The sequence below is a fragment of the Curtobacterium sp. NPDC090217 genome, from assembly GCF_044746705.1.
Taxonomy (GTDB): Bacteria; Actinomycetota; Actinomycetes; order Actinomycetales; family Microbacteriaceae; genus Curtobacterium.
On record NZ_JBIVCR010000001.1, the window covers coordinates 888,247 to 943,331 of the forward strand.

Annotated in this window: 56 protein-coding genes (2 of these 56 only partly in view); 30 read left to right on the forward strand and 26 right to left on the reverse strand. The window is 71.0% G+C overall.

Features of this window, described 5'->3' with window-relative positions; all coding sequences use genetic code 11:
- The 3 genes in view from ACIPJ2_RS04550 to ACIPJ2_RS04560 are tightly spaced (at most 44 nt apart) and all read right to left on the reverse strand, a layout consistent with a single transcriptional unit that may run on beyond the window.
- Positions 1-520: the 5' end (the start) of an ABC transporter substrate-binding protein gene (locus ACIPJ2_RS04550; RefSeq protein ID WP_402727747.1), read on the reverse strand. The gene continues 797 nt to the left of window position 1, outside the view; 520 of the gene's 1,317 nt are visible here — the first part of the coding sequence; its start codon is at positions 518-520; the stop codon falls past the left edge of the window.
- Between the two features lie 44 nt (positions 521-564).
- Positions 565-1,494: a carbohydrate ABC transporter permease gene (locus ACIPJ2_RS04555; protein WP_402727748.1), complete on the reverse strand. Its 930-nt coding sequence runs from the start codon at positions 1,492-1,494 to the stop codon at positions 565-567.
- Entirely contained in the window at positions 1,487-2,425 is a 939-nt protein-coding gene (locus ACIPJ2_RS04560; protein ID WP_281266515.1) for a carbohydrate ABC transporter permease, read from the reverse strand. The genes ACIPJ2_RS04555 and ACIPJ2_RS04560 overlap by 8 nt, the downstream gene beginning before the upstream one ends.
- 176 nt (positions 2,426-2,601) lie before the next feature.
- On the opposite strand from ACIPJ2_RS04560, the gene ACIPJ2_RS04565 reads away from it, so the two are divergent.
- From ACIPJ2_RS04565 to ACIPJ2_RS04585, 5 genes are all read left to right on the forward strand, one after another.
- Positions 2,602-3,654 (forward strand): LacI family DNA-binding transcriptional regulator, encoded by a 1,053-nt coding sequence (locus ACIPJ2_RS04565; protein ID WP_402727749.1) that lies wholly within the window; start codon positions 2,602-2,604, stop codon positions 3,652-3,654.
- Between the two features lie 125 nt (positions 3,655-3,779).
- Positions 3,780-4,955, forward strand: coding sequence for a Gfo/Idh/MocA family protein (locus ACIPJ2_RS04570; RefSeq protein ID WP_402728312.1), 1,176 nt, complete (start codon positions 3,780-3,782; stop codon positions 4,953-4,955).
- Positions 4,952-6,172: a DUF993 family protein gene (locus ACIPJ2_RS04575; RefSeq protein ID WP_402727750.1), complete on the forward strand. Its 1,221-nt coding sequence runs from the start codon at positions 4,952-4,954 to the stop codon at positions 6,170-6,172. The genes ACIPJ2_RS04570 and ACIPJ2_RS04575 overlap by 4 nt, the downstream gene beginning before the upstream one ends.
- Positions 6,169-7,077, forward strand: a complete 909-nt coding sequence (locus tag ACIPJ2_RS04580) for a sugar phosphate isomerase/epimerase family protein (protein ID WP_402727751.1) — start codon at positions 6,169-6,171, stop codon at positions 7,075-7,077. Before ACIPJ2_RS04575 ends, ACIPJ2_RS04580 begins: the two co-directional genes overlap by 4 nt.
- The gene (locus tag ACIPJ2_RS04585) at positions 7,074-9,032 is read left to right on the forward strand and encodes a DUF6807 family protein (protein ID WP_402727752.1); all 1,959 of its coding nucleotides are present in this window, start codon (positions 7,074-7,076) and stop codon (positions 9,030-9,032) included. The genes ACIPJ2_RS04580 and ACIPJ2_RS04585 overlap by 4 nt, the downstream gene beginning before the upstream one ends.
- Before the next feature lie 7 nt (positions 9,033-9,039).
- On the opposite strand, the gene ACIPJ2_RS04590 is transcribed toward ACIPJ2_RS04585, so the two are convergent.
- Positions 9,040-9,693: a TetR/AcrR family transcriptional regulator gene (locus tag ACIPJ2_RS04590; RefSeq protein WP_402727753.1), complete on the reverse strand. Its 654-nt coding sequence runs from the start codon at positions 9,691-9,693 to the stop codon at positions 9,040-9,042.
- Positions 9,694-9,785: 92 nt separating this feature from the next.
- On the opposite strand from ACIPJ2_RS04590, the gene ACIPJ2_RS04595 reads away from it, so the two are divergent.
- A complete protein-coding gene (locus tag ACIPJ2_RS04595; RefSeq protein WP_281266521.1) occupies positions 9,786-10,133 on the forward strand; it encodes a DoxX family protein in 348 nt (115 codons plus the stop codon).
- A 22-nt stretch (positions 10,134-10,155) separates the two neighbouring features.
- On the opposite strand, the gene ACIPJ2_RS04600 is transcribed toward ACIPJ2_RS04595, so the two are convergent.
- Together ACIPJ2_RS04600 and ACIPJ2_RS04605 are read right to left on the reverse strand one after the other, a co-directional pair.
- Entirely contained in the window at positions 10,156-10,554 is a 399-nt protein-coding gene (locus ACIPJ2_RS04600) for a dihydrofolate reductase family protein (protein WP_402727754.1), read from the reverse strand.
- Positions 10,515-10,718, reverse strand: a complete 204-nt coding sequence (locus ACIPJ2_RS04605; RefSeq protein WP_402727755.1) for a hypothetical protein — start codon at positions 10,716-10,718, stop codon at positions 10,515-10,517. The genes ACIPJ2_RS04600 and ACIPJ2_RS04605 overlap by 40 nt, the downstream gene beginning before the upstream one ends.
- 117 nt (positions 10,719-10,835) lie before the next feature.
- Between ACIPJ2_RS04605 and ACIPJ2_RS04610 the strand changes: the two genes are divergently transcribed.
- On the forward strand, positions 10,836-11,570 hold the full coding sequence (locus ACIPJ2_RS04610; protein ID WP_402727756.1) for an NYN domain-containing protein: 735 nt from the start codon (positions 10,836-10,838) through the stop codon (positions 11,568-11,570).
- Positions 11,571-11,655: 85 nt separating this feature from the next.
- Here ACIPJ2_RS04610 and ACIPJ2_RS04615 read toward each other — a convergent pair whose 3' ends face one another.
- Positions 11,656-12,699, reverse strand: a complete 1,044-nt coding sequence (locus ACIPJ2_RS04615) for a carboxypeptidase regulatory-like domain-containing protein (protein WP_402727757.1) — start codon at positions 12,697-12,699, stop codon at positions 11,656-11,658.
- Between the two features lie 107 nt (positions 12,700-12,806).
- Between ACIPJ2_RS04615 and ACIPJ2_RS04620 the strand changes: the two genes are divergently transcribed.
- The 6 genes from ACIPJ2_RS04620 (at position 12,807) to ACIPJ2_RS04645 (ending at position 19,425) form a co-directional block, all read left to right on the forward strand.
- On the forward strand, positions 12,807-13,436 hold the full coding sequence (locus ACIPJ2_RS04620) for an ATP-binding cassette domain-containing protein (protein WP_402728313.1): 630 nt from the start codon (positions 12,807-12,809) through the stop codon (positions 13,434-13,436).
- Positions 13,433-14,923, forward strand: a complete 1,491-nt coding sequence (locus ACIPJ2_RS04625) for a hypothetical protein (protein ID WP_402727758.1) — start codon at positions 13,433-13,435, stop codon at positions 14,921-14,923. The genes ACIPJ2_RS04620 and ACIPJ2_RS04625 overlap by 4 nt, the downstream gene beginning before the upstream one ends.
- Positions 14,924-15,356: 433 nt before the next feature.
- On the forward strand, positions 15,357-16,658 hold the full coding sequence (locus ACIPJ2_RS04630) for a sensor histidine kinase (protein ID WP_402727759.1): 1,302 nt from the start codon (positions 15,357-15,359) through the stop codon (positions 16,656-16,658).
- Entirely contained in the window at positions 16,640-17,311 is a 672-nt protein-coding gene (locus ACIPJ2_RS04635; RefSeq protein ID WP_402727760.1) for a response regulator, read from the forward strand. The genes ACIPJ2_RS04630 and ACIPJ2_RS04635 overlap by 19 nt, the downstream gene beginning before the upstream one ends.
- A 162-nt stretch (positions 17,312-17,473) precedes the next feature.
- On the forward strand, positions 17,474-18,355 hold the full coding sequence (locus ACIPJ2_RS04640; protein WP_281266526.1) for an ABC transporter ATP-binding protein: 882 nt from the start codon (positions 17,474-17,476) through the stop codon (positions 18,353-18,355).
- Positions 18,352-19,425, forward strand: a complete 1,074-nt coding sequence (locus ACIPJ2_RS04645) for an ABC transporter permease (RefSeq protein ID WP_402727761.1) — start codon at positions 18,352-18,354, stop codon at positions 19,423-19,425. The genes ACIPJ2_RS04640 and ACIPJ2_RS04645 overlap by 4 nt, the downstream gene beginning before the upstream one ends.
- Here the strand turns inward: ACIPJ2_RS04645 and ACIPJ2_RS04650 are convergent.
- The 4 genes from ACIPJ2_RS04650 to ACIPJ2_RS04665 all read right to left on the reverse strand — a co-directional run bounded on the left by ACIPJ2_RS04650 (position 19,397) and on the right by ACIPJ2_RS04665 (position 23,569).
- Positions 19,397-20,473: a Gfo/Idh/MocA family protein gene (locus ACIPJ2_RS04650; RefSeq protein ID WP_402727762.1), complete on the reverse strand. Its 1,077-nt coding sequence runs from the start codon at positions 20,471-20,473 to the stop codon at positions 19,397-19,399. The two genes, ACIPJ2_RS04645 and ACIPJ2_RS04650, sit on opposite strands and share 29 nt — an antisense overlap.
- Entirely contained in the window at positions 20,470-21,489 is a 1,020-nt protein-coding gene (locus ACIPJ2_RS04655; RefSeq protein WP_402727763.1) for a Gfo/Idh/MocA family protein, read from the reverse strand. The genes ACIPJ2_RS04650 and ACIPJ2_RS04655 overlap by 4 nt, the downstream gene beginning before the upstream one ends.
- A gap of 68 nt (positions 21,490-21,557) precedes the next feature.
- Positions 21,558-22,772, reverse strand: coding sequence for a hypothetical protein (locus tag ACIPJ2_RS04660; RefSeq protein ID WP_402727764.1), 1,215 nt, complete (start codon positions 22,770-22,772; stop codon positions 21,558-21,560).
- Positions 22,769-23,569 carry an HAD-IIB family hydrolase gene (locus tag ACIPJ2_RS04665; RefSeq protein WP_402727765.1) on the reverse strand — a complete coding sequence of 267 codons (801 nt, stop codon included), beginning with the start codon at positions 23,567-23,569 and terminating at the stop codon, positions 22,769-22,771. Before ACIPJ2_RS04665 ends, ACIPJ2_RS04660 begins: the two co-directional genes overlap by 4 nt.
- Before the next feature lie 131 nt (positions 23,570-23,700).
- Here ACIPJ2_RS04665 and ACIPJ2_RS04670 point away from each other — a divergent pair, with 131 nt between their 5' ends.
- Both ACIPJ2_RS04670 and ACIPJ2_RS04675 read left to right on the forward strand, forming a co-directional pair.
- The gene (locus ACIPJ2_RS04670) at positions 23,701-24,321 is read left to right on the forward strand and encodes a nucleotidyltransferase domain-containing protein (RefSeq protein WP_402727766.1); all 621 of its coding nucleotides are present in this window, start codon (positions 23,701-23,703) and stop codon (positions 24,319-24,321) included.
- Positions 24,321-24,728 (forward strand): hypothetical protein, encoded by a 408-nt coding sequence (locus ACIPJ2_RS04675; RefSeq protein ID WP_402727767.1) that lies wholly within the window; start codon positions 24,321-24,323, stop codon positions 24,726-24,728. The genes ACIPJ2_RS04670 and ACIPJ2_RS04675 overlap by 1 nt, the downstream gene beginning before the upstream one ends.
- Positions 24,729-24,745: 17 nt before the next feature.
- Here the strand turns inward: ACIPJ2_RS04675 and ACIPJ2_RS04680 are convergent, their stop codons facing one another.
- The 5 genes from ACIPJ2_RS04680 to ACIPJ2_RS04700 form a co-directional block, all read right to left on the reverse strand.
- Positions 24,746-25,369 carry a class I SAM-dependent methyltransferase gene (locus tag ACIPJ2_RS04680; RefSeq protein ID WP_402727768.1) on the reverse strand — a complete coding sequence of 208 codons (624 nt, stop codon included), beginning with the start codon at positions 25,367-25,369 and terminating at the stop codon, positions 24,746-24,748.
- The gene (locus ACIPJ2_RS04685) at positions 25,359-25,907 is read right to left on the reverse strand and encodes a hypothetical protein (protein ID WP_402727769.1); all 549 of its coding nucleotides are present in this window, start codon (positions 25,905-25,907) and stop codon (positions 25,359-25,361) included. Before ACIPJ2_RS04685 ends, ACIPJ2_RS04680 begins: the two co-directional genes overlap by 11 nt.
- A 142-nt stretch (positions 25,908-26,049) precedes the next feature.
- Entirely contained in the window at positions 26,050-27,498 is a 1,449-nt protein-coding gene (locus tag ACIPJ2_RS04690; RefSeq protein WP_402727770.1) for an MATE family efflux transporter, read from the reverse strand.
- Between the two features lie 104 nt (positions 27,499-27,602).
- Positions 27,603-28,046: a MarR family winged helix-turn-helix transcriptional regulator gene (locus ACIPJ2_RS04695; protein WP_281266537.1), complete on the reverse strand. Its 444-nt coding sequence runs from the start codon at positions 28,044-28,046 to the stop codon at positions 27,603-27,605.
- Positions 28,047-28,071: 25 nt separating this feature from the next.
- Positions 28,072-28,932 carry a helix-turn-helix domain-containing protein gene (locus ACIPJ2_RS04700; protein ID WP_402727771.1) on the reverse strand — a complete coding sequence of 287 codons (861 nt, stop codon included), beginning with the start codon at positions 28,930-28,932 and terminating at the stop codon, positions 28,072-28,074.
- Between the two features lie 101 nt (positions 28,933-29,033).
- Here ACIPJ2_RS04700 and ACIPJ2_RS04705 point away from each other — a divergent pair, with 101 nt between their 5' ends.
- On the forward strand, positions 29,034-30,443 hold the full coding sequence (locus ACIPJ2_RS04705) for an MFS transporter (protein ID WP_402727772.1): 1,410 nt from the start codon (positions 29,034-29,036) through the stop codon (positions 30,441-30,443).
- On the opposite strand, the gene ACIPJ2_RS04710 is transcribed toward ACIPJ2_RS04705, so the two are convergent.
- From ACIPJ2_RS04710 to ACIPJ2_RS04725, 4 genes are all read right to left on the reverse strand, one after another.
- Positions 30,427-30,927 (reverse strand): hypothetical protein, encoded by a 501-nt coding sequence (locus tag ACIPJ2_RS04710; RefSeq protein ID WP_402727773.1) that lies wholly within the window; start codon positions 30,925-30,927, stop codon positions 30,427-30,429. The genes ACIPJ2_RS04705 and ACIPJ2_RS04710 overlap by 17 nt on opposite strands.
- Before the next feature lie 98 nt (positions 30,928-31,025).
- A complete protein-coding gene (locus tag ACIPJ2_RS04715; RefSeq protein WP_402727774.1) occupies positions 31,026-31,760 on the reverse strand; it encodes a copper homeostasis protein CutC in 735 nt (244 codons plus the stop codon).
- Entirely contained in the window at positions 31,757-33,295 is a 1,539-nt protein-coding gene (locus ACIPJ2_RS04720; RefSeq protein ID WP_402727775.1) for a M81 family metallopeptidase, read from the reverse strand. Before ACIPJ2_RS04720 ends, ACIPJ2_RS04715 begins: the two co-directional genes overlap by 4 nt.
- Positions 33,288-34,472, reverse strand: a complete 1,185-nt coding sequence (locus tag ACIPJ2_RS04725) for an ROK family protein (protein WP_402727776.1) — start codon at positions 34,470-34,472, stop codon at positions 33,288-33,290. Before ACIPJ2_RS04725 ends, ACIPJ2_RS04720 begins: the two co-directional genes overlap by 8 nt.
- Positions 34,473-34,667: 195 nt before the next feature.
- Between ACIPJ2_RS04725 and ACIPJ2_RS04730 the strand changes: the two genes are divergently transcribed.
- The 7 genes from ACIPJ2_RS04730 to ACIPJ2_RS04760 all read left to right on the forward strand — a co-directional run bounded on the left by ACIPJ2_RS04730 (position 34,668) and on the right by ACIPJ2_RS04760 (position 42,805).
- Complete coding sequence (locus ACIPJ2_RS04730) at positions 34,668-36,464, forward strand: peptide ABC transporter substrate-binding protein (protein WP_402727777.1); 1,797 nt, start codon at positions 34,668-34,670, stop codon at positions 36,462-36,464.
- Positions 36,465-36,560: 96 nt separating this feature from the next.
- Positions 36,561-37,520, forward strand: coding sequence for an ABC transporter permease (locus ACIPJ2_RS04735; RefSeq protein ID WP_402727778.1), 960 nt, complete (start codon positions 36,561-36,563; stop codon positions 37,518-37,520).
- 55 nt (positions 37,521-37,575) lie between these two features.
- Positions 37,576-38,472 carry an ABC transporter permease gene (locus tag ACIPJ2_RS04740; RefSeq protein ID WP_402727779.1) on the forward strand — a complete coding sequence of 299 codons (897 nt, stop codon included), beginning with the start codon at positions 37,576-37,578 and terminating at the stop codon, positions 38,470-38,472.
- Positions 38,469-40,166, forward strand: coding sequence for a dipeptide ABC transporter ATP-binding protein (locus tag ACIPJ2_RS04745; protein WP_402727780.1), 1,698 nt, complete (start codon positions 38,469-38,471; stop codon positions 40,164-40,166). Before ACIPJ2_RS04740 ends, ACIPJ2_RS04745 begins: the two co-directional genes overlap by 4 nt.
- Positions 40,163-41,086, forward strand: a complete 924-nt coding sequence (locus tag ACIPJ2_RS04750) for an ROK family protein (RefSeq protein ID WP_402727781.1) — start codon at positions 40,163-40,165, stop codon at positions 41,084-41,086. Before ACIPJ2_RS04745 ends, ACIPJ2_RS04750 begins: the two co-directional genes overlap by 4 nt.
- 206 nt (positions 41,087-41,292) lie before the next feature.
- Complete coding sequence (locus tag ACIPJ2_RS04755) at positions 41,293-41,877, forward strand: hypothetical protein (RefSeq protein ID WP_402727782.1); 585 nt, start codon at positions 41,293-41,295, stop codon at positions 41,875-41,877.
- A gap of 40 nt (positions 41,878-41,917) precedes the next feature.
- The gene (locus ACIPJ2_RS04760; protein WP_402727783.1) at positions 41,918-42,805 is read left to right on the forward strand and encodes an SDR family oxidoreductase; all 888 of its coding nucleotides are present in this window, start codon (positions 41,918-41,920) and stop codon (positions 42,803-42,805) included.
- Between the two features lie 101 nt (positions 42,806-42,906).
- Here the strand turns inward: ACIPJ2_RS04760 and ACIPJ2_RS04765 are convergent, their stop codons facing one another.
- The gene (locus tag ACIPJ2_RS04765; RefSeq protein WP_402727784.1) at positions 42,907-43,749 is read right to left on the reverse strand and encodes a helix-turn-helix transcriptional regulator; all 843 of its coding nucleotides are present in this window, start codon (positions 43,747-43,749) and stop codon (positions 42,907-42,909) included.
- Between the two features lie 101 nt (positions 43,750-43,850).
- On the opposite strand from ACIPJ2_RS04765, the gene ACIPJ2_RS04770 reads away from it, so the two are divergent.
- Complete coding sequence (locus ACIPJ2_RS04770) at positions 43,851-44,534, forward strand: SDR family NAD(P)-dependent oxidoreductase (RefSeq protein ID WP_402727785.1); 684 nt, start codon at positions 43,851-43,853, stop codon at positions 44,532-44,534.
- Between the two features lie 66 nt (positions 44,535-44,600).
- Here the strand turns inward: ACIPJ2_RS04770 and poxB are convergent, their stop codons facing one another.
- Positions 44,601-46,325 (reverse strand): ubiquinone-dependent pyruvate dehydrogenase, encoded by a 1,725-nt coding sequence (gene poxB / locus ACIPJ2_RS04775; protein ID WP_402727786.1) that lies wholly within the window; start codon positions 46,323-46,325, stop codon positions 44,601-44,603.
- A gap of 100 nt (positions 46,326-46,425) precedes the next feature.
- On the opposite strand from poxB, the gene ACIPJ2_RS04780 reads away from it, so the two are divergent.
- Entirely contained in the window at positions 46,426-47,184 is a 759-nt protein-coding gene (locus ACIPJ2_RS04780) for a phosphatase PAP2 family protein (RefSeq protein WP_402727787.1), read from the forward strand.
- A gap of 61 nt (positions 47,185-47,245) precedes the next feature.
- Here ACIPJ2_RS04780 and ACIPJ2_RS04785 read toward each other — a convergent pair whose 3' ends face one another.
- Complete coding sequence (locus ACIPJ2_RS04785; RefSeq protein WP_402727788.1) at positions 47,246-48,499, reverse strand: multidrug effflux MFS transporter; 1,254 nt, start codon at positions 48,497-48,499, stop codon at positions 47,246-47,248.
- 68 nt (positions 48,500-48,567) lie between these two features.
- Here ACIPJ2_RS04785 and ACIPJ2_RS04790 point away from each other — a divergent pair, with 68 nt between their 5' ends.
- A complete protein-coding gene (locus ACIPJ2_RS04790; RefSeq protein WP_281266553.1) occupies positions 48,568-49,005 on the forward strand; it encodes a MarR family winged helix-turn-helix transcriptional regulator in 438 nt (145 codons plus the stop codon).
- Here the strand turns inward: ACIPJ2_RS04790 and soxR are convergent.
- Together soxR and ACIPJ2_RS04800 are read right to left on the reverse strand one after the other, a co-directional pair.
- Positions 48,994-49,479: a redox-sensitive transcriptional activator SoxR gene (gene soxR, locus ACIPJ2_RS04795; RefSeq protein WP_402727789.1), complete on the reverse strand. Its 486-nt coding sequence runs from the start codon at positions 49,477-49,479 to the stop codon at positions 48,994-48,996. The two genes, ACIPJ2_RS04790 and soxR, sit on opposite strands and share 12 nt — an antisense overlap.
- A 22-nt stretch (positions 49,480-49,501) precedes the next feature.
- Positions 49,502-50,404 (reverse strand): YdcF family protein, encoded by a 903-nt coding sequence (locus ACIPJ2_RS04800; RefSeq protein WP_402727790.1) that lies wholly within the window; start codon positions 50,402-50,404, stop codon positions 49,502-49,504.
- 255 nt (positions 50,405-50,659) lie between these two features.
- Here ACIPJ2_RS04800 and ACIPJ2_RS04805 point away from each other — a divergent pair, with 255 nt between their 5' ends.
- The gene (locus ACIPJ2_RS04805; protein ID WP_402727791.1) at positions 50,660-50,827 is read left to right on the forward strand and encodes a hypothetical protein; all 168 of its coding nucleotides are present in this window, start codon (positions 50,660-50,662) and stop codon (positions 50,825-50,827) included.
- A 114-nt stretch (positions 50,828-50,941) separates the two neighbouring features.
- Here ACIPJ2_RS04805 and ACIPJ2_RS04810 read toward each other — a convergent pair whose 3' ends face one another.
- Positions 50,942-51,982: an aldo/keto reductase gene (locus tag ACIPJ2_RS04810; RefSeq protein WP_402727792.1), complete on the reverse strand. Its 1,041-nt coding sequence runs from the start codon at positions 51,980-51,982 to the stop codon at positions 50,942-50,944.
- A gap of 193 nt (positions 51,983-52,175) precedes the next feature.
- On the opposite strand from ACIPJ2_RS04810, the gene ACIPJ2_RS04815 reads away from it, so the two are divergent.
- The 3 genes in view from ACIPJ2_RS04815 to ACIPJ2_RS04825 are tightly spaced (each overlapping or abutting the next) and all read left to right on the forward strand, a layout consistent with a single transcriptional unit that may run on beyond the window.
- Positions 52,176-53,858 (forward strand): ABC transporter substrate-binding protein, encoded by a 1,683-nt coding sequence (locus ACIPJ2_RS04815; protein ID WP_402727793.1) that lies wholly within the window; start codon positions 52,176-52,178, stop codon positions 53,856-53,858.
- Positions 53,858-54,796 carry an ABC transporter permease gene (locus tag ACIPJ2_RS04820; protein WP_402727794.1) on the forward strand — a complete coding sequence of 313 codons (939 nt, stop codon included), beginning with the start codon at positions 53,858-53,860 and terminating at the stop codon, positions 54,794-54,796. The genes ACIPJ2_RS04815 and ACIPJ2_RS04820 overlap by 1 nt, the downstream gene beginning before the upstream one ends.
- Positions 54,793-55,085, forward strand: the start of a protein-coding gene (locus tag ACIPJ2_RS04825) for an ABC transporter permease (RefSeq protein ID WP_402727795.1). It continues 616 nt past the right edge of the window; 293 of the gene's 909 nt are visible here — the first part of the coding sequence; it begins with the start codon at positions 54,793-54,795; its stop codon lies beyond the right edge, outside the window. Before ACIPJ2_RS04820 ends, ACIPJ2_RS04825 begins: the two co-directional genes overlap by 4 nt.

Here is a 55,085-nt window from a genome sequence, read left to right on the forward strand (position 1 = left end):
AGGAGGGCATGTCGATGCCGTACTCGTCGAGGACGGTCCGGTTCACGGCGACGCCGATCGAGTTCAGCCCGATCGGGACGGCGTAGAGCTTGCCGTCGTACTGGCCCGTGTCGCGGACGTTCTTCGTGAGGTCCGAGGTGTCGAGGTACTTGCTGTACTGCCCGAGGTCGGCGATCGCGCCGCGCTGGGCGTACGAGGCGACGTAGATCTGGTCGAACTGCATGACGTCCGGCGCGCTGCCGCCGGCGACGGTGGTGGCGAGCTTGTCCCAGTAGCTGCCCCAGTCGGTGGACTGGGTCTTCACGGTGATGTTGGGGTGCTCCTTCTCGAAGGCCTTCACCGCCTCTTCGGTGGCGGTGACGCGGGCCCCGGCGCCCCACCAGTTCAGGGAGATGGTGACGGGGTCCTTGCTCAGCTCGGCTCCACCGTCGTTCGAGTTGCCGACGGCGCAGCCGCCGACGGCGAGGACGGAGGCGGTGGCGATCGCGACGGCGCCGATGACGCGGGATCTCAGGTGCATGGTCTTCCTTGCTCTGGTGAGTGGATCGATCGGGTGGGGGCGGTTCACTTGCCGCCGGTGGTCGCGATGCCCCTGAGGAGGAACCGCTGGCCGAAGAGGAACGCGAGGAACACGGGGACGAGCGTGACGACGCTCATCGCGAAGAGGGCACCGAAGTCGGACTGCCCGGTCGGGTCGATGAACTGGCGGAGGGCGACGGACGCCGTGTACTTGTCCGGTGCGGTGACGAACACGAGCTGGCTGAAGAAGTCGTTCCACGTCCAGATGAAGGTGAAGATCGCCGCCGTCGCCAGCGCTGGCTTCATGAGCGGCAGGATCACCTGGAAGAAGATCCGTGCGTGCCCTGCGCCGTCGATGCGCGCGGCCTCGTCGAGCTCCCGCGGGATCCCGCGGATGAACTGGACCATCAGGAAGACGAAGAAGCCGTCCGTGGCGAGGAACTTCGGCACGATGAGCGGCAGGAACGTGTTGATCCAGCCGAGCTGCGAGTAGATGACGTACTGCGGGATGATGAGCACCTGGATGGGCAGCATCATCGTCACGAGCATCGCGCCGAACGCGAGCCGCTTGTACCGGAAGCTCAGCCGGGCGAACGCGTAGGCCGCGAGGGAGCAGCTCACGAGGTTGCCGATGATGGCGCCGATCACGATGATCGCCGAGTTCGCCAGGTACACGCCGAACGGGCGTTGCAGTGCGCTCCAGCCCGTCGTGTAGTTCTCGGTGTCGAAGGTGTTGAGCACGAGGCTCGGGTCGTCGAAGATGTGCCCGTCGGGGCGGAGCGAACTCACCACCATCCAGAGCACCGGGTAGAGCATCACGAGGCTCAGCAGGATGAGGACGGTGTGCTTGGCGATGCTGCCGGCGCGTGAGCCGCGGGCCTTCGCGACGCGGACGGTCTCGGGTCGGGGATCGGGTCGGCGGTCCGCCGGGGGCGTCGCCGGTGCTGGACGCAGCGCGGTCGAGTGATCAGTCATCGTAGAAGACCCAGTACTTCGAGGCCCAGAAGTTGAGCGCGGTGGCGGCGCCGACGATGAGCAGGAGGAGCCACGCGATCGCGGAGGCGTATCCCATCTGCAGGCTGCCGAACGCCTTCTGGTAGAGGTAGAGCGTGATGAAGAGGGTCGAGTTCGTCGGCCCTCCCGTGCCGTTCGAGATCACGTAGGCCTGCGTGAACGACTGGAAGGCCCCGATGATCCCGAGCACCAGGTTGAAGAACACGATCGGGCTGAGCAGCGGCAGCGTGATCGACCGGAACTGCCGCCAGCGGGTCGCCCCGTCGGTGGAGGCCGCCTCGTAGTACTGCCGGGGGATCTGCCGGAGCCCGGCGAGGAAGATCACCATCGGCGCCCCGAAGGTCCAGACGTGCAGGATGATCAGCGTCCCGAGGGCCGTGTTCGGGGACCCGATCCAGGACTGTCCCTGGATGCCGAAGACCGCCAGGAGCGCGTTGAGCAGTCCGTCGCCGCCGAACACCAGACGCCAGAGCACCGCGATCGCGACACTGCCGCCGAGCAGGGACGGCAGGTAGAGGACCGACCGGTAGAACGACAGCCCCCGCATCCCGCGGTCGAGCAGCACGGCGACGAGGAGGGCGGCCGCGAGCTGCAGCGGGACGGAGACCACCGTGTAGACGAGCGTCACCACGAGCGAGCTGCCGAGGTTGGTGTCCTCGACCATCCGCTGGATGTTGGTCAGGCCGGTGAACGTCGGGTTCTGCAGGAGGTTGTAGTTGGTGAAGGACAGGTAGAGCGAGGCGAGGATCGGGCCGAGGGTGATCCCGACCATGCCGATCAGCCACGGGGCGAGGAAGACGGCCGCGGCCTTGTCGTCCCGCCGGGAAGCGGGGATGCGTTTCCCCTGGGCGTCCCGTGCGCGGAGTGCACGGAGTTCGCCGAGCGCACTCACCGGGAGCTCGCCGTCATGGAGTTGCTGCGTTGCACGATTCCCATCTCCTTTGATGGTGGTGTCGGTGACTGGGCGCCACCGTAATCGTTGTAACGGACCTTGGCAAGCGCTTTCCGCAATTGTGCCGGTGGCCTACCGGGGCCGGTGTGGACGGCAATGCCTGGCATGCTGTGACCGTGTCCGCGAACGCGCGGCCGGGACGGAGCGTCGAGGTGGTCGAGCGCAGCAGTGCGACCCTGGAGGACGTCGCCCGCGCGGCCGGCGTCTCGCTCGCGACGGCGTCCCGAGCGCTCAACGGCAGCACCCGCCGCGTGCGTCCCGAGTACGTCGAGCGGGTGGAGGCGGCGGCGCGGGAGCTCCGGTACATGCCCAACGTGCAGGCGCAGGCCGTCGCGCGTGGGGCGACGACGGTGGTGTCGCTCGTCGTCGGTGAGATCACGGACCCGTACTTCGCACAGATCGCCGCGGGCGCGATGCGGGCGGCCGACCGGGCCGGCCTCGTGCTCGTGATCACCTCCACCGCGGGGGACGCCGAGCGCGAGGCGTCGGTGTTGCGGAGTGTCGCGGGACTCCGGCCGCGCGCGGTCGTCCTCGCTGTGAGTCGCGGGACGAGCAGCGCGGCCGGAGCGGGCGTGGAGCTCCTGCGTGGCGGTGGCGCCTCGGTCGTCGCCCTGGTGTCGGACGACGGTGCCGCGTCGTCGACCGCCGTCATCCCGCTCGTGGTCGGGAACCGCGCGGGAGCGGCTGCGCTCGCCGAGGCGCTCGTCGACGAGGGGCACCGGGACTTCGCGGTGCTCGCCGGGGAGCCGGACGTCGTCACCGCCAGGGCACGGGCGACGGGCTTCGTCGACGGGCTCGCGGGCCGGGGGATCCGTCTGGCGGACGACCGGGTGGTCGCCGGGGTGTTCACGCGCGACGGTGGCCACGCCGCGATGACGCAGCTGCTCGAGGCCGGGGTCCGCCCCGGGTGTGTCTTCGCGGTCAACGACGTCAGCGCGGTCGGGGCGCTCGCCGCGATCCGCGACCACGGGCTCGAACCGGGGCGGGACATCGCGGTCGCGGGCTTCGACGACGTCGGCACGCTGGCTGACGTGGTCCCCGCGCTGTCGACCGTGCACCTGCCGCTCGAGACGATCGGGGAGTTCGCCGTCCAGGCGGCCCTCGGCGAGGACGTGCCCGCGGTGGTCGCCGGCGAGGTCGTCCTCCGGGCGAGCACCAGACTCGCCTGACGACGGGCCTTCCCTCGGCGTGTGCATCGGTGTAGCGTGCGGTAAGCGCTTTCCGCACCGAATCCGTGCGAGATCACCGACGATCACCGGAGGACTCCGTGTCACGACCACCACTCGGCATCATCATGAACGGCGTCTCCGGCCGGATGGGGTACCGGCAGCACCTCGTCCGCTCGATCCTCGCCATCCGGGAGCAGGGCGGCGTGCTGCTGTCCGACGGCTCCCGCGTGCAGGTCGAGCCGCTGCTCGTCGGGCGCTCCGAACCGAAGCTCGCCGAGATCGCGCACCGGCACGGCATCGAGCACTGGACGACCGACTTCGACGCCGCGCTGTCCGACCCGCGTTGGGACGTCTACGCCGACTTCCTCGTGACGAGTGCCCGCGTCCCCGCACTCCGCCGCGCGATCGCCGCCGGCAAGGCGGTCTACACCGAGAAGCCCACCGCGGAGACCCTCGACGACGCCCTCGACCTCGCCCGCGCGGCCCGCGACGCCGGGGTCAAGAACGGCGTCGTGCACGACAAGCTGTTCCTCCCGGGGCTCCGGAAGCTCCGCCGGGTGCTGGCGTCCGGCGCCCTCGGACGGGTCCTCAGCGTCCGCGGGGAGTTCGGCTACTGGGTCTTCGAGGGCGACTGGCAGGCCGCGCAGCGCCCGAGCTGGAACTACCGCGCCGAGGACGGCGGTGGCATCGTCGTCGACATGTTCCCGCACTGGAACTACGTCATGGAGGACCTGTTCGGCCGGGTCGAGTCCGTCTCCGCCCGTGCGGTCACCCACATCCCGGAGCGGGTGGACGAGCACGGGGACCGGTACCGGGCCACCGCGGACGACGCGGCGTACGGCATCTTCGACCTCGCCGGCGGGATCACGGCGCAGATCAACTCGAGCTGGGCGGTGCGTGTCGACCGCGACGAGCTCGTCGAGTTCCAGGTCGACGGCACCGAGGGCAGCGCCGTCGCCGGGCTCTTCGGCTGCCGGGTCCAGCACCGGAGCACCACGCCGAAGCCGGTCTGGAACCCCGACATCCGCGACGAGAACGACTACCGCGCCGGCTGGCAGGAGGTCCCCGACAACGAGGTCTTCGAGAACGGCTTCAAGGTCCAGTGGGAGCAGTTCGTGCGCCACGTCGTCGAGGACGCGCCGCACCCGTACGACCTGCTCTCCGGTGCGCGCGGGGTGGCGCTGGCGGAAGCCGGTCTGCGGTCGAACCGCGAGGGGCGACGGATCGACCTGCCGGACCTGCGGCTCGGCGACGGAGCCGCACCGAGCCTCCAGGCCGACGACACACGGGTGACCGCATGACGGACCTGACGCTCCTCGCGCCGGACGGCACCACGGCCGGCGTCCCGCTCCGCGAGGCCCCGACGTGGACGAAGCCGCGCCGGCCGCTCACCAGTCGGGTCGTCTACGCGGCGGCCCACGTCGTCCCGCGCGTCGCGGGCGACAACACCCCCGGTGCCGCAGCGGACGTCGACTGGGACGCGACCCTCGCGTTCCGGCACCACCTGTGGTCGTGGGGGCTCGGCGTGGCGGACGCGATGGACACCGCGCAGCGCAATGCGGGCCTCGACCCGGTCGCGATGCGGGAACTCGTCCGCCGCAGTGCGGCAGAGGCCCGTTCCGTCGGCGGACGCATCGCGGTCGGCGTGAACACCGACGACATCGCGTCCGACGGTGCCACCCTCGACGAGATCGTCGACGCGTACGTCGCGCAGCTCCGGCACGCCGAGGAGCACGGTGCGGTGGCCGTCCTGATGGCGAGTCGGCACCTGGCGCGCGCGGCCCGGACGGCCGACGACTACCGACACGTGTACGAGCGGGTGATCGCCGCCGCGACGCAGCCGGTGGTGCTGCACTGGCTCGGTGCCGCGTTCGACCCGGTGCTCGAGGAGTACTTCGGGTCCAGGTCAGTACCGGAAGCCACGAACACCGTCCTCCGGATCATCGCGGATGCCGGCGAACGGGTTGCCGGCATCAAGATGAGCCTGCTCGACGCGGACGCCGAGGTCGCGCTCCGCTCGCGGCTCCTCGTGACCGCCAGGATGTTCACGGGGGACGACTTCCACTACGTCGACCTGATGTCCGAGCAGGCCGGTCGGCACTCCGACGCGCTGCTCGGGGCGTTCGCCGCGATCGCGCCGATCGCGTCGTCGGCGGTGCAGGCGCTCGACCGCGGCGACGCGGACGGGTTCCGCAGCGTCCTCGGTCCGACGGAGGCGCTCGCTCGGCAGGTCTTCGCCGCGCCGACCTGGCACTACAAGACCGGGATCGCCTTCCTGTCCTGGCTGAACGGCCACCAGCCCGCCTTCACGATGGTCGGTGGCATGCACGCGGCGCGCAGTCTGCCGCAGCTGTCCGAGACCGTCCGCCTCGCGAACGCCTGCGGCGCGCTCGAGGACCCGGACCTCGCCGCGTCGCGCTGGCACGGCCTGCTCACGTTGGCTGGGGTGCCGGTCGGGTCGGCCGGGAGGCTCGGTGTCGGTCCGCGCGGCGGCTCCAGGAACGCGGTGGTCGCGTGAGCACCGTGGCGGGGCGCGCGGGCGCGCGTGTGGGTGGGCGCGCCGAGGCGCACCCGCGCTTGTCGCTCAACCAGGCGACGGTGAAGTCCGCGTCGCTCGCCGAGGCGATCGCCGCCACGCGGTCCGCCGGCATCGGTGCGATCGGGACGTGGCGTGAGCCGGTGCAGGACGTCGGACTTGACGACGCCGCGCGGATGCTCGCTGACTCCGGGCTCCGGGTGTCGTCGCACTGCCGCGGCGGGTTCTTCACGCCCGTCGAGGGCACGGTCCGCCGGGCGGCGATCGACGACAACCGGCGGGCGATCGAGGAGACGGCGGCACTGGCGGCTGCGGGAGCCCCGGGATCGCGAGCGGTGCTGGTGCTCGTCGCCGGGGGACTCCCGTCGGGATCGACGGACCTGGTCGGGGCGCGGGGCAGGGTCGCCGACGCGCTCGCCGAACTCGAACCGACGGCGGCCGCAGCGGGCGTGCAGCTCGCGATCGAGCCGCTCCACCCGATGTACGCGGCCGATCGGGCCGTCGTGTCGACGCTCGCGCAGGCCCTCGACCTCGCCGCGCCGTTCGACCCGGCCGTCGTCGGGGTCGTGGTGGACACCTTCCACGTCTGGTGGGACCCTGCTCTGCCCGGATCGGTCGCGCGAGCCGGGAGGGAGCGCCGGATCGCGTCCTACCAGGTGAGCGACTGGGTCACGCCGATCGCCGCGGACCCGCTGCTGTCGCGCGGCTTGATGGGGGACGGGCACATCGACTTCGGCCCGGTCTCCGAGGCCGTCGACGCGGCCGGGTACACCGGGGACGTCGAGGTCGAGGTGTTCAACCAGGAGGTCTGGGACACACCGGCCGACGTCGTCGCCGAACGGGTGGTCGCGGCGTTCGACGCGTGCGTTCCCGTGGCTCGCCGATGACCGGCGCGTCGGTCGTGCTCGTCGGGGTGCGCGGCTTCGGTGCCGTGCACCTGGCGAACGTCCGGCGGCTGCAGGCGGCGGGCGCGGTCCGGTTGACGGGGCTCGTCGACCCGCTCGTGGTTGATGTCGATGCTGTCGGCGCTCCCCTCTTCCCATCACTCGGCGACGCCTTCGCGGGTGTCGGCGTGCCGGACATCGTGATCGCCGCGGTACCCATCCCCGTGCACGCGACCGCCGCTGCCGAGGCGCTCCGTGCCGGTGCCGACGTCCTGCTCGAGAAGCCGCCCTTCGCCCGGATGGCGGACTTCGAGACCCTGCTCGCCGTGCAGCGCGAGACCGGCCGGGTCGTGCAGGTGGGGTTCCAGAGCCTCGGGTCGCACGTGCTCGACGACCTCGATGTCGACCGGTTCGGCATCGGTCCGGTCCGGCACGTGCGGGCGATGGGCACGTGGGTGCGTCGCGCGGCGTACTGGAAGCGCTCGCCCTGGGCAGGCAGACGCTCGCTCGACGGCGTCGACGTCGTGGACGGGGTCGTCACGAACCCGCTCGCCCACGCGGTGGCGACGGCGCTCCGCATCGCCGGGGTCCAGCGTGTCGAGGACGTGGAGCGTGTCGACGTCGATGCCTACCGGGCGAACGCGATCGACGCGGACGACACCACGGCGCTCCGGATCGTGCCCGCTCCGCTCGACGCCGACCGACCGACCGTCTCCGCTGCCCTGACCCTGGCGGCGTCGGGCCCGGCAGATACGGCACCGGTCGTCGAGGTCGTCGGCGACCGCGGTACCGTCTCCTTCCGGTACACGACGGACGAGGTCGTCGGTCCGGACGGCGCGGTGACCTCGGGTACGAGGACCGACCTGCTCGAGAACCTCCTGGCCCACCGTGCCGACGGCGTCCCGCTGCTGGTGCCCCTCGACTCGACCGGAGCGTTCATGCGGGTCGTCGAGGCGATGCGCACCGCGCCGGAGCCCACCAGGATCGAACCCCGTTTCGTCGAGGTCGTCGGGACCGGCGACGACGCGCACCCGGTCGTGCAGGACGTCGAGCGCTGGGTCCGGGCGGCCGCGGACCTCGACGGGACGTTCGTCGATGCCGGCGCCCCGTGGGCGTCAGCCGCTCGGGACGCCGTGGTGGCCACCGCCGGTGCAGGACCGCTCCTCGTGCTGCAGGACGGCGCCGGGACCACGCCGTCCTCGTCCCCTCGCCCGTTCCTGCACCCTGTCCGGACACTCGGCGGCGTCGAACTCACCGCCCGTCGACCGGCTGACCACGACTGGCACCTCGGGCTGGGGTTCACCGTCGCCGATGTCGACGGGACGAACACCTGGGGTGGCGGGACGTACGTGCACGGGCGCGGGTACGTCGACCAGGACGACCACGGGCGGCAGCGGTTGGACGACCTCGAGGGGGACGCCGACTCGATCACGGCGTCCCTGACGTGGGTCGATCGCGACGGCGCCGACCAGCTCCGCGAGGTCCGCACGATGCGGTCCCGATCGCTCGACGGTGACTGCTGGCTGCTGGAGCTCTCCACGTCGCTCGAACCCGTGGAGGACCTGCCGGTGACGCTCGGCAGCCCCGGGTCGAACGGTCGGGTGCGCGCCGGGTACGGCGGGTGGTTCTGGCGCTTCCCGCCGTGCTCGGGCGTCGAGGTCTCCACGGCCGACGCCGACGGGGAGGACGCCGTGCTCGGCACCCGGGCACCGTGGGTCAGATGGGCGGCGGACTTCGCCGGGACCCCGGGTGCGATCGGGCCGGCGACGATCCTGCTGACGTCCTCGGCGCCTGACCCGTGGTTCGTCCGGGCAACCGACTACCCGGGGATCGGTACCGCGGTCGCGTGGGAGCAGCCCGTCACCGTCTCGCCGGATGACCCCTTCGTCCGCTCGCTCCGTGGGGTCGTCGCCGACGGGCGTCGTCCCGCCGCTGCGCTGCTCCGGCACCTGGCCTGACCGGGGCTCACCGCCGTCGCATCACCGCACGCCAGATCTGGTTCGGCCGGAGGGGTGACCCACCGAGTGGCTCTCGTTCCGCTCCCGGTGCTCGGAGGGCATCGAGGAGCAGGTCGACCCATCGTCTGTGGAGCTGTGGGGCCACCTCGCCGAAGGCCGCGATCGTGCTCGACATCGAGAGTTGCAGGACGGCCACGTCCTCGAGCGCCGCGTCGGGCCGGATCGAGCCGGAGTCCTGCGCGCGACGGAACAGCGACTCGAGGCCGGTCTGGATCTCCGCACGCATGGCGAGGAGCGTCGGCGCGCCCGTGAACCGGGTGGTCATCAGGTCGCTGAAGCCCTCGCGCCGCGCCTCGATCTCGGCGGTCCGGCGGATGAAGGTGGCGAAGCCGCTCCACGGATCCCCCTCGGACAGGGCGACGCACTCGTGCACCAGGTCGAGGACCTCCTGCAACGGTGCCAGGAGGACCTCCTCCCACAGGGCGGCGCGCTCGGGGAAGTGCCGGTAGAGCGTCGCGTTGCCGACTCCTGCGGCCGCGGCGATCGGTTCGAGCGGGGCGTCGAGTCCCCGCTCCGCGAAGGCCGTGCACGCCGACTCGACGATCGCTGCTCGGTTGCGGAGGGCGTCCTTCCGAGGTGCTCTCGCGGGGGTCTCGCTCACGGTCGGAGTGTACGACGGCGATCCGGGAATACGGACAGTGGTGTCCGGATTGAATCGGACACCACTGTCCGTTTCATCACTTGGAGCACCCCGTGCACATCGCCGCCGTCATCCTGTCCCTCGTCCTCGCCGCCGCCATGCTCGGGTCCGGTGTCATGAAGCTCGTCGGCGCGGCGCCCATGCGAGCGAACATGGCGTCGGTGCACGTGACCCCGTCGCAGATGCGCGTGCTCGGGGTGCTCGAGGTCCTCGCCACGATCGGCCTCGTCGCGGGGCTGTGGATCCCGGCGCTCGGCATCGCTGCCGCCATCGGCTCGATCGTGTACTTCGTCGGCGCGATCGTCGCGCACGTGCGGGCGCACGACAAGGGCCTGCAGGGCGCAGCTGCACTCCTCGTGCTGTCGGTCGCGACCCTGGTGGTCCTGCTGCTCGCGCTCTGAACGCGGTCCGGACCGCGTCCGCTCAACGCGTGACGCGGTGGCGGAGGAAGACCGACCCGGCCTCGAAGACGCGGGCCTCGACGAGTTCGAGCTGCCGGTGCGCGCCGGCGTGCGCGAAGTACGGCGTCCCGCCGCCGACGAGCACCGGTGCGACCACGAGCTGGTACTCGTCGATCAGGTCGAGGCCGGCGATCTGGGCTGCGAGCTCGGGGCCACCGATCGCGATGTCGCCGTCGCCGGGGGCCGCGCGCAGCCGGGCGACCTCTTCCTCGATGCCGTCCGTCGCCAGGCGTGCGTTGCCCTCCACCGACGTCAAGGTGCGCGAGAACACCACCTTCGGCAGCGCCTTCCAGATCGTCGTCCACTCGCGTTCGGCGTCGCTCAGACCTGGCACGTCGTCCGCGGTCTCCCAGAACAGCATCGTCTCGTAGAGCTTCCGCCCATGAGGTGCACGTCGACGCCGCGGAGCTGGTCGAGGAAGACCCGGAAGACCTCGTCGTCCGGCTCGCTCCAGTCGAAGCGTCCGTCGGTGTCCATCGTGAACCCGTCGAGGGACGCCGTCATCGAGTACGTGACCTTGTGCATGCGCGACCTCCTCGTCGGCCTTGCCCGGTGGATCGCAGCGTAGCCCGCAACGAGGTGTTGTCCACAGATCACGCGCACCGGCTCCGCCGCGCAGCTGCGTCTCCCTACCGTGACCGCATGCGGGTCGGCGTGTACATCGACGGGTTCGACCTCTACTACGGTGCCCGCGTGCTCTGCGGGCGTTCGACGCCGGGATGGCGCTGGCTCGATCTCCGCACGCTCGCGACGAACCTGCTCGACGGACCGGGCAGTGCGTGGAGGAGTGCGCACGTGTCCCGGGTCGTCTACTGCACCGCGAGGGTCAACGGAGCCGACAACACCGCAGGGCAGCACGACCAGGACACGTACCTCCGTGCTCTCGACCAGAACGGTTCGATCGACGTGCTCGCCCTCGGGAACTACGTCTCACGCGTCGCGACGGCACCACTCGCGACCCCGGGACGTCGTGGTCGCCCCCAGCTGACCCGAGCGGACTGGCCACTGCAGGTGCGCGACCAGTTCGGATCAGATGTCCCCGATGCCACGTTCATGGCCTCCGTCGCACGCCGAGAGGAGAAGGGCTCGGACGTCAACGTAGCGTCCCACCTGCTCATCGACGTCCTCACCGCCCGGATCGACGCGGCGATCGTGATCAGCAACGACAGCGACCTCGAGTTCCCGATCCGGTACGTGCGCACAGTCGTCCCGGTCGGGCTCGTCAACCCGACGCCCGGGTACCCGGCTGGCAAGCTGAACGGAGACGCCACGGATGGCGTAGGAGCCCACTGGTGGCATCAGCTGACTGCTGCGGAGACACGCTCGGCGCAACTTCCGTCGGTGTGCGGCCGAGCGCGGCGACCACCTGGCTGGTGATCCTCGTGTATGATGGGTGACATACCGCCCGGCCCCTCTGGGGCCGGGTTTTCTCATTGCGGACGCGGCGGTCGGGCGCAGTCCGTCAGCGCGTGCTCCAGAAGGAGATCGAGCGGCTCTGGTCTCCGCTCATCACGATCGTGTGCGACGACGCCCGGTCCGCGACCGGCCGGTTGCCCTCGCCGCCGTACCAGTACGAGATCCACCGACGTTGGCTCGGCGACCACCCGACGACCTCGACCTTGTACCGCCCGGCGCTCAACACCGCGCCGAACGTCCCGCCGCGGCCCGGGGACCAGTAGCTCAAGCGGGTGTCGAACGTACTGCCGATGGACTCGCCGTACACGTACACGGTGGCGTTGGTGAAGTCGGTGTCGAGCTGCGGGTTGAGGATGCCGGTGAGCGTGACGCCCTCGGTCGCACTGCCGTCGATCCCGTCGAGCACCGTCTCATCGCGGCCGACCGCTTCGTGCGACACCCGGACGTACGTGCGCGCCGCCGTGGAGCCCGGGTCGCGGTGGAATCCCCACGACTCGTTCCGGAGTGCCGGCCACGAGTCGAGGGTCTCGTCGTGCGCGTTGACCTGCACGCTGTAGTCGTCGCTCGGCAGCCCGTGCACCCAGTAGTGCCCGTCCGGCGAGGTCACCGTGCGCTTCACGGTGCCGGTGTTCCAGCCGCGCACGACGACCGACGCGCCGGAGAGGTCCGCGCCGTACGGGTTGTGCGCCGTACCGCCGATGGACGCACCCCTCCGCATCACGAGCACGACGGTGTCGTGGCCACCCGGTGTGACGACGACCTCGGTCCGCGTCGCCGGGATCGTGTCGTCGAAGCCGTACGATCCCTCGCGCTCGCCGTGGAGCGTCCAGGTCCCGGCAGGGACGTCCCCGAACGTGAGGCGTCCGCGCTGGTCACTCGTCGCCGACGCGGCGGTGCCGCCGTCCGCGGCGCGCAGGTCCACGGCCACACCACCCATGGCGATCGGCTGCTTGTCCGGGTCGGTCAGCATCACGGTGAGCGTCCCGTCGCCGTCCGGGACCGCAGCGCTGGCGGTGACCGGTGCGACCAGCACGCCGATCATTGTCATCGCGGCCGTGATGCCGACCGTCGTCCATCGTCGTGCGGTCATGGTGGGCCCCTGATCCCTGGCGCGGTCACCCCTGACCACGGTGGAGTGATGCTACCGAGGACTCGTGCTCGCGTCACGGTGCGACGACAGGGCAGGCTGGGCCCGTGATGATCTCCGTGGACGACCTCGTGGTCGCGGCCGACGACGTGACCCTGTTGCCCGCGACGACCGTCCGGTGCGACGCGGGGCAGGCCCTCATCGTGCGCGGACACAACGGCGCCGGCAAGTCGACACTGCTCCGCGTGCTCGCCGGGATGCGGTCGCCGACGACTGGGACCGCGACCATCGCGGGGGCGCGGATCTCCCGTCGCGACCCGGCCTTCCGGCGCCGGGTCGCCGCGATGATCGGACTGCCACCGATGGCGAGCGACCTGACCGTCCAGGACCACGTCCGACTCGTCGCCGCGACCTGGTTCGACGCCCGCGACACCGCCGAGACGCTGGCCACGGAGACACTCGGTGCGCTCGGACTGGACACGCTGGTGCGGCGGTTCCCGCACGAGCTGTCGACCGGGCAGCAACAGCTGGTCGGACTGGCGCTCGTGCTCGCGCGGCCGTTCGACGTGCTCCTGCTCGACGAGCCCGAACAACGACTCGACCAGGAACGCCTCGAGATGGTGAGCGCCGTGCTCGGCCGTCGGCGAGACGCCGGCGCGTCCCTCGTCGTCGCGACGCACAGCGACCTCCTCACCGAGCAGCTCGCCGACCGCGTCGTCGACCTGGGCGCCCACCGGTGAGCGCACGCCTCGCTGCCGCCACCGGCGTGTGGCGCCACCGTCAGGCCCGGGACCTGGGGGACCGGGCCTACCTCGCGTACACGCTCGTGCTCGCCGCGCTCGTCGTCGGGGCCCCGATCGGCCGGACCGTGTGGCTGCGGATCACCACGGAGACCAGCTCGTCCGCGCTGGCGTCGTCGGCCGCAGGGACGATCGCCGGGACCGTCGTGCTCGGCATCTGGGCGGCGGCACTCCTGATCGGCAGGAGCCGTGGGCCGGCGGTCGCCCCGCCGTTCCTCGTCCACGCGCTGACCGGGAGCGATCTCCGCCGACGGACCGTGTTCCGGTCGCGGGTCCTCACCGCGGCGGCCGTCGTGGTGGTCGTCGGTGGCGGGATCGCGGTGTTCATCGGACTCGCGCTCGGCTCGCTCGGGTTGGTGTCCGCGCCCGCCGTGCTGGACTTCGCGCTGCGCGGGGCGCTCGTCGGCGTGGTCGCGGTGGTGTGCTGGCTCATCGGTGAGTCGTTCCCCCGTGTCGCCGGGGCGCTCGCCGTGGTCCTGCTCCTCCTCGCCGTGGCCGCGCAGGTCGTGTCCGCTGAGCCGTTCGGTCGATGGGCATGGGTGAGCAGCGGAGGTCCGGTCGTCGCCGCCGACGTGGTGCTGCTCGTCCTCGCCGTCGCCGGACTCGCGGCGGTGCCGTGGCTGCTCGACCGGATCGACGACGCGACGCTCACGGCGCAGGCGGCGAACTGGGACGTGGCGATCGCCCACGCGGTCAGTCTCGACTTCACCTCCGTCGCCGAGTCGTACCAGGCGCTCCCGACGGTCGGGCGGCGGATCGACGGGGTGCGCCGCAGCGCACGCCTCGGGCTGGTCTTCGTCGTCCGCGACCTGGTCGGGGCGGTCCGGACGCCGGCACGGCTCGCGACCGGGGTCGTGACGGTCGCCGGGGCCGGAGCGTTCCTGGTGCTCGCAGCGGTCGCACCCGCTGGCGGCTTCCTCCTCGGAGCCCTCGCCGCGGTCCTGCTGTACACCGGCGTCGGCGCGTTCAGCCGCGGGCTGCACCACGCCGCGCAGGTCACGACGGACCTCCCGCTGTACGGCGTCGGTGACGGGCGGCTGCTCCTCGTCCACAGCATCGTGCCGACCGGAGCGACGCTGCTCCTGACCGGCGGGACCGCGATCGTGCTCGGTGCCGTCGTCGCGCCGGCATCGGTACCCGTGCTCGTCTGGGGTGGCATCGCGCTGCCGATCGTCGTGGTCGCAGCGCACCTCAGCAACGCCCTCCGCGGGCCTGCACCGCTCTTCCTGATGACGCCGGCGCCCTCCGCGGTCGGCGACCCGATGCCGGTCATCCGGGTCCTCTGGGCGATGGACGCCCCGGTCCTGGCGGTGCTCGCCGGTGTGGCCGTGTCGGCCGGAGCGGCGGGGATCGGCGGGTTCGTGGCCGTGGCCGTCGTGCTCGGGTTGTTCCTGCTGGTCCGGTGGTCGCGCCGCACGGAGCACTAGCGCCGCCGGGCCGGACACGAGCACGGGCACCGACTCGGACCGGTCGCTCCGCTCCACGTGCCGACTCGGAACGACGAAGCCGCTGTCGTACGACAACGACGATGTCGTCACCGCGCGCGTGCAACCGTTGCCCGCGCTGGGTAGCGACGAAGTCGCTGTCGTACGACAGCGCAGCTGTCGCACGTTGCGGACGCAACGACCGTGCGGTGGACGGTCACCCCGACGGACGGGAGGCGCGGTGCCAGCCCGCACCGTGCCTCCCGTCCTGCTGCGCGACCGCCCAGAGCACCCACAACGCCCGCAATGGAAAGCGGGATCGCGCGTAGGAGGTCGGAAGAACCGACCTCCTACGCGCGATTCGACCTCCTACGCACGAATCGACCCTCTCCGCCGCGACCCCCCGGAGCGCACCCGGGCCGCTAGCGTTGACGGCATGGACGCAACGGGGGTGACGACGAGCGAATGGTCGCGGCTGCCCGTCGGACGTGCGGAGTACCGGCAGGACACGATCCTCGCGGCGGTGCTCGCCGTCGCGATGGGCGTCTCGACGATCCTCTACGGCTCGACCGGCTTCTACGACGAGCTCGCACCGTGGTGGCTGTCCGTCCTGCTCGTCGTGGCGAACGCCGGACCCCTCGCGTTCCGCCGCCGCTTCCCGATGACCGTCGCGGTGGTCGTGGCGGCGACGTTCGCGGCGATGCAGATCCTGCACGTGCCCGAGCTGTTCTTCAACAACTTCACACTCTTCATCGCGCTGTACACCGTGGGGGCGTGGTGTTCCGACCGTGTCCGCGCCGAGGTGGTGCGCTGGATCGTCATCGTCGGCATGTTCGCCTGGCTGTTCATCGCCCTGTCGTTCAGCTGGTCGGTGCCGAGCGCCCTGCCGAAGACGGGCGACGGACCGGTCTCGCCGTTCATCGCGAACTCGCTGATGTCGATCATCATCAACCTCGTCTACTTCGGCGCCGCCTGGTACTCCGGCAACCGTGCATGGGCGTCGGCGGTCGCGAAGCACGAGCTCGCCGAACGCACCGCCGAGCTCGCGGTCGAGCGCGAGCGGACCGCGGCACAGGCCGTCACGCTCGAACGCGTCCGGATCGCGCGGGAACTGCACGACGTCGTGGCCCACCACGTCTCGCTCATGGGTGTCCAGGCGGGCGCTGCCCGACGGGTGCTCGACCGCGACCCGGACCAGGCGGCGACGTCGCTCGGCGTCGTCGAGGACAGCGCGCGGACCGCGGTGGAGGAACTCCGGAAGATGCTCGGAACCCTGCGGGAGACGGATCGCGACGACCGCGACACCGTGCCCGATGCCCCCAGCACCGAGGGGATGGCACGGCTCGGTGAACTCGCCGAGGCGGCCAGGACTGCGGGACACCCCACGCAGTACACCGTGGTCGGCGACGAGCGCGCGGTGCCGCCGACGGTCGCCGTCGTCGCCTTCCGCATCGCGCAAGAGGCCGTGACCAACGTCCTGAAGCACGCCGGACCGGACGCGCGCGCGGACCTCCGACTCCGGTACCTGCCGGACGCGGTGGAGATCGAGGTGACGGACACCGGGATCGGGAGTCGAGCCTCCAGTCCGGCGGCGAGGGCCGAGGCGGACGGCACCGGGCGGGGCGGGCTCGGCCACGTCGGGATGCGTGAACGGGTCGCCGCCGTCGGCGGCCGCATCGAGATCGGGCCACGCGCCCGGGGAGGGTACCTGGTGCGCGCATGGCTGCCGACGACGTGACCGTGCGGGTGGTGCTGGCCGATGACCAGGACCTGGTGCGCGCCGGGTTCCGGGTCATCCTCGAGTCGGAGCCGGGCATCACGGTCGTCGGCGAGGCGGCCGACGGAGCGACGGCGGTCGACGCCGTCACGACGCTCCGGCCGGACGTGGTCTGCCTCGACGTGCAGATGCCGGGCGTGGACGGGCTCGAAGCGGCCCGGCGCATCACAGCCCTGGACGATCCGCCCGCCGTCCTGATCCTGACCACCTTCGACAACGACGACACCCTGTTCGCCGCGTTGGACGCGGGAGCGAGCGGGTTCCTGCTGAAGAACGCCTCGCCGGAGAAGCTCATCGACGCGGTGCTCACGGTCGCGTCCGGCGACGCGCTGCTGGCGCCGGACGTCACCCGCCGGGTGATCAGCCGCGCGACGGGATCGGCACCAGCTGGAGTCTCGGACGGCGCCGTCCCCGGACTCACCGAGCGCGAGGCCGAGGTCCTCCGGCTGCTCGCGCAGGGCATGAGCAACGGTGAGATCGCGGAGCGGCTGTACGTGGGGGAGGCGACCGTGAAGACGCACGTGTCGAACGTGCTGCAGAAGCTGCAGCTCCGGGACCGCGTGCAGGCGGTGGTCTGGGCGTACGAGCACGGGGTGGCCCGGTCCGGCGGGTAGCTCCCGTCCCGCCCCGCCCGGTCCGGTCCGGTCCGGCAGGGAGGTCCCCTCCTCCGTCTCGGGACGGAGGCTCGGAACCCGTCCGGCGTGGGAGGTGCGGTCCGCGGTTCCTCCGTAGCGTCGGTGGTGCGGTGGATCCACCACCGCACGAGAGGGGACACGATGCTCAGTGTCGAGGGAGTGACGAAGCACTTCGGAGACCGCCTGGTGCTCGACGACGTGGCGTTCACGGTCGGCCGGGGTCGGCTCACCGGGTTCGTCGGCGGCAACGGCGCCGGCAAGACCACCACCATGCGCATCATGCTCGGCGTGCTCGACGCCGACAGCGGATCGGTGTCGATCGACGGCCAGGCCATCGGGCCCGCCGACCGCCGCCGCTTCGGGTACATGCCCGAGGAACGCGGCCTGTACCCGAAGATGCCCGTCGCCGAGCAGGTCACCTACCTGGCGCGGCTGCACGGGGTCGACCGTCGCGCGGCCGCCGCTCGCACCGCCGAACTGCTCGAGCGCCTCGAACTGACGCAGCACGCCGACGACCCGGTCGAGAAGCTCTCCCTCGGCAACCAGCAGCGCGTGCAGGTCGCCGCGGCGCTCGCCCACCGGCCGGAGGTGCTCGTGCTCGACGAGCCGTTCTCCGGCCTCGACCCGATGGCCGTCGACACCGTGCTCGGCGTCCTGCGCGAGGCCGCGGCCGACGGGGCCCCCGTCCTGTTCTCCAGCCACCAGCTCGACGTGGTCGAGCGGCTCTGCGACGACGTCGTGGTCATCGCCGACGGCCGGATCCGTGCTGCGGGCCCGCAGGAGGAACTCCGCCGTGCGGCAGGTCCGGCGGCGTGGGAGCTGCTGGTCGACGGGGACGTCGCCTGGCTCCGCGAGGAGCCGGACGTGCACGTCCGCGAGTTCGACGGTGGCTACGCGGTCTTCGAGGCGTCCGAGCCCGTGGCGCAGCGCGTCCTGCAGCGGGCGGTCACCACGGGGACGGTGGGGTCGTTCGGGCCCCGGGTCGCCCGGCTCAGCGAGGTCTTCCGGGAGGTCGTCCGATGAACTCGTTCGGTCAGGCCGTCCGTCTCGTCTCCATCCGTGAGATCCAGGCGCGGCTCCGCAGCAAGGCCTTCGTCATCTCGGCGCTGATCCTGCTCCTGATGGTCGTCGCGTCGATCGTGGTCGGCGGCATCGTCGGCAAGTCGAGCGGCGACAGCACCACGCCCGTCGCGGTCGTGGACGGTGTCAGCCTGCCGTCGACCGGTGGGCTCGACGTCACCCGGGTCGACGACCGTGCCGCGGCCGAGCGACTCGTCCGGAGCGGTGACGTCGACGCCGCGATCGTGCCGGATTCCGGCCCGATCGGGTTCGGTGTCGTCGGGCTCGACAGCGCGCCGACCGACGTCGTCCAGGCGCTCAGCGTCTCGCCGAAGGTGGAGCTGCTCGACCCGGACGCGATGGCGCCGGGGCTCATCTCCCTCGTCGGGATCGCGTTCGGCATCGTGTTCTTCGCCGCGGCGGTCACGTTCGGGCAGTCGATCGCGCAGAGCGTCGTCGAGGAGAAGGCGACCCGCGTGGTCGAGATCCTGATGGCCGCGATCCCGGCCAGGGCCCTGCTCGCGGGCAAGGTGATCGGGAACAGCGTGATGGCCCTCGGGCAGATCGTGGCGATCGCGATCGCAGCGGCGGTGACGCTCGCCGTGACCGGGCAGGACAACCTGTTCACGCTGCTCGGGCCGAGCATGCTCTGGTTCGTCGTGTTCTTCGCGTTCGGGTTCGTGCTCATCGCGGCGCTGTTCGCGGCGTCGGCGGCCCTCGTGTCCCGACAGGAGGACGTCGGCAGCGTCACCACCCCGGTGATGATGCTCGTGATGATCCCGTACTTCCTGATCATCTTCGCCGCGGACAACCCCACCGTGCTCGGGATCATGTCCTACGTGCCGTTCAGCGCCCCGATCGGGATGCCGATGCGGATCTTCCTCGGGACCGCCGAGTGGTGGGAGCCGATCGTGTCGCTCCTCGTGGTCATCGCGTCCGCCGCGCTCGTCGTCGTGATCGGTGCCCGGGTCTACGAGAACGCCCTGCTCCGCACCGGTGGACGGGTCAAGCTGACGGAGGCGCTGCAGCGCTGACGTCGTCCGGGCCGGCGGTGGCGGTCACGGAGTCGACCGCCACCGTCCGCCCGGTCCGCACGGACTCCTGTGCTGCCAGCACGATCGACAGCGTCCGCAGCCCCACCCGCACGTCGGGCTGGGGCTGCACCCTTGTCCGGACGGCGTCGACGAAGGTGGCGAGCATCGCCTCGTCGAGGTCGGCGCCGTACCTGGCCTCGATCGGCAAGCCCGTCTCCGCGGCGATCCCCCGCGCGGCCTGGCCGAAGAAGTCGAGCGACACGGTCCCGCCGGTCCCCGCGACGTCGAGCGTCAGCCCACCCCACACCGCGGACGTGTCCGCCTTGCTCCACGAGCAGTCGATCGCGGCGATCACCCCGTTGTCGTACGTGATCGTCACGAGCCCTGCGGTCTCGGCCCGCGCGCGCCCGGCGTGCAGCGTGCGGTTCGCCACGGCCGTGACGGTCCCCGGCGCTGCACCCATGAGCCCCTCGAGCATGTCGGCGATGTGCACGACGTGGTCGACGATCGCGCCGCCGCCGGACAGTGCCGGGTCGGTGAACCAGTCGCGGGTGCGTGGCAGCATGCCGTTGTTCGTCCCACGGATCGAGAACAGCTGCCCGAGCGCACCGGCGTCGTGAGCGGCCCGGAGCTTCGCGAACGCCGACGAGAACCGCACCGGGAACGCCACCATGAGCAGCACCCCGGCGCGTTCGACGGCGTCCCGGATGGCGAGGCCGTCCTCCCACGTCGTGGCGAGCGGCTTCTCGCACAGCACGTGCGCACCGGCCGCTGCGGCGAGTTCGACGAGCTCGCGGTGCCGCGCGTTCTCGCTCGTGACGACGACGGCGTCCGGCTGCCACGCCAGCAGCTCGTCGTGGGTGTCGGCGTAGGCGACCCCGAGCGCCTCGGCGAGGTCGCGGCCGCGCAGCGCACCGACGGACGGCCCGGTGCTCACGCCGTCCGGATCCGAGCCCATGACCTCGACGCCGTCCATCGCCTGCAGGGCGCTGAGGTACCCGATCGCGTGCGTGTGCGCGAACGACATCACGCCGATCCTGATGGTCACGCGCCACCTCCCAGCGTCACGGGCTGCCCGGTCTCGATCGACTCGAGCGCGGCGTTCGCGATGCGGACCGCTGCTGCTCCGTCCGCCGCCGTGACGCGGGGCTCGGGCTTCGCCGGGTCCAGCACGGCCCCGAAGAACTCCGCGAGCTCCAGCCCGTACGGATCGTCGGCCGGATCGACCGCGGGCAGGAACCCGTCGACGGCCTCCGGCACCGCCAGGTCCGCGACGTAGTCGACCTCGTCGCGCGATCGGTGCGACAGACTGCCGAGCGTGCCGGTCACCGAGTACTCGGTCGTGAACGGCAGGTGCTGCGGTCCCCAGATCCCCGCCACGTGGCTGATCGCCCCCGACGCGTGGGTCAGCAGGACGTGCGCCGCCTCGACCGGCTCGGCGTCGGTCCCGGAGCGCACACCGACCGCCGACACCGTCGTCACCTCGCCGGCCACCCAGCGCGCGATGTCGAGGTCGTGGATCATCTGGTCCATCACGATCCCGCCGGACAGGGCACGGTCCGCGAACCACGGGGTGCGGATCGGGAAGGCGCCGGAGCGGACGAACCGCAGGACCGCCAGGTCGCCCAGGAGGCCCGTGGTCACGGCCTCCTGTAGGCGCACGTACGCAGGGAAGAAGCGCACCACGTGGGCCGGGAAGAGCCGTCGGCCCGCGTCCCGTGCGCACTGCACCAGGTCCGACGCGTCGGCGTCGGTCCGCGCCAGGGGCTTCTCCGAGACGACGTCCTTGCCCGCCGCGAGGGCCGCCCGGACCACCTCGGCGTGGGCGAACGTCGGGGTGACCACGTCCACCACGTCGACCGCTTCGAGCAGGGCGTCGAGCGAGTCCACGACCGTGACGGACGATCCAGCTGCGGCCGCTGCCGATGCCCACGCGGCCGCGAACTCCGGCGCACCGTCCTTCGCGTACACGGTCACGGATCCGAGCCGCAGCAACCCGGGCATGTGGGCGTGCGCGATCCCACCGGCCCCGACGAGGCCGATGCGGAGCGGGGTCGCGGGCATCTCGAACTCCTTGACTGCCGGCCGGTTCGACGGTGACGCCGGTCGCCGTCAGCCTATCCAGCCGGTGCTCAGTCCTGCTGGTCCGCCTCGACCGCGGCGCTCAGCCGGTCCAGGACGTCGGGGACCGCAGAGCGCACGCGGCTCCAGCTCGGGATGAACGCCCGGTCGTTCGGGCGGGCGGTGAAGGCGCCGCCGGCGTCGAGGATCGCCTTCGTGAAGAGCTCGACCGCCGCTTCCTCTGCGTGCTGGTCGAACCCGAGCCCGTTCATCTGGGCCTCGTGCCGGTAGATCTCCACGATGTCGAGTGCGTTCCGGTAGTACGTCGCCTTGAGGACCCGGAACGAGTCCGAGGTGAGCGGGACGCCCATCGTCGCGAGCTTCCGGAACAGCGACTGCACGATGTCGTTCCCCATGCGCGCCAGCCCGCCGGTGCCGTCGGCCTCGGCGAGGGGCTGGTGCTTGTGGTCGTACGCGTCGGCGATCTCCACCTGGCAGACCTGGCGGGTGGCGTAGTCGCGGTACACCTCGGACAGCATCCCGATCTCCAGGCCCCAGTCGCCCGGGATCTTCAACCCGTTCAGGACGTGGGCGCGCATCGCGAACTCGCCGGACAGCGGGTAGCGGAAGCTGCTGAGGTACTCCAGGTACTCGGACTCCCCGTAGACCTGGCGGAGCGACCGGAGCAGAGGACCGACGAGCAGGCGTCCGACCCTGCCGTTGATCCGGCCGTCGGCGACGCGGGCGTAGTAGCCCTTCGAGAACTCGTAGTCGAACGCAGGGTTCGCCAGCGGGTAGAGCATCCGCGCGAGCATGCCCCGCTCGTACGTGGTGATGTCGCTGTCGTGCAGCGCGATGCACTCGGCTCGCTCGGACGCCAGGGCGTACCCGGTGCAGTACCAGACGTTGCGTCCCTTGCCGGGTTCACCCGGTGCCAGCCCCGCGGCGTCGAGGTCGGCGTCGAGTGCCCTGAGGCGCGGGCCGTCGTTCCACAGGATCCGGTGGCGCTGCGGCAGACGCGCGAAGAACTCACGGGCGTGCTCGAACTGCGACCGGTCGGCACGGTCGAGCCCGATCACGATCTCGCTGAGCCAGTCGGCCTCGGCGAGCTCGTCGACGATGCGGGTCAGCGCCGGCCGTTCGAGCTCCGAGTACAGCGCCGGCAGGATCAGGCTCATCGGGCGCTTCTCGGCGAACCCGCGCAGGTCGTCCTCGATGCTCGCGGTGCTGCGGCGGCTGAGGTCGTGGAACGTCGTGATGACGCCGTTCTGGTGGAAGTCGCTCATCGGTCGCTCCTCAGGAAGTGGGTCAGGCCCTCGGCCCAGCCGTGCGGGCCGGGGGCGGTCGTTCGGTACACGCGTTCGCGTCGGTCGTCGACGAACGGTCCCGGCGCCGGGCCGTGGCCACGGACGACGACGGCGAGGTCGACGGCATCGAGCAGGTCGGTGTCGTTCGGGCCGTCGCCGAGGCCGATCGTGCACGGCGTCCGGCCGGTCCGGCGCTCGTGGTCGGCGAGGAGCATCCGCACCGCAGCGCCCTTGCCGCACCCGGTCGGCAGGACGTGCCAGAACCGGCCACCGCGCACCAGGTCGAGGCCCGACGCTGTGAGCCCAATGCGGAAGTCGTCGGCGCGGTCGTCGTCCTCGGTGCGCCAGAGCAGGACCTCGGACGCGGCACGTCGACGCGCAGCGGACGCGGCGTCGACATCGAGCCCGGTCCACGTCGCGACGATCTCGTCGGAGACGGACGAGAACGTCGCGAAGTGCAGGTCGAGTGCGTCGCGCAGGTCGTCGAGCACGTCCTGCAGCCGCCCGAGGCTGCCGTCCGCCGGTCCGGCGAGGACGGTACCGCCACGGCCGACGACGACCGCGCCGTTCTCCGCGACGAACGCCTCGCCGGTCAGCCCGGTGCGCTCCTGCAGTGCCGCGATCTCGGCCGTCGTCTTGCTGCTGCAGAACACCACCGGGACGCCGTCGGACCGCAGACGATCGAGCACGGGGAGCGCCGCCGCGAACGAGTAGTCGTGGTGGTCGAGGAACGTGCCGTCGAGGTCGGTGACGACCATCAGGTCGGGTGCTGGCATCGGTCTCCGCTCGCGGCTGGCTGGGCTGCGGGCGGCGACGCCCGGACCCACCATGCCATGCGCATGCGACGGTCAGGTTAACGACGTCGTCGTTGGATTGACCTCAAAAGCGGGTCACTTGACCCGTTTTCGTGTACATTGGTCTGAGGAGGACTTCCGATATGCAACTCGCATCCCCCCTCGCGACTCTCGTCGGTGGCCAGCAGGCGGCGGCTCTGCGGGTACTCGCGCGCACCGATGTGGGCATGACCGGCCGGCAGGTCGCACGCGTCGCTCAGACCGGGAACACCGCCATCAAGCGAGCCCTGGACAAACTCGAACACGCAGGTCTCGTGACCGTGAACCGCGGACTCCACAGTTCGAGCTACCGAGTGAACGAAGACCACGTGCTCTGGCCGGCGCTTCGCCTCGCTCTGGATGCATCTCGTGTGCTCGACGAACGGATCGCGCACTTCGTGAATGGATCCGGCGTGCCGGTCACCTCGGTGGCGGTCTTCGGGTCGGTCGCCCGCGGAGAGGCCACCGATGACTCTGACGTCGACCTCGTCGTGGTCTACCCAGACGAGCTCGTGGTCGACCTGTCGGTCGCGCTGGGGTCGGCCGTCGAACGATGGACCGGCAACGAAACTCAGGTGTTCGACGTGTCTCGTGAGGATCTGCGGAAGATGGTCGCCGATGGTGATCCGCTCGTGGAGTCCTGGCGGAAGGAAGCCAGGACCATCGTCGGCGAGGACTTGCGAGGGTTGCTCTGATGGCGGGCAGGATGCGTGCGATGGCGCCCGCCGATGTTCGAGCGCGCGCGGCAGAAGCGAAGGCGTACCTCGAAGACGCGCAGCTGAACATCGAGTCCAACGACCCCACGTATTGGAAGATCGCCGGCTCGAGCGCGGTCCTCGGGGGTATCGCGGCGTCCGATGCGATCTGCGGGAGGGTGCTCGGCGAGCGCTACAACGGTGAGCAACACGGCGAGGCGAAGAAGCAACTCGACAAGGCAACATCGCCCGACACCAGTCCCGGTGCCAACTTCAAGCGTCTGACGGACGAGAAGACGAACTACCAGTACTCGTCATCGCGACCGACGCAGGCGAACACGCGAGCGCTCATCAAGGCTCTCGAACGTCTCATCGACAGGATGGACGCTGTCCTCGGATCGGGATGAGCGACTCGGGCTCACCATCAAGTGGGTGACAGTGCGTCGTCCCGGCGCCGAGCGACGATCGCCCCGTGCGGCCGCGGACCATCCGCTGGCCCGGTGCGCGTGTGGGTCTCGAGCACGTCGAACCCGGCGGAGCGCAGTGCTGCCGACAGGGCCTCGGGAGACCAGCGGTAGGCGGTGACGACCGCGTGGTCGAAGGCCTCCACCCGCTGGCCGACGAAGAACCCGACGAGCAGCCCGCCGCCGGGGCGGAGGACGCGGGCGAACTCGCCGAGCGGTCGGCGGATCGTGGCCGGTTCGTGGTGGATGAGCGAGTACCAGGCGAGCACACCGGCGTGGCTGCCCTCGGTATCGGGGAGCGCGTCGATGCTGCCGAGGCCGAACATCGGTCCCGGATGTGCTGCCCGGGCGTGCTCGATGAACCCGCAGACCTGGTCGACCCCGTGCACGTCGCAGCCACGCTCGGCGAGGTGGGCGGTCCAGTGTCCAGGGCCGCACCCGGCGTCGATGATCGGGCCGTCGACACCGCGCGCCCACGTCGTCACGAGGTGCTCGTCGGCGGGGTGCACCGACGACATCGACCCGAGCAGCCTGATGTACTCGGCCGCCCTGCCCGCGTACGACGCCTCCACGTCAGACGACATCGTGCACCGTCGAGTCGAAGTGCGCGACGACGGCCCGAGCGACCTCGGCCGGGGTCGTGCTGTCCGTCGCGAGCACCACCTCGTCGAGGTCTGCCCGAGCCTGTCGTTCCTGGAGCTCGGCGTACCGCTCGAGGTGCCAGGACAGTACGTGGTCCTGATCAGCGTCGTACCGTCGGCGCAACCGGGTCTCGACGGTCTGGGGCTCCGCGACGAGCCGGATCGCCCGGACCGGCATCCCGACCGCGTCCTCGTAGCGGTGGCGGTCCGTCCGGCTCGCGATCACACCGCTCAGGACGAGCTGCCGCGGACCGGCAGCGCGGTAGGCCGCCCACACGGCGGCGATGTTCTGCGCCTCGATCACGGTGTTGTCGGGGTCGTGGTCCGCCGTCGGCCACGAGCGGTGGAACCAGTCGACGTCCATCAGGGCGAACGGGCGCCCGGCCGCTGCGAGGAGGTCCCCGACGTGGTCGAGCGTCGCGGTCTTCCCGACGCCGTACGAGCCGTTGAGGAAGATCGCGTACGCGTCGCTGCCGGTCACGCTCCGACCCTACGTGGGATCGCAGGACGGGAGGCTCGGTGCCAGCTGGCACCGTCCCTCCAGGCACGGCCGTCACGCCGCTGGCGCGTCGTGCCGGTACCGGCTGGTGGGGCCCACCTCCCGTCCGCCCCGGGGCACGTGATCAGGCGGCCGCTTCTTCCAGGACGGCTTCCGCCCGCTCTGCGCTGCCCTCGGCGAGGCCGCGGTCGATCCGACCGCGCGAAGCCAGCCAGATGACGATGCCCGCGAGGAACACCAGGATCTCCGTGATCGTCAGCGCCCAGATGATGCCGGCGAGGCCGAACCACAGGTTGCCGAGCAGGACGATCGGGATAAACAGGATGCCCTGCGCCATCGACATCGCGATCGCCGGGGTGGCGAGGCCTGCTGCCTGGAACAACGAGGTGAACAGGCCGGTGAAGCCGTTCACGATCGTGGCGACGAGCTGGGCGACCAGGATCGTCAGCCCGATCGCCAGGACGGAGTGGTCGGAGGAGAAGATCGTGAAGACCTGCTCGCGGAAGACGAACACCGTGCCCGAGAAGATCAGCACGATCGCGCCGACGGTGAGTGCCGATGCCTTGAGTGCCGAGTTCAGGCGGGCCCGGTCGCCCTTGCCGTAGGCGTACGCGAGGAGCGGCAGGACACCGATCGTGACGCCCATCACCAGGAACTCCGGCACCTGTGCGATGCGGACCGCGACACCCATCGCGGCGAGTGGGTCGTCGCCGTACTGCGCGGCGAGGTTGTTGAGGACGAGGGTCGTCACGATGAGGAACCCGGCCTGCAGCAGCTCGCTGACACCGATGCCGAACACCGGCCCCAGGACGGCGGGGCGGAGCGTGAACCAGCGGAGCGACAGGGAGACGTTCTCGCTGTGCTTGCCGAGCCACATCACCCAGTACACGATGCTGACGGCGTTGGCGAGACCGACCGCGAGTGCGGCGCCGGCGACGCCCCAGTGCAGGACCAGGATGAACAGCACGTCGAAGACGAGGTTCCCGATCGTCGACAGGATGAGGCCGATCATGGCCTGGCGCGCCGCACCTTCTGCCCGGACCATCTGCTCGAGGCAGAACGCGGCGGCGAGCACGGGGACGAACGCGAGCATGACGGCGACGTAGGCGCTCGTGGCGGGCACGGCTGCCGCGTCCGCGCCGAGCACGCCGACGAGGGGCTGCAGGAGGAGCAGTCCGATGCCGCCGAGGACGATGCCCGTGATGACCGAGCCCCACACGGCGAAGGACGCGACGTGCTTGATCTCGCCGGCCTTCGCGGGGTCGTTCTCGGACGCCCCGAGCAGGCGGGACATCAGCGAGCTGCCGCCGACGCCGAACACGCCGCCGATCGCCATGATCAGGCCGAGGAGCGGGGTGCCGAAGGTGATCGCGGCGAGGAGCGAGGTGTCGTGCTGCGAGCCGATGAAGCCCGCGTTGATGACGTTGTAGAGGGCGCTGACGACCATCGCGGCGGCCATCGGCACGCAGAGGTGGACGAGGGCGCGGGCGATGGGGGCGGCGGAGAGGTACCAGCGGTTCTTCTCCGCTGCGGTCCGTTCCACGGCGGTCGCGGGTGCGGTTTCGGTGCTCATGGTGTGCTCCTTCCCTCCCGGTTCCGGGCAGGGTCGAGCGCGCGCCGACGGACGCCGGCACGGCGTGGTGTGAGTGGAAGTGGGAGCGCCCTGGCGGGCGTGGTCTACCGGGTGGGCTCGTCGAGCTCTGCGGTGACCTTCAGCAGCAGGGTGCGGAGGGTGGCGCGCTCGTCCGGGGTGAGCGGTGCGAGCAGGGTGTCGTCGAGTGCGAGCATCGCGTCCTCGAACCCGGCGATCAGGTCGATGCCGGTCGGTGTGGCGTACACGAGCTTCGTCCGGGCGTTGCCGGCCTCTGCTCGTCGTTCGATCAGCCCGCGCTTCTCGAGGCCCTGCAGGAGACTCGAGACACTCGCGGCGCTGGTCCGGGTCATCTCGGCGATGTCACGCTGGATGGCCCCGGGGTTCTGCTGCAGGTAGCCGAGCACGAAGCTCTGTTCGTGGGTGAGCTCGCGCTCGCGTACCCACTCTTCTGCGGCCTTGCGCTGGGCCCACCCGATCCAGCGCATGAGCTGGAGCGGGGTGTCGAAGTGTGGTGCGCGTTGTGTCATGCTCAGAACTCTAAGTGTTTGAGTTCTAACTGTCAACTCTCGAATTGATCCGGCCGAGCAACGCGAGGGATTCGGCCGTGGGGCCGTCGTCCGTGGCCGAGTACATGATGACCCGGTGCCCGGAGTCGTCCGGCGGGGTCAGCACCTCGAATGCGAGCTCGAACTCACCGAGGTCCGGGTGCCGGAACCGCTTGACACCGGAGACGCAGTTCTCGACGCGGTGGTCCGCCCACATCTCGCTGAACTCGGTGCTCTTCACGGTGAGCTCGCCGACGAGTGCGGCGAGCTCGGGGTCGTCGGGGTTCTTGCCGCCGAGGACGCGGAGGGACGAGACCGCTCGCGACGCTTCGCCGCCCCAGTCGACGTAGAGCTCCCTGGTGTGCGCGTCGAGGAACAGCATCCGCGTCATGGTGGGCCGGTCGAGCGGATCCGCGGGGCTGTCGACGTCGAGGTGCCCGGCGACGAGCCGGTGCCCGAGCTCGTTCCACCCCAGGACCTCGCTGCGCTTCCCGATCACGATCGCCGGGGTCGTGGTCAGCGAACGGAGGAGTCGGAGTGTGCCCGGGCGGATGTGGTCCGGCTCCGGGCGAGGCGGACGGAGGGTCGCCGGGGTGTGTCGAGCGAGGTTCACGAGGTGCGCCTGCTCGTCGTCGCTGAGCCGGAGGGCACGAGCGATCGACGTGATCACCGAGAGCGAGGCGTTCGCGCTGAGCCCCTGTTCGAGCCGGGAGTAGTACGTGGGGCTGACCCCCGCGAGCATCGCGAGTTCCTCACGACGGAGCCCGGGCACACGACGGAGCCCGTAGCCCTGCACCCCGACGTCGTCTGGTTGCAGGCCAGCTCGACGGGTCCGCAGGAACTCGCCCAGTTCGTTCGATCCGGTCACGGAGACAGTCTGTCCGATTGGTGCGCGGGGTGCCTGTCCCTGGCGGTGACAGGCACGACCGGGTGTGGGTGACCGAGCGCCGTCACAGGAGGCTGGCGGACATGAGACCCCGCATCGCCCTGATCCTCCTGCTCACCGCGAGCTTCACCCTCGCCGTGGACTTCTCCATCCTGACCGTCGCACTCCCGGCGATCGGCGCCGACGTCGGCTTCGGCATCGAGGACCTGCAGTGGATCGTGACGGCGTTCGCGCTGTGCTCGGCCGGCTTCACCCTGTTGATGGGACGGGTCGCCGACGTCGTCGGTCGTCGTCGCGTGTTCCTCGTCGGGATGGTCCTGCTCGGGGTCGGATCGCTCGCCGGCGGACTCGCGACGGTCCCCGCCGTCCTCCTCGCGGCTCGGGTCCTGCAGGGTCTGGCGACCGCTATGGTGGTCCCCGCCGCCCTGGCGCTCCTGCTCAGCACGTTCCCCGAAGGCCGGGAACGGGAGCGCGCACTCGGGCTGAACGGCTCGCTGATGGCGGCCGGCTTCACGACCGGTGCGATCCTCGGGGGACTGCTCACCGACGTCCTGTCCTGGCGGTGGGCGTTCTTCCTGAACGTGCCGGTCGCAGCGGTCGTCCTCGTGCTCGGACCGCTGGTGTTGCGGGAGAGCCGTGGTGCCGAGCGGTCCCGGCTCGACGTCCCCGGCGCGATCACGGTCACGGCCGCACTGCTCGCCCTGGTGTTCGGGCTGACGAACGCCGCCGAGGACGGCTGGACCGATGTGCTGACGCTCGGATCATTCGCCGTCGCGGGCGCGTTGCTCGTCGTGTTCGTCGCAGTGGAGCGACGGTCGCGGTTCCCCCTCGTGCCACTCGGCATCCTCGGACGCGCCGAGATCGCCTGGGGCAACGTCGCCGGGGTGCTCGCCTTCGTCACCGAGACGTCGCTCGTGTTCCTCCTGACGCTGTACCTGCAGCGGGTGCTCGGGTACTCACCGCTGGCCGCTGGCCTGTCGTTCGCCGTACTCGGTGTCGGAACGGTGCTCGGCGGCGTGCTGGGCCCGAGGGTCGTCGGCCGGTTCGGCAGCCGGGTCGCCGTCGTCGGTGGGTTCGCCGTGCAGGCAGTCGCCACGCTGCCGCTCGTGCTGGTCTCGGGGGCGCCGGAGTCGATCGCGCTCGTCCTCGTCGCAACCTTCGTCGGCGGTGTGGCGAACCTGGTCGTGATCGTGGGGTTCATGGTCACCGCGACGTCCGGGCTCCCGGAACGCGAGCAGGGGCTCGCGACGGGGTTGACGACGATGAGCCAGCAGATCGGGATCACGATGGGGACGCCCGTCATGAGCGCCGTCGTGACGGCAGTGGTCGTGGGGAGTGCCGCTCCCTTGTCCACCGCGGCGGTGCTACACGGGGTGACGAGCGCGATCTGGGTCAACGCCGGCCTCTGCGCGGCGGCCGCGGTCGCGATCGGGGCGTTCCTCGGGCGACCGAGGGTTGCCGTCCGACGGCCGCAGGTCACTGCCGGACGGTGACCGTGGCGGTGCTCGGACCGCCGCACTGTGCAGAGCCGCCGTGGCGGGTCCACGTCAGGTCGACGGCACGTTCGACGATCGTCGCGCCGGTGTCGTCGCGGAGTGCCACCCGGCCGCGCTCGGGTGTGTCCATGTCCGTCGAGACGGTCCAGACCTCGCCGTCGTGGTCGGTCGTGCGCCACGGCGTCGGGTCCAGGGTGACGGTGTCCGTCGGCTCCGGTTTCGCGGTCAGTGGGCCCGGAGCTGCTGGCGTCGCGTTCCCCGTCGGGACCGGCGCCGATCGCGGCGGCTGCCCTGGCGTGCAGTCGGCACCGCGGCAGAAGGCGACTTCGTGGACGGAGGTCCCGTCGGGGACGCGCACCTCGACGGCGTTCGTCCAGCCGATCGCCGGGCAGGTCGTGGGGAACGCCGCGCACCCGCCGAGCGCCGCGACGAGCAGCACGGCACCGATCGTTGCCCCGGTCGCCGATTGCCCGTTCCCCATGGGTCCATCGTGCCGGGATCGGATCGCGAGGGCGACAGTCTGCCGGTGAACTCCGGGCGGGAACTGTCGCTCCCGCGGCGCTGTCGGGCGGCGCGGCGCTAGGCCGCGTCGACCGCGGCGCGAGCGGCCCGCACGACGTCGGCGTCGGTCACGAAGTGCGCGGAACCGTCGTCGGAGCCGCCCATCGGGACGCCGTCATGGGCGCTCCCCGCGGCTGCGCGCTTCGCGGAGAGGTGCACGGCTGCGGCCCCCGTCGCGAGGAGGGCCGGGACGTCAGCGGGAGTGACCCCTGCGCCCGCCATGACCTGCACGGGCCCGGCCGCGTCGACCATGCGGGCGATCGTCGTGGCACCGGCGACCGCGGTGGGCTTGCCGCCGGACGTCAGCACGCGGGTGAACCCGATGTCGGCGAGGAGCGCGACAGCTGCGACGGGATCGGCGGCGTGGTCGATCGCGCGGTGCAGGGTGACCTCTGCCGTGTCGCGGACCTCCTTCGCGGTCGCCACGAAGCGCCGGAGGACGTCCACGTCGAGCGAGTGGTCCGGACGCAGCGCCCCGACCACGACACCGGCGGCGCCGGAGCGCAGCACGGCCCGGAGTTCCCGTTCCATGAGGTCGATCTCGGCAGCGTCGAACACGAACCCGCCCGGCCGGCTGCGGATGAGCGCGTGCGCCGGGATGCCGGTCTCGTGCACGGCCTCGACGAGCGCCTGCGACGGGGTGAGCCCGCCGAGCTCCAGCCCGACGCAGAGCTCGACACGGTCGGCACCGCCGTCGCGGGCGGTCGCGGCACCGGCCGGCGAGGTGACGGCGATCTCGAGGGCAACGGTCACAGCACGGCTCCGAGGGGTTCGTTCGACGAGGGGATGATCCGCGCGGTCAGGTCGGGCTCCGACGGGAACACTCGATCGTAGGGGAACATCGGCCGCTCGATCCTGTGGTGCCCGAGCCGCTCGAGGTCCTGGTCGACGCCCCCCGGGGTGAGCGCGAGCATCCAGTCGGCGGACATGTCGAAGAGCTCTGGTTCGAGGTAGCCGATCTTCACGATGACGACGTCGGCGCTGCGCGGGTCGAGGTCGAGGTCGGTGAAGTCGTGCTCGTGGTGGTACGGCTTCCTGGTCTTCGTCAGGATCGCGAAGACGCTGCCGACCTGCAGCACGACCTCGATCTCGGCGTCGCGGTCGCCGTGCTTGATCGCGTGCACCCGGCCGGTGATCGTGATCGGGCCCGCGTGCACAGCGTCGACGGTTGCGCCGGCGGTCACGGTGACGGTCGCACCGACACCTGCGTCGACGGCGGTGGCGACGGCATCGGCGCCGGGAACGCTCGCGTAGATGACCACCGGGCCGGACGGGTCGGTGAACGCGGGATGCGCGAGCACCTGGGTCAGCCCCCACGTCATGTCGCCGGAACCGCCCGCGGTCGGGTTGTCGCCGGAGTCCGAGATGAAGTACGGCCGTGCGGCGCCGGGAGCCAGTGCAGCGGCGATGCACTCGTCGAAGGAGCCCGTCGGCGCGACGAACACGAAGTCCTCGCGGACGTCCCAGAAGGCCTGCGCCAGCCGTTCGGCGCCCGCGGCGACCGCGTCCCTCGACCACCCGGTGACGACGGTGACGGCACGGTCTCGGGGTTGGTCGGCCCAGGCGTACCCGACCCAGATCGCGGCGTCGAGGACACCGTCGGTCGCCTCGACCTCCGGCACTTGCGCGTAGAGCGACGCCGCGGGCTCGATGCGCGTCGAGGTCTGCTCGCCGGGGAGGAGCACGGGGATCGGGATCCACGCCTTCACCGGACGACGGGCACCGACGGGGCGGGTGGTGAGCACGTCGACGAGGTTCCGGACGGCGCGCTCCTTCGTCTCCATGGCGTCCTCGTGCGGAGCCATCCGGTAGCAGGTGACGAGGTCGACCTGGTGCGCGAGCTCCGCGGTGACGTTGCCGTGCAGGTCCATCGATGCCGAGACGACCACGTCGGGGCCGATCACCGCGCGGATGCGTCCGAGCAGGTCGGCCTCGGCGTCGTCCAGCCCCTCGACGACCATCGCCCCGTGGATGTCGTACCAGAGCCCGTCGACGGACGTCGACGCCACGATCGCGGTCAGGCGCGCCACGATCTCGGACGCGAGTTCCTCGTAGGACGCACGGTCGACGATGCCGCCCGGCAGCGCGTGCCCGATGAGCGCCCCACGGAAGTCGGCGTCCAACGAGGCGAGGAACGGGTACCGCGCCACGACCTCGTCCCCGCGATCCGGGTGGAACGCCGGCGCGAGGGTCCGCGTCGGCGTGAACGTCGACGTCTCGATGGCGAGCCCGGCGATGGCGATGACGGGACGGTTGCCGGCGGTCGTGGTGCTGGTCGTGTCAGACACGGACGCTCCTGTTCCTGGTGGTCGACTGGGGGATCGGCGTCGACAGGTCCTGCAGTGACGCGGCGAGACCGCGCTGCAGGGCGAACTGTCCGGCACCGACGAGACCCGCGTCCGCGCCGAGCGAGGCGCGCTCGATGACGAGGTGCTGCGTCATGAGGGGGTGGCAGCTCTCGTAGAGCTGGCTGCGCACAGCCGCGACGAACGGGTCGAGGGTGGACAGGATGCCGCCGAGGTACACCGCATCCGGGTTGAAGAAGTTCACGTTGGCGGCGAGCACCTCGCCGAGGTACCGACCGGCGAGCCGCACGGCACGGGTCGCCTCGGGGTCGGCGTCGGATGCGAGTCGCACGACGTCGGCCGTCGAGGTGACCGGCACCCCTGCGGCGCTGAGGATCCGGACGAGCGCCGCGCCGGACGCCACGGTCTCGAGGCACCCGGTGTTGCCGCACGAGCACGGGGTGTCCCCGGCCGCGTCGATCCGCACGTGCGTGATGTCCCCTGCGGAGCCGGTGGCGCCCCGGTAGAGCCGGCCGTCGATGACGATCCCGGCACCGATCGCCGAGCCGGCCTTGATCGTGATCGCCTGTCGCCGCGATGCGGGTTGCACGATCTGCTCACCGGCGGCCATGCAGTTCGCGTCGTTGTCGACCGCCGCCGGCACCCCGAACCGCTCGGTGAGCCACGACGCGACGGGGAACCCGTTCCACCCGGGCATCCGGCTCGGCAGGTCGACGACACCGGCCTCGACGTCGACCGGACCGGGGAGGCTCAGCCCGACGCCGCGGAGCCCAGCGGCTCCGCGCGACTCGATCAGCTCCTCCAGCAGCGACGCCAGTCGCTGGAGCCCGGCGGTGGGGCCGTCGGAGAGCGCGAACGGGACGTTCGCGACCGACTCGAGCGAGCCTCCTGGCAGCACGATGCCGACCCGCGCATGACCGCCGCCGACATCGGCGGCGACCGAATACTCGTCCACCCCACCGATCCGGAGCACCTTGCGGGGACGACCGCCGGTCGAGGCATCGGTGCCCTCCTCGGCGAGCAACCCGTGTGACAGGAGCTGCGACACGACGTGCGACACGGTCGAGGGAGCGGCGGCGAGCAGCCCGGCGATCTCGGTCCGGCTGGTCGCCTGACCGGATGCGACGAGCTCCAGCACTCGGGAGCTGAGGTCCGGCACGACTTTCTCCAATACAACGGGAACACCTGGCAACAACGACGCATCGCCGACTCTAACGGGCAGACAGCAAGGTCGACCCTTTCGACCGAACCGCAGAAACGAAGTATTTACAAACAAATGTTTGTTTTTCCAACGGCTTTGGTCGTTGACTGTCCCCACGCTCCACTCCCGAATCCCACGCACTAGGAGATCCGCATGACCAAGCCCCGTCGCTGGGCCCTCCTCACCGGGGCGGCGATCGCGGTGAGCGCGCTGCTCGCCGGCTGTTCCGGAGGCGGCACCGCTGCCACGAACACCAACTCGGACGAGATCAACTACGCGCTGCCGGCGAACTTCACGCCGAACTGGATCCTGCCGATCGGCACCGCAGCGCACCTCAACACGAACAACGGCTCGATCGCCCAGTCGCTGTACGAGCCCCTCATCGCGTACGACGGCTCCACCGGCAAGATCGCCTGGAACAAGAAGGGCTCGGTCGCGACGGCCGCGGACTTCGCGAGCGACGGCAAGAGCGTCACGGTCACGCTGGGCGACCGGCACTGGTCGGACGGCAAGCCGATCACGAGCCGCGACGTCGAGTTCTGGTACAACCTGATCAAGGCGAACAAGGCCCAGTGGGGGTCCTACTCCGAGGGCAAGGTCCCGGACAACTGGACCTCGTTCACCGCCGACGACGACACGCACTTCACGATCACGTTCGACAAGGCGTACAACTCCGACTGGATGCTCGCCAACCAGCTGAGCCTCGTCGTCCCGCTGCCGCAGCACGCGTGGGACAAGACGAGCGCCTCGGCCTCGGTGTCGGACGCCGACCGCACGACCGATGGTGCGAAGGCGGTCTGGAAGACCATCAACACCGCCGCGGGCAAGATCGCCGACTACGACTCCGACCCGCTCTGGAAGACGATCTCCGGCCCGTACGGCGTGAAGTCGTTCACCACCGCGGGCAAGGTCCAGCTGGTCGCCAACAGCAAGTACGACGGCGGCCAGAAGGCTCAGATCAAGACGGTCAACCTGCTGCCGTTCACCACCGCCGACGCCGAGGCGAACGCGGTCCGCTCCGGCGAGGTCGACTACGGCTACATCCAGGCGACCGACCTCGACCAGAAGGACTCCTTCACGTCGAAGGGCTACGACGTGGAGCCGTGGACCGGCTGGGCGATCACGTACATGCCGTACAACTTCAACAACCCGAAGATGGGCGCCGTCTTCAAGCAGGACTACGCGCGCCAGGCCGTGCAGATGTCGATCGACCAGAAGAGCCTGTCGAAGGTGGTCTTCAACGGCACCGCGACCCCGACCTACGGCCCCGTACCGCAGGCGCAGGAGTCCGACTACGTGTCGAGCACGCAGCAGGACAACCCGTACCCGTTCAGCACGTCCAAGGCCAAGGCCCTGCTCACGAGCCACGGCTGGACCGAGCAGGGCGGCACGATGGTCTGCACCGACGCGGGTTCCGGCGCCAGCCAGTGCGGCGAGGGCGTCGCGGCGGGCACGAAGTTCACCATGCAGGTGCTGTCCCAGTCCGGCTCGTCCGTGACCGACAACATGATGAGCGCGATCCAGTCCTCGCTCGCGAAGACCGGCATCGGCTTCACCATCAAGACGGCCCCGGTGTCGAGCGTCCTGTCGCAGACCCCGACGTGCACCTCGGACGAAGCCAGCTGCGACTGGGACCTGTCGTTCTTCGGCACCGCCGGCAGCTGGTACTTCCCGGCCTACCCGACCGGTGAGGCGCTGTTCTCCACGGGCGGCTCGGCGAACTTCGGCAGCTACTCGAACAAGCAGGTCGACGACCTCATCAACGCGACGACCACCTCGACCGACTCCAGCGCGGTGCAGGAGTACAGCGCGGCGGTCGCGAAGGACCTGCCGGTGATCTGGCTGCCGAGCCCGGACTACCAGATCTCGGTCGTCAAGCAGGGCCTGACCGGGTTCGACCAGGACTCCCTGGCGAACTTCCACCCGGCCCAGTGGAAGTGGAGCAAGTAGGTCGCTGACGCGACCACGGACGGGAGGCGCGGTGCAGGTCCGACCCGCACCGCGCCTCCCGTCCGGCTCACGTACCAACCGACCAACGGAAGCCGCATGACCACAGTCCTCTACCTCACCCGGCGGGTGCTCCAGGCGCTCGCGGTGATCCTCATCGTCACGATCGTCGTGTTCTGCCTGCTGCACGCGCTGCCCGGCGGCCCCGCGAGAGGCGTGCTCGGCGTCTCCGCGACACCCGTCCAGATCGCCGCCTTCAACCAGGCGCAGGGGCTCGACCAGCCGCTGCCCGTGCAGTACCTCCGGTTCCTCGGGCGGCTGCTCACCGGCGACCTCGGCACCTCGTACACGCTCAACGAGCCGGTTTCCCAGCTCATCCAGGAGCGCCTGCCGAAGACCCTGGTGCTGACCGGGCTCTCCGCGGTCCTCGGCCTCGTCGTCGCGATCCCGATCGGCATGTGGCAGGCCGCCCGCCGCAACGGCGCGGTGGACTACACGGTCACGGCACTCGCGTTCGTCTTCTACTCGACGCCCGCGTTCTTCCTCGGACTCGTCCTGATCGTGGTGTTCAGCCAGCAGCTGCCGTGGCTGCCGTCGCAGGCGCCCAGCGGCAACACCCTCGCCGAGGTCTTCCAGGACCCGGCCGGGCTCGTGTTGCCGGTGCTGACCGGGGCGCTCGCGATGATCGCGGTGTTCAGCCGGTACATGCGGGCATCGACGCTCGAGAACCTGCAGGAGGACTACGTGCGCACCGCCCGCGCCGGCGGATCGTCGACGATGACGATCCTGCGGCGGCACGTGTTCCGGAACTCGCTGACGCCGGTCGTCGCGATGCTCGGGTACTACCTGCCGGTGCTGTTCGGCGGCGCGCTCGTCACCGAGCAGCTGTTCAACTACCCGGGCATGGGGCTGCTGTTCTGGAACGCGGCGCAGTCCTCGGACTACCCGACGCTCCTCGGCTGCGTCCTCGTCATCTCGGTCGCGACGGTGATCGGCACGCTGCTCGCGGACGTCGCCCAGTCTTTGATCGATCCTCGTGTGAAGGCGGACCGCGCATGACCGACCCGTCCCTCATCGATACGTACCGCTACCGCACTGTGAAGGCGGACCGCGCATGACCACCGTCCAGATCGCCCCGGAAGCCCCGGGTGGAACCGTCTCCGTCGCGTCCACTGGGTGGAAGCTGGCCGCGCGCCGGTTCTCGCACAACACCCTCGCCGTGATCGGCCTCGCCGTGATCGTCGTCATCGTGCTGTTCTGCTTCGTCGGCCCGTTCCTGTACCCGACCGACCAGACCCACACGCAGCTGTCACAGGCCAACCTCGGCCCGAGCGCCGCACACTGGCTCGGCACGGACGCCGTCGGGCACGACGTCCTCGGCCGCCTGATGTACGGCGGCAAGGTGTCGCTCATGGTCGGCATCGCGGCCGGCATCCTCGCCACGGTCGTCGGCACGCTGTGGGGCTCGGTCGCCGGGTACGTCGGCGGCTGGGTGGACGCGGTGATGATGCGCATCGTCGACGCGGGCATCGCGATCCCCGCACTGTTCATCCTGCTCGTCATCTCCGCGATCACCACGCCGGGGGTCGGCGGGCTCATCGTGATCCTCGGCCTGGTGTCGTGGCTGGTCCCCTCCCGCCTGATCCGCGCCGAGACGCTCACGCTGAAGAACCGCGACTACGTCCTCACCCTCCGCGCCATCGGCGGCTCGCACGCCCGCGCCATCGGGAAGCACCTGCTGCCGAACTCGGTGTCCACGATCGTCGTCGCCGCCACGTTCCAGGTCGCCGACGCGATCCTCCTCGTCGCGTACGTCTCGTACCTCGGCCTCGGGGTCCAGGCGCCGGCGACGGACTGGGGTGGGATGCTCTCAGCGGGACTCACCGCCGCGTACTCGGGACGGTGGTGGCTGATCGTGCCGCCGGGTCTCGCCGTGATCCTGGTCGTCTGCGCGTTCAACGCCGTGGGCGACGGGCTCCGGGACGCTTTCGACGTGAGGGGCCGGGGATGACCGACACCATTCTGCAGACCACCGACCTCGGGGTCTCGTTCAGCACCGAGTCGGGCACGGTCGACGCCGTCCGCGGGGTCTCCCTGTCGGTCGCGCCCGGGGAGACCCTGGCGCTCGTCGGGGAGTCCGGCTCGGGCAAGTCCACCGTCGCGCTCGCCGCGATGGGGCTCCTCTCCGGCAACGCGACGGCGTCGGGTAGCGCGGTCGTCGCCGGGCACGAGGTGATCGGTGCCACCGAGCCGGCGCTCCGTGGGCTCCGTGGGAAGACCGTGTCGATGGTCTTCCAGGAGCCGGCGACCGCCCTCGACCCGCTGACCCGCGTGGGGGAGCAGATCGCCGAGGTCATCAGGAACCACCGCTCCGTCCCCGCCGCTGCCGCACGGTCCGAGGCCGTCGAGCTCCTCGGCAAGGTCGGCATCCCCGACCCGTCCACGCGGGCCCGTGCCTTCCCGTTCCAGCTCTCCGGCGGGCAGCGGCAGCGTGTCGTCATCGCGATGGCGATCGCGAACAGCCCGGCGCTCCTCATCGCCGACGAGCCCACCACGGCGCTGGACGTCACCGTGCAGGCCGAGATCCTCGAGCTGCTCCGAGCGCTCGCGGTGGACAGCGGTACCGGTGTGCTCCTCGTCACGCACAACATGGGCGTCGTCGCGGACTTCGCGGACCGCGTGGCCGTGATGCTGCAGGGCGAGATCGTCGAGACGGGCCCGGTCGAGGACGTCCTGCTCCGCCCGCAGCACGAGTACACGAAGCGGCTGCTCGCCGCTGTGCCGCGGCTCGACACGCCTGAGTCGGTCGCGGCCCGGGACCGAGCAGCGGCCCCGGTCGTCCAGGTGGTCGAGGACACGGACGGGAGGCTCGGTTCGGCTCCGGTGGTCGACCTGCGGGACGTCTCGGTGACGTTCGGGCGCGGGGCGCGGGCGGTCCATGCCCTGAGCGGCATCGACATCGCGGTGCACGCGGGTGAGACCGTCGGCCTGGTCGGCGAGTCCGGCTCCGGGAAGTCGACGGCAGCGCGGGTCGCGCTCGGCCTCATCAAGCCGACCGCTGGTGCCGTGCACCTGTTCGGCGAGGACCTCCGGCGCACGCGTGGGCGGGACCGGCGTGCGCTGCGGTCGGGGATCGGCGTCGTCCTGCAGGACCCCGTCGCCTCGCTCGACGCCCGCATGTCCGTCGGGGAATGCATCGCGGAACCGCTCGCGGTGCACCGTCGCGGGATGTCGACCGGGGAGCGGCGGAAGCGCGTCGACGAGGTGCTCGACGCCGTCCGGCTGCCCCGTGCCCTGGCGAACCGTGCCCCGCGGGAACTCTCGGGTGGTCAGCGGCAGCGAGTCAGCCTTGCCCGTGCGCTCGTGCTCGACCCGCGGCTGCTCGTCGCCGACGAACCGACATCCGCGCTGGACGTCAGCGTGCAGGAGGCAGTGCTCGAGGTCCTGACCGAACTGCAGGGCGAGCTCGGGTTCGCGTGTCTGTTCGTGTCGCACGACCTCGCCGTCGTGCAGCACTTCGCCGAGCGCGTCGTCGTGATGCGCCGCGGCGTGATCGAGGAGCAGGGCACGACGGGCACCACGCTCCTGCACCCGACGACGGACTACACGCGTCGGCTGCTCGCGGCGGTCCCGGTCCCGGACCCGGTGCTGCAACGGCAGCGTCGGACCGAGCGGCTCGCGACCCTCGCGGCGGTGGAGTCGTGAGCGCGGTCTTCGCCGGCGTCGACGTCGGTGGGACGAACACCAAGGTGCTCATCGCGACGCCGTCCCTCGAGGTGATCGACCGCGTCGACCTGCCGACGCCCGCGCACGCGGGTGGGGCGGCGATCGTGGCGGCGGCGCTCGGCGCGGTGACGGACCTGCTCGACCGGCACCGAGCCTCCCTTGCGGGTGTCGGCGTCGGCGCTGCCGGTGTCGTGGACCCGGCCACGGGGACCGTGCTCGTGACCGGGAACTCGTTCACCGGCTGGGCCGGTTACGGCGTGACCAACGCGGTGTCTGCGGCGCTCGGTGTCCCCGCGACGCTCGACAACGACGTGAACGCGTTCCTGCTCGGCGAGATCGCGGCCGGTGCCGTCGTGGGGGAGCGCGACGTGCTCGGGATGACCCTCGGGACCGGGGTCGGCGGCGCCCTCGTGCTCGACGGGTCCCTGTTCGGCGGCCCGCGGGGTGCCGCTGGCGAGATCGGGCACGTGCCGGGGTTCGGCGACGAGCTCTGCACGTGCGGCCAGCACGGACACCTCGAGACGATCGCGGCGGCGCGCGGGATGGCATCGCGCTACGAAGCCCGGACCGGGCGGGGCCTGCCCGTGCACGCCATCGCGGACGCTGCCCGCGCCGGCGACGTCGATGCCCGCGCGGTGTTCGACGACGCCGGGTGGGGGATCGCCAGGGGGATCCTGCTGACGGCGGGCATCCTCGACGTGACGACGGTCGTCATCGGGGGCGGGGTCGCACGATCGTGGGACCTGCTCGCGCCGACGATCTCCGCCGCGATCGCTGCCGAGCCCCCGGTGTCCGGGGCGGCCATCCGCGTGGAGCAGTCCACGCTCGGGTCCGACGCCGTCGCCCTCGGCGCGGCGGCGCAGGTGCGGGCGCTCGTCCGCGATGCGGAGCTCGCGTAGGGACCGGGCCGCCAGGCGTCGTCGTCCATGGTCGTCCGTGGTCGTCTTTCGTTGTCCACTGGATTGCGCCCGCCTGCGAACGCCGCGCCCCGTCACCGCGGGGCGCGATGTTCGTGCGGAGGTGCGAAATGAACGGGCCGCGCCGCCCCTCCGACGTACCCCAGGCCTCCAGTGGCGTGAGGAGACCTCGGGAGTAGGTTCTCGCCATGGTCGTGTGGATCGTCGTCGGAGCCGTGCTGCTCGTGTCCGTCGTGCTCATCGCCGTCGAAGGCCGCATCATGCACAAGCCCGAGTCCGAGCGGAGCGACCGAGAACGTCGCTTCATGCGGGCGGACCGGGCCGTCGGGCGCGCGAACCAGTCGTACGCGCGCAGCATCGCACCGTGGTTGGTCGTCGGGCTGGCGGTCGTGGGGCTCGCTATCACGATCCCGTTCTGGGCGGAGGGGAAGACCGGCGCGGCCGCGGGGCTGACCGCGTTCTTCCTCGTCTTCGGCGTGGGGGCGGTCGTCTTCTGGGCCCTCGTGCTCCGGAAGCGCGGTCCCGGCAGCGCCTGGCGCGAGGACCAGGACCGGCAGCAGCGCGAGGCCGACGCTGCCGGCCGACCGCGCTGGTTCGTCAGCGTCAAGGCCGGGTGGCTGCTCGGCGGCATGTTCACCGCGATCGGCGCCGCGGCGCTCGTCACGTCGCTGATCGGCGGTGGCGGGTTCGTCACCGCGTCGATCCTCCTCGCCGTCGGCATCCTGTTCCTCGTCATGGTCGTGATCCAGCAGCGGGCCGAGGCGAAGCGCTGACCTGAGTGGCCGTCCGGGCCGGGATGAGCACGCTGGACTCATGAGCCAGTACGACAAGCGCGACCCGAACACCCTCTACCCCGCACCGCCGTACCCGAAGCAGGAACAGTCCCTGCCCGGTGCCGCGTGGAAGATGGACCCGAAGCCCGACCACGGCGAGGAGAGCTACGTCGGGCGGGAACGCCTGACCGGGTACCGCGGCATCGTCACCGGCGCGGACTCCGGGATCGGCCGTGCCGCGGCGATCGCGCTCTCGCGTGAGGGCGCCGACCTCGTGCTGTCGTACCTCCCCGACGAGCAGGAGGACGCCGAGGAGGTCCGCGACCTGCTCGAGGGCGAGGGACGTCGTGCCGTGCTCTTCCCCGGCGACATCGCCGACGAGCAGTACTGCATCGACCTCGTCCAGAAGGGCGTCGACGAGTTCGGCGGCCTCGACACCCTCGTGATGGTCGCCGGCCGCATGGACAGCAACGACGACATCCTGACGCTCGACACGTCGATGTTCGACTCGACGTTCAAGACGAACATCTACTCGCTGTTCTGGCTGACCAAGGCCGCTGTGCCGCACCTCGAGCCGGGGTCGACGATCGTCACGACCGGGTCGATCCAGGCATCGACGCCGTCGGCCGACAAGATCGACTACGCGGTGTCGAAGGGCGCGATCAAGCTCTTCACCGAGGCCGTCGCGCAGCAGCTCGCGCCGAAGGGCATCCGCGTGAACTCCGTCGCACCGGGACCGGTGTGGACGCCGCTGCAGCCCGGATCGGACGACGCCGAGACCGTGTCGCACTTCGGCGAGGACTCGCCGTTCGGCCGCCCGGGGCAGCCCGCGGAGCTCGGTGCCGCCTACGTGCACCTCGTCAGCCCGGAGTCGAGCTACCAGTCGGGTTCCACGATCACGATCGCAGGGGGCACGCCCGCGTTCTGACCCGCGAGCACCTCGCACCCCGTCACGAACATCGCGCCCCGTCACGGCGGGGTGCGATGTTTGCCTCGGGGTGCAAGCGCTGACGACGGGATTCCCCCGCGTCACTCGACGAGCGACTGCGTCCCGAGCACGACGGCCAGCGCGAGCCGCTCGGCGTCGACCGTCCCCGGTTCGGCCGTGTACGCCAGGATGCAGAGGTCCTCTGGAGCGACGACGAGCGCATCGCAGTCGAGCGTGATCCGGCCGACGAGCGGGTGCTCGATCACCTTCCGCCGTCCCTGCGCGGCCGGGGTCCCCGACACCGACGCCCACAGCTCCACGAACCGCGGGCTCGCCGCCCGCAGGTCCCGCACGAGCTGCTGCAGCTGCCGGTCGAGCGGGTACCGAGCCACCGTCATCCGGAGCCCGGCCACGAGCGACTCCTCGAACGCCGCCTGTTCGGCATCGGTGTGCACCGCGCGGCTGCCCGGTCCGACGAGGTGCCGCCACGTGGTGTTCCGCTCGTGCCCGGTGTACGCCGAGATCGACCCCATCAACGCGTCGTGCGGGGCGTTCGCGACGAGCAGGTTGCCCGCGGCGTCGAGGACCGCGACCGGGGTGTCGGCGAGCCGGTCGAGCAGCCGTTGCACGCTCGGCGGGATCCGGGTCGGGACGACGTCCGCTCCGGGCGCGGCGTGCCCGGCGAGGCGGTAGAGCAACTCCCGGTCGGCGTCGGCCACCCGCAGCGCGCGGACCAGCGCCTCGACGACCTGCGCGGACGGGGAGGTCGCACGCCCCTGCTCGAGTCGGGTCAGGTAGTCGGCGGAGATCCCGGCGAGGCCGGCGAGCTCCTCGCGCCGGAGCCCCACCGCACGACGCCGCGGTCCCACGGTCACGCCGACCGCATCGGGCGCGACGTGGTCCCGCAATCGTCGGAGCGTGCTCCCGAAGTCGGTCTCGTCCACGCCACCAGTCTGCGCGTGACGCGCCCGCGAGTCCTGGTCCTGGCAGTCCTACGACAACCGGACGACTCCCTCGGAAGGACGCGCCGACCGACGCTGGGGGCATGACAACGACACTCGTGACCGGAGCCACCCGTGGCCTCGGCAAGGAAACCGCCCGCCAGCTCGTCGAAGCCGGACACACCGTCTGGATCGGCGCCAGGAACGCCGAGCAGGGGGAGGCCGTCGCCGCCGAGATCGGCGCCCGGTCCGTCCAGCTCGACGTGACCGACGACGCCTCGGTCGCCGCGGCGTTCGCGCAGGTCGACGCCGACGGCGGGCTCGACGTGCTGGTGAACAACGCCGGCATCGCGATGTGGGGGTTGAACGGTCCCGATGCACTCCGGGTGTTCGACACGAACGCCGTCGGCATCGTCCGCACCACCGAGGCAGCGCTCCCGATCCTCCGCCGCTCGGCCAACCCGCTCGTGGTGAACATCTCGAGCGCCCTCGGCTCGTTCACCGCGGTGCACGACCCCGAGAGCGCCGCGTCGACCGTGCAGGCAGCGGTCTACGGCGCGAGCAAGTCCGCCGTGACGATGCTCACCGTCCAGTACGCCCGGATGGCACCTGAGGTGCACTTCGTCGCGCTCGAGCCCGGCTACACCGCGACGGAACTCGGCGGGATGCCGAACCCGCACGGTCGACCCGTCGAGGTCAGCGCCGCCACGGTGGTGGCAGCCGCCAGCGCGGGCCCGGAGGGCCCGACCGGCGTCCTGCTGGAGGACGGCCGCCCGCTCGGTTGGTGACCCGATGGCGGACGGGAGGCTCGGTGCCAGCTGGCACCGAGCCTCCCGTCCGCCCTGTGGTCGCGACTAGAGCAGCTGTCGGAAGTTCGTGGAGGCCAGGTCCAGCAACTCGTCTCCGCGACCCGACATGACGGTCCGGATCGCGTAGAGCGTGAAGCCCTTCGCCTGCTCCATCGTCACCGCCGGCGGCATCGACAGCTCCTGCCGGTCCACCTTCACGCTGACCAGCGCCGGACCGTCGTGGGCGAGTGCTGCTGCCATCGCGTCCTCGAACTCGTCGGACGTGTCCACGCGGAAGCCCTTGATGCCGACCGCTTCTGCGACCGCCGCGAAGTCCGGGTTCTGCAGCTCGGTGCCGTACGTGACGAACCCGGCGGCCTTCATCTCGAGCTCGACGAAGTTCAGCGACGAGTTGTCGAACACGACGACCTTCACCGGCAGCTTGTTCTGCACGATCGTGATGAGCTCGCCGAGGAGCATCGCCAGGCCGCCGTCGCCCGCGAGCGCGATCACCTGCCGGTCGGGGAACGCCGCCTGCGCGCCGATCGCCTGCGGGACGGCGTTCGCCATCGTGCCGTGCACGAACGAGCCGATCAGCCGGCGACCGCCGTTCATCGTGAGGTAGCGCGACGCCCACACGACGGGGGACCCGACGTCGGGGATGAACACGGCATCGTCGGCCGCGAGCTGGTCGAGCACCCTCGCGACGTACTGCGGGTGCAGGGGCTTGTTCTTCCCGGCCGGGACCGCGAGGTCGTCGAGTCGCTCGCGGGTCTTGCGGTAGTGCTTCAGCGCGTCCTGCAGGTGCTTCGTCGGCTTCGAGCCGTCGAGCATCGGGATGAGTGCGAGCGCCGTGTCCTTGACCGTCCCCACGAGCCCGATGTCGACGGGGTGCCGGCGGCCGAGCTGCGATCCGCGGACGTCGACCTGCACGTGCTTCGCCTTGGCGGGGAAGAACTGCTGGTACGGGAAGTCGGTGCCGAGCATCAGCACGACGTCGGCGTCCTCCATCGCGCGGTACCCGGACGCGAAGCCGAGCAGTCCGGTCATCCCGACGTCGTAGGGGTTGTCGTACTCGATGTGCTCCTTGCCGCGGAGCGCGTGCACGATCGGTGCCTGCAGGCGCTCGGCGAGGGCGACGACCTCGTCGTGGGCACCGGCGACGCCCGCGCCGGCCAGGATCGTGACCTTGTCGGCGCCGTTGAGGAGCTCGGCGGTGCGCTGGAGCTCCGCCTCGCTCGGGATGATCCGCGGCGTGGTGGCCTCGATGCGGGTCTCGCGCGTGCCGACCGCCTCGGCGAGGAGCACATCGCCCGGGATGACGAGGACGGCCACGCCGCGCTTCTCGATCGCCTCGCGCATCGCGATCTCGAGCAGACGGGGCATCTGCGTCGGGTCGGCGACGTACTCGACGTAGACGGAGCACTCGCGGAAGAGTTCCTGCGGGTGCGTCTCCTGGAAGTAGCCGGAGCCGATCTCGGCGGTCGGGATGTGTGCGGCGATCGCGAGGACGGGCACGCGGGACCGGTTCGCGTCGTACAGGCCGTTGACGAGGTGCAGGTTGCCGGGGCCGCAGCTGCCGGCACACACGGCGATGTTCCCCGTGAGTGCGGCTTCGGCGCTCGCGGCGAACGCGGCCGCCTCCTCGTGCCGGACGTGCTCCCACCGGATGGAGCCGTCCTTGCGGAGCGCGTCGGTGAACCCGTTGAGGGAGTCGCCGGGGAGGCCGTAGACCCGCTCGACGTCGTTCTTGCGGAGGGTGGCGACGATGTTCTCGGCAACGGTTGGCATGCCTCCTGTGTAGTCCTCCCAGCCTCCGCCTTTCCGTGCGCTGAACGCTTTCTGATGGTGTTGGTGGCTGCTCGGCAACGAGGGATGTCACGATGGACGGATGATCGACGATGCGCCGCCGCTCCGCCCACGACGCCGGGAGCCCGACGCGAACGGCATCCTCGTGCGGTCCCCGTACCCGCTGACGACCCTCGCGATCGCCGTCGGCGCCGTGGTCGTCATCACCGTCATCGGGTTCTTCCTCGGCACCGTCGACATCGGGATCGCCCGCGCGCTCAACTCGTTGCACGTCGGGTTCCTCGGCGCGATCACGGACGGGGTCTACCACGCGATCAGCCCCGGCCCCGCGATCGTCGTGACCGCGATCGTCACCGGGCTGATCTGGGCGCTCCAGCGGAACATCCGGCCGGCGGCGGCGTTCGCGGGGGTCGTCGCGATCACCTGGATCCCGTCGGACCTGGCGAAGGAGATCGTGCACCGCGCGCGGCCGTCGGTCGACGTGCTCCCGCACCCGTTCCCCGTGCAGCCGGACCCCGGGTACCCGAGCGGGCACACGGTGTTCATGGTGGCGTTCACGATCGCGCTGTGCTGGGTGCTGCGGGACACCAGGTGGCACCGGCTCGCGGTGGTGCTCGGGACGATCGCGGTCGTCGTCGTGTGGTTCTCGGTGACGATCGACGCCGTGCACTACCCGACGGACGCGCTGGCCTCGGTCGCGTGGGCGCTCGCCGTGGCGCCGGCGGCACGCCTGGTGTGGGTGGACTGGCTGATGCCGCGCATCCCGTACCTGCGCCCCGCGCGCCCTGCTGTCGGCGGCGCGACGGGTGCGGGCGCGGGCGGAGGCCGAGTCTCGCGCTGAGCGACGCCTCTCGCGCCCGGGAGCGCGAGCACTGTCGCTCAGGCCGAGTCTCGGCCCAGCGTCAGGCCGCGCGCCGCCCGCGTGCGACGAGCAGCGCGAGCACCGCAACGACCGCGGCGGCGAGCATCACGATCGCGAGGGGTACCGCGGTGGTCGAGCCGCCGACGCTCACGAGCGGGGACACCAGCGCGGCGAGCCCGAACTGCAGCGCGCCGAGCACCGCGGACGCACTCCCGGCCGCTGACGGGACCGCACCGAGCGCCAGGGCCGTCGCGTTCCCGAGCACGAGCCCGAGGCTGCCGACCGCGGTGAAGAGCGGCACGGCGAGGAAGACCACCGGCGCGGACGTGACGACCAGCACCGCGAACGCCACCGTCGAGGCGAGCACCAGCACGATGCCGAGCGACAGCACGCCGACGACCGAACGCGTCTCGGTGAGCTTGGCGGACAGGATGCTGACGCCCATCAGTGCGAACGCGTTGATGCCGAACGCGATGCCGTAGCCGACCGTGCCGAAGCCGATCATGTCCTGGTACAGGAACGGTGACGCCGAGATGTACGCCATCATCACCGCGAACGCGAAGCCGAACACCGCGGTGTAGCCGAGGAACGTCCGCGAGCGCAGTGCCCGGACAGGCGAACCAGACGACGTCCGTGCCGCACGCAGCGCAGCACGGTGCGAGCGGAGGTGGGTCTCGCGGATCACGACGAGCACCGCCACGAGCATGACGACCGACAGGCCGAGCACGACGGTGAGCAGCCCGCGCCATCCGATCGGCCCGGTGAGCAGCCCACCGAGCAGGGGCGCGACGACCGGGGCGACGCCGCCGACGATCATCATGAGCGAGAACGCCTTCGCCGCGGGCTTGCCGGTGGCCAGGTCGGAGATGACCGCACGGCCGATCACCATGCCGGCCGCACCGCCGAGGCCCTGCAGGAGTCGGGCGACGATGAGCGCGCCGACGTTCGGCGCGAGCACGGCTGCCGCACTGGCGAGCACGCAGAGCACCGCCCCGGCGATCAGCGGCGGCACCCGGCCGAACCGGTCGGAGAGCGGCCCGAAGACGAGCTGGCCCGCGGTGACCCCGACCAGGAAGGCCGTGAGGGTGAGCTGGACGGTCGTGGCGGAGGTCTGCAGCTCGACCGTCATCTCGGGGAAGGCAGGCAGGTACAGGTCGGTGGCGAACGGGGCCACCGCGCTGAGCAGTCCGAGCACGAGCAGCAGCGCCGTGGTGATGCCCTGCTGTCGGGGCGCGGCCGCTGCCGTCGTGGGTGTCGCGTCGTGCGCGCGGATGGATCCGGTGTCCGTCGTCATGATTATGAAATCATAACCCAATGGTTGTGAATGTATAACCCTGGGCGGTCGGCGCTACAGTGCTCCCCATGGGACGACCGGTGACCGACGACGTGCTCGCGGAGCTGGCCGAGGCTGTGCTCCGGATCTCCCGCGAGATCGACCCGCACGGCACGCCGGCGCTCGACATCGTGCCGCTCACCGGGACCGAGGCGCTCGTGATGCGCTGGGTCGACATGCACCCGGGTACCTCACCGAGCGCGACCGCCGAGGCGACCGCACTCCACCGGAGCAACCTCAGCGCGGCCCTGCGATCCCTCGTCGCGAAGGGCATGGTCGATCGTCGCGCTGACCCGGCCGACGCACGTCTGGTCCAGCTGTTCCCGACCGAGCGGGCGGCGGAGAACATCGCGATCCTGCGCGGCCACTGGGCCGCCAAGCTGCGGAACGCCCTCGATGGCGACGACGAGGGCGTGCGGGATGCCCTCGCCCTGCTCACCCGGCTCGACGGCGGGCTACGGGGCTGACGGCTCCTCGTCCTCGATCGGCAGGAGCCGACGGGCGCCGTGGCCCTCGGCAGCGAGCGCGTCGCCCGGGTTCATCACCAGGCAGGCGTTCAGCGAGACGCAGCCGCACCCGATGCACTGCGTCATCTCCTGCTGCAGGCGTTCGAGCTCCAGCTGGCGGGCCCGGAGTCGTGCACGCCACCGTTCGTTCAGCCGGTTCCAGTCCCGGAGCGACGGCATCCGGTCCTCCGGCAGGGTCGCGAACTGCTCGGCGACCTCGCGCAGCGGGATGCCGAGCCGTTTCGCCACCTGGATGATCGCGATCCGTCGTTCCACGTGTCGCGGGTACAGCCGGGTCCCGCCGTCGGTCCGCTCCGGGTGGATCAGGCCCTTGCGTTCGTAGAAGTGCAGCGCGGACGCCGCGACCCCGGTGCGCGCGACGACCTCGCCGATCGTCAGCAGGTCGGTGGGCTTTGGATGCGCGATCTCGACCATGGTCGAGATCCTACGGGTGCGGTCAGCGCTGTTGGAACGACTCCCAGAGCAGGAAGGCGGTGAAGAGGACGAACGGTGCGCAGGCGATGAGGTTCAACCACCGGTGCTCGACGATGACGGCGACGAACTCCCTGAGGAAAGCGCTCGGGACGTAGTAGGTGGCGGTCGGAGACCCCACCACCTGTGCGGGGAGGTCGAGCTGCCGCGCGAGCACCGCGGCGCGGAGGACGTGGTAGTTGTTCGTCACGATGACGATCGGTCCGTCGCGGCCAGCTCCGGTCTGCACGTCCCGGGAGAACCGCAGGTTCTCGAGGGTGCTCCGCGAATCGGTCTCGGGCAGGACGTCAGCGGGATCGGCTCCGTTCGCGACCAGGTACTCGGCCATCGCCGTCCCTTCCGGACGCGGTTCGTCCGCTCCCTGCCCGCCGGACGGGATCAGCGCCGGGCGCCTCCCCGCTGCTCGTTCCGCGAGGTACAGGGCAAGGCTCCGGTCGAGACGGCTGCGGAGGAGTGGAGGGACCTCGCCGTGGATGAGCCCCGACCCGAGCACGACGACGGCGGCCGGTTCCATCCGGTGACGTATCCGTCCGTACACGATCGAGTAGACCGCGAACGCGACGAAGGCCACCGCGAAGTAGCCGCAGACGAAGACCATGAGGACGGCGACCGCCACGCCGACGACGTTCCAACTCGTCGTCCGGGGTCCGGTCGACAGCACGAACAGTGTGATCGCGACCGCAGGGAGCACGAAGACCAGCACGCCGGCGATGAGCGAGAGCAGGTTGCCGAGGCTGTGCCCCTCGGCGCGCAGCATCTGCACGCCGTTCGCGATCAGTGCGATGCCCAGCGCCACCACCGCCACCGGGATCAACAGCAGTGCCAGGCCCACGGCCACGCCGAACCCCGGGACGACCGCGCTCAGCACGGACACCACCGTGACCAGCGCGAAGAACGCCGCAGGAAGAGGAACAGCGCGGCGAAGACCGGAGCGGCTCCGATGGTCAGCACGCTGCGGCCGAGCAGGGCGACGAGGTCATGCGGTCGAGGGTACCGACGCTCGTGACCGAGGTCCTCCTCGTTGCTCGGACCCATTTCGCATAACACTTGACCGGCTATGCAGTATCCAATATGTTGTGTGTATTCGGGCTCGCCAGGGAGCCCGCACCACGAGGAGACCCCCATGACCGCAGTCACCGCGACCACCCGACCCGCCGCCGCCACCGCTGCAGGGATGCCGCTCGACGCGCTCCTCGGCGGACTCGAGCGTGCCGCAGCGCGTCTGCCGCACGCAGTGGCACTGCCGGTCATGGTGGCGCATGCCGCACTGTCGACCGTCGCCTACCGCTGACCCGGCGGGCGTCCCTGCCCACAACGCCTGCGATGGGAAGTCGAATCGCGCGTAGGAGGTCCGAAAAAGTGGCCACCTACGCGCGGATCGACCCCCTACGCGCGAATCGACCCCCTACGCGCGAATCGACCGCGAGACCACGCGGCCACGGAGCCGCTCGCGCGTGAGTGCCGGCAGCGGGAACCCCGTGTCCCGCTCGAGCACGTGCGTCCCCGGCGGCACGATGGCGTCCACCGCGTCGAGCACGTCGTCATCGAGCACGACCTCGGCCGCCTGCGCGTAGGCGTCCACGTGCGACACGGTCCGCGGCCCGACCACCACCGACGCCACGTCCGGGTGCGTCAGCGCGAACCCGATCGACAGCTCGAGGAGCGTCAACCCGGCCTCGTCCGCCAGGGTCCCGAGCCGATCGGCGACCGCGAGCTTCCGCCGGTTCTGCGGCGACCCGATGTCGTACACGTCGGGCTGTTCGACGGCGTGCGGCGACCGGGGTTGCACGGTGCCGTCCCGGTAGGCGCCGGCGAGCCACCCGCCGGCGAGCGGCGCCCCCGCGAGCACCCCGAGCCCGAAGCGCCTGGCGACGGGGAACACGGTGCGCTCCGCCGTCCTGGTCAGGATCGAGTAGGGCACGTGCGTCGCGGTCGCACTCTTCGCGCCGGAGCGGAGCCACTGCGCCTCGACGAGTTCCTCTGCGGGGAACCCGGGGATGCCGAAGCTGCGGATCTTGCCCTGCGTGACGAGGTCGGCGAGCGCGTCGAGGGTCTCGTCGAGGGACGTCGTCGGGTCGGGCCGCGCGGGCTGGTACAGGTCGATGACGTCGGTGCCGAGCCGTTCGAGGCTCCGCTCGACCGCGCGGAACATCCACCGGCGCCCGGATCCCCGGTGCGCGGAGTCATCGTCGACGGGGTCGCCGAACCGCACCGACACGAAGACGTCGTCGCGACGTCCGGCGAGCGCGGCACCGACGACGGACTCCGCGAGCCCCGATCCGTGTGCGTCCGACACGTCGATCGCGGTGACGCCACGGCCGAGGGACTCGACCACCAGGTCCACCGCGTCGTCCACGTCGCGCTCCGCGACGCCCGCGATGGCCCGCGTGCCGAGCGTCAGCGCGCTGACGGGCGCACCCGTCCGCCCCATGGTCCGCTGCTCCATGGCCGACACGATATGGGTGACCACGTCCCGACGTGACGCGGGTGACGAACCGTGACGAGCCTCCCCTCCGGGTCCCGCGCACGTGACGTTCCGTGACACGCGCTCCCGCGGTCCGCGACGCCGTGTGACGGTCCGTTGCGACGGAAGACGGGAGGCTCGACCCGACCCCGCCCGGCTGCCTACGGTCCTCGACATGACCCGATCCGACACTGCACGGCGCGTGTTCCACCGCCGCGTGACCGCGGCGCTCGCCGCAGCCGCCGCGACCGTGGTGCTCCTCGCCGGCTGCTCCGCCGGTGCTGCCTCGGCGACCCGCGACACCGGGCCGGTGCGCGGCGGGAACCTCGTGTACGCGACGGACCGTGAGCCGACGTGCCTCGATCCCCACAACTCCGGGGACATGCCGCAGACGTACATCGCCCGGCAGTACCTCGACTCGCTCGTGTCGCTGCAGAAGGACGGCTCGGTCAAGCCGTGGCTCGCGTCGAGCTGGACGATCTCGGACGACGGCACGGAGTACGACTTCACGCTGAAGCAGGGCGTGGAGTTCACCGACGGCACCCCGTTCGACGCTCAGGCCGTCGTGGACAACTTCACGCAGATCCTCGACCCGGCGACGCAGTCCTCGACCGACCTGCTCTACCTGACGGGGTACTTCGACAAGGCCACTGCCGTCAGCGACCACGTCGTGCGGATCACCCTGAAGCGCCCGTACTCGCCGCTCCTCGCCGCACTGTCACAGGCGTTCTTCGGCATGGAGTCGCCGAAGGCCATGGCACGGGGGCTCGCCGCGAACTGCGAGTCGCCGGTCGGGACGGGGCCGTTCAAGGTCGCGGCGTGGAACCACGAGCGGGACGTCGAGCTCGTCCGGAACGATGCGTACAACAGCGCCCCGGCTGATGCGAAGCACCAGGGCCCCGCGTACCTCGACGGCATCACGTGGAAGTTCCTCAAGGACAACACCACGCGGTACGGCGCGCTCAGCTCGGGCGAAGCGGACGTCATCTTCAACGTCCCGCCGGAGAGCGAGGGCCTGGCGAAGTCGGATCCCTCGATCGAACTGCAGTCGTTCGTGCACTCGGGAGCGCCCTTCAGCCTCGACATCAACACGAAGAGCGCGGTCTTCAGCGACATCCGGGTGCGGAAGGCGTTCGTGCACGCCTCTGACGCGAAGGAAGCGGTGGAGAGCGCCTACAACGGGGTGTTCCCGTACGAGGGCAACAACGTCTCCTCGGGGACGCCGCACTACGACGCGGCGTACCACGAGCCCTTCCCGTACGACCCGGCCGAGGCGAAGCGGCTCCTCGACGAGGCCGGCTGGACCGGACGCGACGCGGATGGCTACCGGACCAGGGACGGCGAGACGCTGACCGTGAACCTGCCGTACAACGCCGACTCCGCGGAGACCCCGCCGGCCGACGTCACGATCCTGCAGGACATCCAGGCGATGGAGAAGCGCGTCGGGATCAAGGTCGTGCTGCGGGCGCTCGACTCGTCCTCGATGAACGCGGTGTGGGGCAACCCGAAGGCGTACGACCTGCTCGGGAACTACTGGAACAGCCCGACCCCGCACGTGATGTACATCAAGTACTCGAAGGCGACCTACGACGTCGACAACGGCCAGAACTCGGCGTTCGAGTACGACGACGAGCTCGACCGCCTGCTCATCGCGGGCACGGCGACCACCGATCCGGCGCAGCAGGAGGTCTTCTACGACAAGGCCCAGGAGCGGCTGTCGTCGCAGGCCTGGACGCTGCCGCTCTACCCGATCCAGACCCGACTCGGCATCTCCGACCGCGTCGGCGGCGTGTGGATCGAGCCCAGCGAGGGCGAACCCGTCCTCTCCGACGCCTACCTGATCGACGGAGGCAAGTGATGGTCATCCGAGTCACACGACGCATCGTCGAGGCGGTGGTCCTGCTCCTCGCCGTCGGCACGATCGTGTTCTTCCTCGAGCACGCCGTGCCTGGTGACCCCGCCGTCGCGATCCTCGGCGGCGCCGCTGCACACCCCACGAAGGAAGCGGTCGCGGCGGTCACCGCGCAGTACGGCTTCGACCGACCCCTCATCGCGCAGTACGGCGACTTCCTCGGCGGGCTGTTCCGGCTCGACTTCGGGGAGTCCTACACGCTGAAGCAGTCCGTCACGAGCGTCATCGCGGGGCAGATCGGCCCGACCCTGGCGCTGACGGTGTCCGCGCTCGTCATCGCGTGGCTGCTCTCGATCGCGTCGACCCTCCTCACCGCCGGTCGCCCGGGCATCGTCGGACGCCTCGGCTCCGTCGTCGAGACCGTCGCCGCCGGGCTCCCGCAGTTCTGGCTCGGCCTCGTGCTGCTCCTGGTCTTCGCCGTGCAGCTGCACTGGTTCCCGGTCATCGGCTCCGGTCCGCTCGGCATCGTCCTGCCCGCCCTGACGCTGGCGATCCCGCTCGCCGGGTTCCTCGGGCAGGTCACCCGCGACGAGTTCGAGGACAAGCAGCAGCAGCCGTTCGTCCTCTCCGCCCGCAGTCGGGGCCTCTCCGAGCGCGCCATCCGCGGGAAGTACGTGCTCCGGCACGCCGCGCTCCCCGGCGTCACGCTGTCCGGCTGGGGCCTCGGCTCGCTCGTCTCCGGCGCCGTCATCGCCGAGGTCGTCTTCGCCCGCCAGGGCATCGGTCAGGTCCTGGTCACGGCCGTGAGCGCGCAGGACCTGCCGCTCGTGATCGGCATCACCTTCGTCGTGGCGCTCGTCTACGTCGTGGCGAACATCCTCACCGACATCGCGTACGTCGTCATCGACCCACGACTGCGCCGCACGACGGGAGCCGCAGCATGACCACCGCAACGATCGCACCCGGCGAACCCGACGTCCTGGACCCGGCCCCGGCATCCGCCGCGGCCGGCGTCCGCAAGGTGCGCAAAGCCTCCCACCCGTTGCGCCGCGTCTCGTTCTGGGTGGCCGCGGCGTTCATCGCGCTCGTCGCGGTGGCGGCCCTCTGGCCGTCCCTGCTCGCGCCGCAGGACCCGCTCGCCATCGACCTCGGCAAGAGCTTCGACGCACCCAGTGCGCAGCACGTGTTCGGGACCGACCAGTCCGGCCGCGACGTCTACTCGCGCGTCGTGCA

Excerpts from the sequence above, each read along its gene's own strand:
- ACIPJ2_RS04680 (WP_402727768.1), bottom strand. The coding sequence starts at position 25,369 with ATGTCGTCTGACGTGGAGGCGTCGTACGCGGGCAGGGCGGCCGAGTAC.
- ACIPJ2_RS04640 (WP_281266526.1), top strand. The coding sequence starts at position 17,474 with ATGCTCAGTGTCGAGGGAGTGACGAAGCACTTCGGAGACCGCCTGGTG.
- ACIPJ2_RS04695 (WP_281266537.1), bottom strand. The coding sequence starts at position 28,046 with ATGACACAACGCGCACCACACTTCGACACCCCGCTCCAGCTCATGCGC.
- ACIPJ2_RS04710 (WP_402727773.1), bottom strand. The coding sequence starts at position 30,927 with ATGGGGAACGGGCAATCGGCGACCGGGGCAACGATCGGTGCCGTGCTG.
- ACIPJ2_RS04605 (WP_402727755.1), bottom strand. The coding sequence starts at position 10,718 with ATGCACAAGGTCACGTACTCGATGACGGCGTCCCTCGACGGGTTCACG.
- ACIPJ2_RS04575 (WP_402727750.1), top strand. The coding sequence starts at position 4,952 with ATGACGGACCTGACGCTCCTCGCGCCGGACGGCACCACGGCCGGCGTC.
- ACIPJ2_RS04805 (WP_402727791.1), top strand. The coding sequence starts at position 50,660 with ATGACCGCAGTCACCGCGACCACCCGACCCGCCGCCGCCACCGCTGCA.
- poxB (WP_402727786.1), bottom strand. The coding sequence starts at position 46,325 with ATGCCAACCGTTGCCGAGAACATCGTCGCCACCCTCCGCAAGAACGAC.
- ACIPJ2_RS04760 (WP_402727783.1), top strand. The coding sequence starts at position 41,918 with ATGAGCCAGTACGACAAGCGCGACCCGAACACCCTCTACCCCGCACCG.
- ACIPJ2_RS04675 (WP_402727767.1), top strand. The coding sequence starts at position 24,321 with ATGGCGGGCAGGATGCGTGCGATGGCGCCCGCCGATGTTCGAGCGCGC.
- ACIPJ2_RS04755 (WP_402727782.1), top strand. The coding sequence starts at position 41,293 with ATGGTCGTGTGGATCGTCGTCGGAGCCGTGCTGCTCGTGTCCGTCGTG.
- ACIPJ2_RS04780 (WP_402727787.1), top strand. The coding sequence starts at position 46,426 with ATGATCGACGATGCGCCGCCGCTCCGCCCACGACGCCGGGAGCCCGAC.
- ACIPJ2_RS04655 (WP_402727763.1), bottom strand. The coding sequence starts at position 21,489 with ATGCCCGCGACCCCGCTCCGCATCGGCCTCGTCGGGGCCGGTGGGATC.
- ACIPJ2_RS04630 (WP_402727759.1), top strand. The coding sequence starts at position 15,357 with ATGGACGCAACGGGGGTGACGACGAGCGAATGGTCGCGGCTGCCCGTC.
- ACIPJ2_RS04735 (WP_402727778.1), top strand. The coding sequence starts at position 36,561 with ATGACCACAGTCCTCTACCTCACCCGGCGGGTGCTCCAGGCGCTCGCG.
- ACIPJ2_RS04665 (WP_402727765.1), bottom strand. The coding sequence starts at position 23,569 with ATGCCAGCACCCGACCTGATGGTCGTCACCGACCTCGACGGCACGTTC.
- soxR (WP_402727789.1), bottom strand. The coding sequence starts at position 49,479 with ATGGTCGAGATCGCGCATCCAAAGCCCACCGACCTGCTGACGATCGGC.
- ACIPJ2_RS04610 (WP_402727756.1), top strand. The coding sequence starts at position 10,836 with ATGCGGGTCGGCGTGTACATCGACGGGTTCGACCTCTACTACGGTGCC.
- ACIPJ2_RS04660 (WP_402727764.1), bottom strand. The coding sequence starts at position 22,772 with ATGAGCGACTTCCACCAGAACGGCGTCATCACGACGTTCCACGACCTC.
- ACIPJ2_RS04785 (WP_402727788.1), bottom strand. The coding sequence starts at position 48,499 with ATGACGACGGACACCGGATCCATCCGCGCGCACGACGCGACACCCACG.
- ACIPJ2_RS04600 (WP_402727754.1), bottom strand. The coding sequence starts at position 10,554 with ATGCTGTTCTGGGAGACCGCGGACGACGTGCCAGGTCTGAGCGACGCC.
- ACIPJ2_RS04690 (WP_402727770.1), bottom strand. The coding sequence starts at position 27,498 with ATGAGCACCGAAACCGCACCCGCGACCGCCGTGGAACGGACCGCAGCG.
- ACIPJ2_RS04815 (WP_402727793.1), top strand. The coding sequence starts at position 52,176 with ATGACCCGATCCGACACTGCACGGCGCGTGTTCCACCGCCGCGTGACC.
- ACIPJ2_RS04635 (WP_402727760.1), top strand. The coding sequence starts at position 16,640 with ATGGCTGCCGACGACGTGACCGTGCGGGTGGTGCTGGCCGATGACCAG.
- ACIPJ2_RS04555 (WP_402727748.1), bottom strand. The coding sequence starts at position 1,494 with ATGACTGATCACTCGACCGCGCTGCGTCCAGCACCGGCGACGCCCCCG.
- ACIPJ2_RS04810 (WP_402727792.1), bottom strand. The coding sequence starts at position 51,982 with ATGGAGCAGCGGACCATGGGGCGGACGGGTGCGCCCGTCAGCGCGCTG.
- ACIPJ2_RS04745 (WP_402727780.1), top strand. The coding sequence starts at position 38,469 with ATGACCGACACCATTCTGCAGACCACCGACCTCGGGGTCTCGTTCAGC.
- ACIPJ2_RS04770 (WP_402727785.1), top strand. The coding sequence starts at position 43,851 with ATGACAACGACACTCGTGACCGGAGCCACCCGTGGCCTCGGCAAGGAA.
- ACIPJ2_RS04645 (WP_402727761.1), top strand. The coding sequence starts at position 18,352 with ATGAACTCGTTCGGTCAGGCCGTCCGTCTCGTCTCCATCCGTGAGATC.
- ACIPJ2_RS04620 (WP_402728313.1), top strand. The coding sequence starts at position 12,807 with ATGATCTCCGTGGACGACCTCGTGGTCGCGGCCGACGACGTGACCCTG.
- ACIPJ2_RS04820 (WP_402727794.1), top strand. The coding sequence starts at position 53,858 with ATGGTCATCCGAGTCACACGACGCATCGTCGAGGCGGTGGTCCTGCTC.
- ACIPJ2_RS04585 (WP_402727752.1), top strand. The coding sequence starts at position 7,074 with ATGACCGGCGCGTCGGTCGTGCTCGTCGGGGTGCGCGGCTTCGGTGCC.
- ACIPJ2_RS04615 (WP_402727757.1), bottom strand. The coding sequence starts at position 12,699 with ATGACCGCACGACGATGGACGACGGTCGGCATCACGGCCGCGATGACA.
- ACIPJ2_RS04730 (WP_402727777.1), top strand. The coding sequence starts at position 34,668 with ATGACCAAGCCCCGTCGCTGGGCCCTCCTCACCGGGGCGGCGATCGCG.
- ACIPJ2_RS04570 (WP_402728312.1), top strand. The coding sequence starts at position 3,780 with ATGAACGGCGTCTCCGGCCGGATGGGGTACCGGCAGCACCTCGTCCGC.
- ACIPJ2_RS04705 (WP_402727772.1), top strand. The coding sequence starts at position 29,034 with ATGAGACCCCGCATCGCCCTGATCCTCCTGCTCACCGCGAGCTTCACC.
- ACIPJ2_RS04790 (WP_281266553.1), top strand. The coding sequence starts at position 48,568 with ATGGGACGACCGGTGACCGACGACGTGCTCGCGGAGCTGGCCGAGGCT.
- ACIPJ2_RS04740 (WP_402727779.1), top strand. The coding sequence starts at position 37,576 with ATGACCACCGTCCAGATCGCCCCGGAAGCCCCGGGTGGAACCGTCTCC.